Genomic DNA, 56,396 nt, shown 5'->3' with positions numbered 1-56,396 from the left:
GCTTTACACCTCCAAATGGTGCCGACAACAAAGATGTACCACGATGGTTGAAGCATCAGAAATCGAAACCGTACTCAAGATTGCTAGACGGAGTAAGTTTTTTCCATAATGATTTCAAAAATATAGCGAATAAACTTAAACACGACCATGCTGAGATTGCTAAAACCACTTTAACAAATCATCACAACATCAAAGTTCATGGGTTCTATATTCGAGTAGCAACAGGGGAAAATGACCAACGTGGACCGGCCCCGGAAATACATAAAAAATACAAAGGCATCGTAAACACCGCATTCTCATACAACCACTTTATGTTAAGATCAATAGGCCACATTTTCAACTGCATTGACAACTTAAATAAAGCTCTTTTCTCAAACCAAAAGACAGTGAAAGACCATTCTGAATCGAGCCTTTTTTCGCTCCTAGTTACAGGCTCTTCAGTAACCCACGAGTTCTTCCCCGACGAATATAGCCGTCCTTACGCCAATATAAAAGAAAATCATGATAAATTGGAAATAGAATTCCCATTCCGTTACAGAAAAAAAAACCAATGAACACTTTGATCGAATACGCTCTGTAAACTCGCCCATATCTGTAAATGGAAGAACAAACAGCAGTCACGCACTGCTTCCGTACTTACAACTTATATATCCAGAAACATTGACATCTAGAAGACCAGATCGTCATATTAAATCTGTTGCTGAGAGCAATATCTAGAAAGAATATTTTTGTCGCAGACAGCCAAATCACATATTAAAAACCATCGGATTTTCTATGACAGAAGAAAATATTCATTCCACAATCAGACCTTTAGTAACAGTATTCTTACAAGAATTAATGAAAGAATATTGGGGACCATTATACAACCACATAAAAAACAACCCAGCATTAATAAAAACAGTACCTGGCTTTCTCTTAGACCATCAGGGAATTATTGTTTATGTCGGGCGCACACATATTGCGATTGAATATACCGGCCCCGAGGTGATCAGCGAGCTAAAAAACGAAGGTGTTATGCAGGTGCAATGTCACGACTACTCAACTAAGGATTGCAATCTATTTGAACAAATTATCGGTTTTGAATATGATTCAACTTTAGATTTGTCTATGCCCCTCCCTCCCTTCAGTGAGGATCTACTACTTCCTACAAACAAGGGATGGGATAAACTTTCAGAGCTAGGTTGGAACTTCGCAGCTCAAAATAGCATTATGGGGTTCAATATACCGAGTCCAGAGCCAATGCCTGGACAATTCACAAGAATTGTAAATGGTATGTTTTTTGATGCAGATGAATCCGGTTTAAAATCCCGAAGAATAAAGTGGTTGGATTTTTTCCCTATTCACTTTGATGGTTCGGAAGAAAAATCCGACTGCATATCATTTAGCGTTTCAAACATGAAAAAACTTGTGAATCACGATGCAAACTACTCATACCCAATGCCGGATGACTATAAGTATATTCAACTGCCAAAAATAAATCGCTTTATAGAGGTATGGGGAAACAAAGACAATACGGAACCAGATATAACATCGCACATCGCAAGAAAAGAAAACGAGTTTATTTTGACAATGAAGTTTGGTGCGATAGAGATCCACTCAGAGCTCACGTGTGAATGGCAGAGCGAACCGCGCAGCCCCATTAGGCCGGATTTTTTTGTAGTACAGCCCAATGGATATGCGGACATTGTAGAGTTTAAGCTTCCTGACATCGGAAAGCATGCAATTGTAGGTGGCCGTAATAGAGAAACATTTGGTGCCTGGCTGAATTCATACATTTCTCAAACTAGAGTTTACTCGAGTTATTTTGATGACCCTAACAACAGAAAATGGTTTGAGCAAAGATATGGTTTCAAGGTACACAAGCCACGCAGATGGCTGATTGTTGGCCGCAGACACGATTTTGACTCTGATGTTTGGCGTGAAATTATGAGCGACTACAAAGATCTTGAAATACTGACTTTTGACGATTTAATTGATGGAATTGTTGTTCAATTTTATAAATGATGTATTTTTTCGGTGGATCAAAATTCCGCATCTTGATCTCCATTTCATGCTAAATACGGAATAAGCAAATTATAAAAAGCTAATGGGGGTGGATATATTTAAATACCCTATAGAGGCACATCAGTTCCTTTCTTTTGATTTTACCTTCGTCTATTACCCTGCCACAGCCAAAGCATCCAATAACGACGTGATATCTCCCTACCTTGAAAACAGCCGTTCCGAACGGTCGAAGCCTAGCCTACCAATGACAACTGATGTGATCACTAGCATTTGCATAAAAAATAATAGCCATATAATATCAAATCAGCTTCAGGGTCCATCCTTAGATGTCAATCCTCATTTTTCAAAAAATTTCGTCATAAATGGATTTGTAATGAACACCGAGCTTGCCATCAAAATTGACTACCTTCAAAAAAGAAAAAACCCTGCTCAGGTTTTTGAAGCTATGGGCCTCTATATAAACGCCTATCAAGATCTGTGCCAGTTGTTGGCAAATTCTGTTGATTTGGAGATCGCCTTTGAACTTGAGCTAAACTCTGTTGATACCGGCTCAATAATAAGCAAACTAGGCAGCGTCGGAAGCTCCATTGCAAACTACATCGAGGAGGCTCTATATGCTTCTGGAAGCGCCTTAAGCTCCGAATTAATGCATGTATCTGAAACCGGAACCGAGGCTGAAGTAAACTCTATAGCGACTGCTTTGGAAGCAGATATTAGTAAAAAAATCCCGGAAGCCATTGTTCCCCCACACATTGATAGACAAGGTTTGGCATACGTTCTGACTGAGTTTTCAAATGCCAACAAAAAGCTACAACTGGGTGAAGTAGTGCAACTTGGAGCGGCAAATAGCGAATATTTATCGGCATTCAATACCGAGTGGAGATTTAGCGGCGACGCCAGTAAAATGTTCATTGGCGACACTTCTGACTTTAACGGAAAAGATAAATTATATACTATGGTGCAGGTGAATGAGGGCAATTCAGTATGGTCATTCAAAAGCGCCGCCATGGAACGTAAGTTTCCGGCAAAAATAGTTGATAAGGACTGGCTACATCGATACCAATCGGGCTTGATAGCCCCCATCGGCCCTCTAGATATTATGGACGCAGAAATATCATACTCTATCTATACCCCTCCTGACGGTAAAGGACGGCCACAGATCAGAAGAGCAAAAATTCATAAAATATTGAGCATCCATAGAAATCGAGACTATCAAAATGCTCTCGATGTCTGATCAGCGCAACCGGCGGGCTTTGTTCGCAGATTTAATGGCAGATTACATCTATGTAGCTATGCCGTTTATTTTGTTAGTCGGTATTAAATTTTATTTAAGTAATTGGCAAGATATTTTTTTATCATCCGACTGGGCGTTAGGCGCATGCATTGTTTTTGGCCAAGTTACGTATAAAGTTTCCAAGGCGGTAGCTAAAGCGAAAGCTAAGGCCAATGAACAACACTACGGCCTCTATACCGCACATAGATTCTTACTTGTTGTAGTCTCGGCGGTCATTTACTGTGGAATGGTGGTAAAACCAACAATGCCGCTCGGTGTAATTCAAGTTATCTGGTTCTTTGTTGCATCCTTCTACCATTTCAGGGATGGGATTGCGGCTAACTTGATTGAAAAAACTGGGTCTAATTAGACTCAACACATCATGACCACTTCAAACAATCACATACTTTTAATAAAAAACATCATTTCCGGCGGATCCCCCTAGACAAAATCATTCACTATGCCTCTATCTTTCACTCGCCAAGCCCTAAAGCGACTCCAAAACTTAGGGTAGTTTTAGAGGTAGAGAAAGTATTTCCATCTATGAATTTCAAATTTTTTCGGCATTTAGCATCTGGTTCGACTCCTGGTGCCGCACCATACAAAACGAAGCCCTCGCAGAAATGCAGGGGCTTTGTTGTTTCTGGGGGTGTTCATATTCTGTCTACGCCTGACTCCCCAACTGAACAAGCCGGTGAGCCTCCAGATAAACCAATTCCCGTAGCGAAGTCCCGCCTTCAGCGTTTTATGCAGAATTATGGATAGCCAATAATTATGACGTATCCATAAAACGGCATAACTGCACGAGCCGCATGATTTTGCATCCTGAGCTGGCTGCAGGAATGGCAAACCTGCCCTTCAAGCTCAGCGTTCTGAGAAGACGCGACCGACTCATCTTCAGGCCGCCAGAACCAAGCACGGCAGCGGCAAAACGAAACAACTATTTCCCCAGTTGCACCCACCCCACCACCACGCTACCCTCCCCTCGTCGCTGCAAATTCAGCGACCGGGCCTGATAACCCGGCAAGATGCAGGCGCAACAGCGCCCCACAACCACGATGTGCAGGCGTTTTTTTACGCCCGCCATTTCGTGCAATGGCGGCTGTGCGTGGGAGACCTTCGGGTCTGCCGGGTTCCTGTATCTCCGGTTTATCAGCCTGCGCACAGCTGCCACCCATTCGCCTGATAACGAACGTGGTAGCTCTCACTTGATATGGGAGTTTTACCGATGAGCGCTCCAAATCCGTCTGGCTTCACTACCCTCGGCGTTACCCCTTTTTCATTTCATTCCGACCAGCCTCTGTTCCGCGTTAACAGCGGGGTTTCCCTGAGCGAAGCGCTGGCTCATGTTTCTGATTTGCTGCATGTGGCCAAGCTGTTGGCGGAGGATGCGGCGATGATTCGGGATACGGACCGGTACGCCTGGGCTTCGCACTATCTGCAGGAGATGAGCAAGGCGGTGATTGATGATGTGGTGAAGGTGTTGGAGTCGCCGGGCAATAATCTGTAGGTGTGTCAGGTTGTGAGTGTGTTGGCTGGGCCATCGCCATCGCGGGCAAGCCCGGCTCCCACATTTGATCGTTGTTGTTTGTTCTAGAGTGCCTGGCTTGAAGCCGTCACCCACGAAAACGCCCAGAACCATCACGGTCCGGGGCGTTTTTTATTCAGCCGTATCGCTTAGTGCCCAGCACTCTGCCCACCGTCCACATGCAGAATTTCCCCGGTCACAAACCCAGCCGATTCCAGGTACACAATCGCCTGCGCAATATCCCACGCTTCACCCATATGCCCCACCGGATGCAGGCTGCCCAACGCCGCATGCGTCTCTTCCCCATGCATCGGCGTCTTGATAATCCCAGGGCTCACCGCATTCACGCGAATCCCGCGCTTGGCGTATTCAATCGCCAGCGATTTGGTGGCCGAGTTCAGCCCGCCTTTGGTCAGCGAGGCCAGCACCGACGGCACGCCATCAATCGCGTGGTCCACCAGGCTGGTGGTGATGTTGACGATGTGCCCGGCGCCCTGTTTCAGCATCTCGGTAATCGCCAGTTGGGTGATGTAGAAGAACCCGTTCAGGTTCACCGCCAACACGTTTACGTAGTCTTCGTGGGTGTAGCTGGTGAACGGTTTGGCGACGAAGATCCCGGCGTTGTTGATCAGGCTGTCGATGCGGCCAAAACGCGCTACGCCTTCGCGGATGACGCGCTCGGCGGTGGCCGGGTCGGCGATGTCGCCGGCCACGGTGAGGATGTCCGGATCCGTCGACGGTTTGATCGAACGGGAGGTGGCAACCACGCGGTAATCCAGCTCGCGGTAAGCCTTCACTGCAGCAGCGCCCAGGCCTTGGGATGCGCCGGTGATCACAACGACTTTTTTCGAATTGCTCATGATGAAACCTCTATAGGGAAAATGGGATGGTTCAAGCAGCCGCGGCGGACATTTCCCGCAGCATCTGTTCGTAGTAACTGATTGATTGCGACCCGGAGACCAGCTGGCGGCCATTGAGGACCATGGCCGGTACGGAGTTGATTCCGTGCTCGCGGTAGAACGCTTCCAGCTCGCGCACTTCATTGGCGTAGGCGGTAGAGCCCAGCACCCGTCGTGCGCCTTCAATATCCAGCCCGGCTTCGGCGGCCAGACCCGCCAGGGTTTCGTGATCGCTGACGTTCTGGCCATCGCTGAAATACCCGCGCAACAGCGACTTTTTCAGCTGGAGCTGGCGCCCTTGCTGCAACGCCCAAAACAGCAACCGATGGGCGTCGAAGGTGTTGTAGAAGTGGCTGCGCTTTTCCAGGTCGAAGGTGAAGCCGATGGCCGCGCCTCGCTCCATCAACATCCTTTTGCCGCTGGCAACTTCTTCAGCGCTGCGCCCGTATTTGCGCATCATGTGGGCAACGGCGTTTTCGCCTTCGGCCGGCATGTCGGGGTTGAGCTCGAAGGGTTTGAAGGTCAGTTCAACCTTCACTTCGCCCGCCAGGTTGTCGATGGCTTGCTCCAGGGCGGTGGCGCCGAGGGCGCACCACGGGCACACCACGTCGGAGATGAAGTCGATGGTGACAGGCGTGCTCATGACGGATTTTCCGCGAGCTGTTTGCGGTACTGGGTGGTGGTGATGCCGGCGTAGCCCCAGTTATCGGTGTCGACTTCTTCGATGACGATGTGGGTCAGGTCGGGGCGTTTGTTGAGGACGCGTTCGAGGGTTTCGGTGATTTCGGCAATGACCTGGGCTTTCTGCTCCGAGGTAACGCCGTCGCGGGTGATACGTACGCTGACAAATGGCATGACAAGGCTCCAGTGACTTGCCCATCGACATGGTGGGCAGGCAGTGAGGCCAATTTAAGAGGTTGCCTGAGGTGGATAAAGGTGGGGCGGAGTACTTCATTAGTGATGCTATGTAATCAATCGAGACGTCCGGCGCTGCGTTTTTTTTACTGCTCCCTGGAATAACCCCCCTCCCCGCGCGTCTTGCCTACATGCTTAAGGCTGGCTGCAAACGCCTTGAGTGCTGGCCGATAACCCCTCACTTACGGACGTGCCCCACATGCTTAAATCCACAGTCAAAACCCTGTTGCTGCCTACACTGATGGCCGCCGCGATGCTCACCGGCCAGGCCTATGCCGCCACCCCGGCGCTATCGGACACCACCGTGGTGCTGGTGCACGGCGCCTTTGCCGATGGCTCCAGCTGGAACAAGGTGATTCCGTTGTTGCAGGCCAAAGGCTTGAAGGTGGTGGCGGTGCAAAACCCGCTGACGTCCCTGGCCGATGATGTGGCCGCCGCCCAGCGGGTGATTGATGCCCAGAGTGGGCGAGTGGTTCTGGTGGGCCATTCGTGGGCCGGCAGTGTGATCACACAGGGCGGCACCAGCGACAAGGTCAAGGCACTGGTTTATGTGGCCGCGTTCGCGCCGTCCGAGGGCCAGAGCTCTGCCGAGTCCGAGAAAGGCTACCCAACCCCGCCGGGTATCGAGACCATCAGTGCCGACGCTTCCGGATACTTGTATTTGCCCGCCGCGTCCGTGGCGAAAAACTTCGCCCAGGACTTGCCTGCCGACCAGGCCAACCTGATTGCCGTGACCCAGGGGCCGATTCTGGGCAAGGCGTTCGACGATAAAATCACGGTCGCCGCCTGGAAAACCAAACCCAACTATTACATCGTCGCCGCCAAGGACCGCATGATCGACCCGGGCCTGGAGCAGGCCTACGCGAAGAAAATCAATGCCACCACCACCGTGGTGCAAACCAGCCATGTGCCGATGCTGTCGCAGCCGCAAAAGGTCGCAGATGTGATCATCGCAGCCGCCAGCAAGCGCTGATCGCAGGCATAAAAAAACCCCGAACCAGTCGGGGTTTTTTATCGCCTTGAATCAGGCGCGACGTCGAATCAATTAGAAAACGTTGATTGGGTAGTCGGCAAACAGGCGGATCTCGTTACCACCCACGTTGTAGTTGCTGGCGTTGTTGGAAACGCGCAACCACGACGCACGGGCACGCAGGCTCAGGTCTTTGGCCGGGCCGCTCTGTACTACGTATTTGAACTGGTTGAAGATTTCACGCTCGGTGCCACTGCCGCGGTTGGAACCGTCGTCAATGTTGGTGCCGCGCACGTAGGCGATGTTGTAGGTCAGGCCAGGCACGCCGAAGGCGCTGAAGTCCAGGCCGTAGCCTGCTTGCCAGGAGCGCTCGTCCTTGCCGTTGAAGTCAGACCAGTAGGAGTTGGCCAGCAGGATGGTGTTGCCACCGTCGCCGATGCCGCCTGCGTTGCGGTAGCCGCCGTACAGGTAACCGGTGTCACCGGTGCTGCGCTGGTGAGCCACGGTGAAGCTGTGCGGGCCAACGGCCCACGTGGCGCCCAGGCTCCAGATTTTGTTGTCGCGAGCGTCGGCGTCGCCTTGGTTTTCCAGGGCGAAGCTACGGTCGAGCTTGGTCTTGTAGCCGTTGAAGTCGAAGGTCAACGATTGCTTCTCTGGCAGGGCCAGCACGTAGTTGACGTTGACGTATTGCTTCTTCAGCACGTCCTGCATGTTGGAAGCGTAGAGCGCTGCCGACAGGCTTTCGGTGAATTTGTAGCTACCGCCGATGTAGTCGATGCTTTTCAGCGCGCCACTGTCGGAACCCTCGGCGCTCTTGCGAGCTTCCTTGGTGAAGTGACCAGCGTCCAGTTGCAGGCCGGCGATTTCCTTGGAGACGATCGAGGTACCGGTATAGGTTTCGGACAACAGGCGGGAGTTGTCGTATTCCAGGACCGGCACGGCTGGCATCTGATCACCGTACTTGATCACGGTGTTGGAGATGCGTGCCTTGACGGCAGCGCCGCCCTTGGCCAGGTCGTTGGCCGCTTCGCCGCTGTCGCCTTGCTTGAAGAAGTCGATACCGCCAGCGCCGCTGCGACCTTTACCACCATCCAGGCGAATGGCGTATTGGCCGATCACGTCCACACCCACACCAACGGTGCCTTGGGTGAAGCCGGACTCGAACTTGCCGATGAAGCCCTGGCCCCATTCGGCTTTGTCTTGCTTGCCGTTTTTGTAGTCGCGGCTGATGTAAGCGTTGCGTGCCGCGATGTTCAGGTGGCTGTCTTCAACAAAACCCTTCGATTGGGATTGGTCGTCAGCCATTGCTTGCGTAGCGCTCAAAATCCCCAGAGCGATCAGCCCCATCCGTTGCTTCAACATTTTCTTATATTCCTTATTACTGGTTGAGTACGCGCTGTGACACCAGGCTCCGTGTTGCTTTTCTGGTGTCGACTTTCCCAGATAAAAAAAGGCCCGCGGACGACGTGAAATGCCGCGGGCCTTTTTTTATTGGGGAAGTCATGGCGGTTAGCCACAGGCGTTGGGGCGAATCCTATCCGCGCCCTTTACTGTGTGTCAATTTCGTGAATCTTCTGTATTTAGGCTAAAAAAGTCTAAGAAACATTAAATAGCCATCATTGCGCAAGGCTCTATCAAGCGCTTCCTGGATCTGCACACCCCTGCAGGCCACACATTGGTGCACTCGATTGGGTGGGTTGAATCGAAATTGCGACTCTTTGTCTCAGCCACTCAACGAAGGCTTCTGGCTTGCCCAACCAGGGGCTGATATCGAGCAATTGCAGCTGCCCATTCTGCTCCAGGGCCAGCGTGGGGAAGCCCTGGCCACCGACTTTTGCCAGCCATTGGCGGCTGTCATTGATGTGCGCTTGAGTTGCTGCGCCAAGGATTTCACTGAAAGCGGCGGTGAAGGCTTGGGGATCCAAACCGATGGATTCGGCCAGGGTCAGCAGCACGTCCTTATCGGCAATTCTGCGACCTTCGACGTAGTGCGCCGTTTGCAGACGCGCCAATAATTCCAGCCCGCGACCGGCAATTTTTTCTGCCGCCAGCACGGCGCTGGTCGGCGGGGCTGAATCGAACACCGCAGTATGGTCCCGCAACAAACCTTCGAAATACGCCTCGCCAAACGGTTGCCCGGTGTACTCGGCGATGCGCCGGTCGTGGGGCATTACGTAGTCACGCAACTGCGGCGATACGGATTGGCGATTCGCGCCGGTCATCATGCCGCCGCCGTGCAACTGGATCGGTAACACGCTCCGGGCGGCGCTCAGCAGCGGCTCGGCGCCGTAACACCAGCCGCACAGCGGGTCGTAAATGTAGTGAAGTGTGGCTGCCGACATGACGGGCTCCGATGGATGTTGATGACCGGCAGATTAGTCTTACGCACAATTGGGAAAAACCCCGGATCGGCTTTCAGACTGTTTCGAGAATCGGTCGAATACCCTTGAAAAACATACGCCGTAACATTTTTCAGAAAGGTCCGCCCAGGAATAGATAACCTGCGCAAATAGTAAGCATTACCATTAACGCGCTTTTATTCTGCCAACCTTTTTGGATACACACCCCGATGCCTGCCCTTCGCCTGACGCCCATGACCCTTGGGCTCTCTGTCCTGCTGTCTGCCGGATTTACCTGCGCTGCCACTGTCCTGCCGGAAACCTCCGTGAGCGCCGAAGCTGACGAGGACGACCCGCGCGTCAAGGAGACCAGCACCGCCACCCGCACCGCCACACCCGTGCGTTATGTGCCCCAGGCCATCGACTCGGTAAAAACCGACAACCTGCGTTCCTACGGCACCAATGACCTGGGCCAGGCCTTGAGCGGTATACCCAACGTCAGCAGCGGCGCCGACACACGGTTCGACAGCCTGCGCATCCGCGGCTTCGACGCCAGCAACGATTTCTACCTGGACGGCGTTCGCGACGACAGCCAATACGTGCGCGACCTGCACAACATCGAACGCATCGAAGTACTCAAGGGCCCGGCAGCCGTGTTGTACGGCCGCGGCGGCCAGGGCGGCATCGTCAACCGTGTGAGCAAGCTGCCCCAGGCCGGTCGCGCCTCCAGCATCGAGGCCCAGGGCGGCAGCAATGATTTGCGCAGCCTGTACGCCGACCTCAGCACCGACCCCACCGATACCATCAGCCTGCGCCTGAACATGGGCAACCAGGACAACAACAGTTTCCGCGACGGCGTCAGCGGCAATCGCCAACTGTTTGCGCCGTCCATGAGCTGGCAACTGAGCCCCGACCTGAACTGGCTGGTGCAGTACGAATACAGCCGCTACAACCGCACGCCGGACCGGGGCATTCCCGGGGTCAATGGGCGGCCGGCGGATGTCAGCCGCGGCACCACTTATGGTGACAAGCGCGATTACATCGACGACACGTCCCAATCCCTGCGTTCGCGGCTTGCCTATGAGCTGAACGACAGTTGGCAACTGCGCCATACGTTGGGCGTGTTCACCCTGGACAGCGACTTCGATAACACTTACGCCGTCAGCTACGACCCAAAAACCGGCAAGGTCGGGCGCCAGCGCTGGCAGCAGGACTTGACCACCCGCAACATCTTCAACAACGTCGAACTGGAAGGCGGCTTCACCACCTTCGGCCTGGAGCATCGCTTGCTCACCGGAGTGGAGTTGGGCAACCAGCGCCGTGACCCGAAACTCTATCGAGCGCCGCTCGCCGCTGTGCCGAGCGTGGATGTGTACAACCCCAACCCGGACCTGCGCCACTACGGTCGCCTGCCGGCATTCAGCAGCAGTCACACCGAAGCGCAAAGCCAGGGCGTGTATGTGCAGGACCAACTGCGCCTGAACGATCAATGGCAACTGCTCGCCGGTTTGCGCTATGACCGCTTTGATGTGGAGTCCACCAACAAGCTGACCAACGCCTCGGAACAGGTCGTGAGCCACAGCACCAGCCCGCGCGTGGGCCTGGTCTGGACGCCGCTGGAACACCATTCGTTCTATGCCTCGTGGAGCAAGACGTTCTCGCCGACCGGCGGCGGCCTGATCGGCATCACGCCCAATGCCACGGGCAACGCCAACGACCTGAGCCCGGAGCTGACCAAACAGAAGGAAATCGGGGTCAAGAGCGACTGGCTCGACGACCGCCTGAGCACCACCCTGGCGGTGTATGAACTGGAGCTCTACAACCGCCGCACCCGCGACCCGCTGGACCCGACCATCACCCTGCTCAGCGGCGAGCAGCGTTCCCGTGGCGTGGAGTTGACCGCTACCGGCAAGGTCGTCGGCAACTGGTACGTGCGCGGTGGCGTCGGCCTGCAGGACGCCACGGTGGTGAAAGACAACAATGGGTTTGAAGGCAAGCGCATCAGCGACGTGGCCAAGCGCAACGCGAGCCTGTTCGTCACCTGGAAACCGGAGATGGGCTGGTACGCGGAAACCGGGCTGACGCTGGTGGGTGAGCGATATGCGGATAACGCCAACACGGTGGCGTTGCCGGGTTATGGGCGCTGGGACGCACTGGCCGGGTTTCGGCAGAAGGAATGGGATGTGCGGGCGGCGCTGAACAATATCAGCGACAAGACATACTACGCGTCAGCGACGAGTGCGGCGCAGATTCAGTTCGGCGACCCGCGCAGCCTGGTGGTGACTGGCACCTACAGTTTCTAACAGGCTTGCGTGGCGAGGGAGCTTGCTCCCGCTGGGGTGCGAAGCGCCCCCAAAATAGGCGACTGTGTTTTTTCAGATAGAACTCAATGATCTGTTTTGGGGCTGCTGCGCAGCCCAGCGAGAGCAAGCTCCCTCACCACAAGGTCCAGTGCAACATTGAAAACAACCGTCAGCCTTGCATCAATTCACACAACGCCTGCACCTCGTCCTCGCTGAACAGCCCCGCCGGGTACCGTTCGCTCATCAGCCGGCGCGGGTCTGGCGTCCTGATCTGCCGCGAACCGTTCGCCTTCAACCAGAGCGCCAGCGCGTGGATCGCGTCACCGTTCACCCGCAAAGGGTGGAACGTGCGCGTGTACATCAGGTTGATATCGGCATTCATTTCAGCGCTCTCTCCGACGGCATGAGCGGCTAACTTACTCAAGGTTTATGACAGAACCGCTTAGTCATACACCGTGCTGTGTGTCGCAACAGCGATACAAGAGCTATGCCAATGTGCCCGGTTTGTCGGCACATGCACACAAAAAAGCCCGCGAACCTGACGGGCCGCGGGCTTGCTGTGAGCGCGCAAAACATGGCGCACTCGATTGCCGTTAAACCCGGCACCAGGCTGTTACAAGTGCACTCAGTTTTTGTGCGGGGCCGGCTGTTGCTGGGTCAGGCAGTGGATGTTGCCGCCCCCCAGTAACAGTTCGCGGCCAGGCACCATCACCACTTCATGCTGCGGGAACAGGCTCTGCAGAATCTCCTTGGCGCGGCTGTCCAGCGGGTCGTCGAAGCTCGGCGCGATGATGCCACCGTTGACGATCAGGAAGTTGACGTAGGAACCGGCCAACCGCACGGTGGGATTGCGCTCCTGGGTGCCGTCTACCGGGTCCACGCCTGCGCATTCTTCCTCGGTGGCGTACAGCGGCCCCGGGATCGGCATTTTATGCACTGTGAACGAGCGGCCCTGGGCGTCGGTGCTGCTTTGCAGTACGTCCCTGGCGGCATGGCAGCGCGCATAGTTCGGGTCTTGCGGGTCGTCGGTCCAGGCCAGCAACACTTCGCCCGGGCGCACGTAGCAGCAGAAGTTATCCACATGCCCATCGGTTTCGTCGTTGAACAGGCCATCCGGCAACCAGATGATCTTATCCACCGCCAGGTTGGCGCTGAGCACCGCTTCGATTTCCTCACGCTGCAGGTGCGGGTTGCGATTGCGGTTAAGCAGGCATTCTTCGGTGGTGATCAGGGTGCCTTCGCCGTCGACGTGGATCGAACCGCCTTCCAGCACAAACCCTTCGGTGCGATAACGCGGGCTGCGCTCGATCTCGAGGATCTTGCCGCCCACCTGGGAGTCGCGGTTCCACGGCGAGTACAAGCCACCATCAAAACCGCCCCAGGCGTTGAAGTCCCAGTTCACACCACGCACTTCACCGCTGTTGTTGATCACGAAGGTCGGCCCGGTATCGCGGACCCAGGCGTCGTCGCTGGACATTTCCACCAGGCGAATATTCGGCACGTCCAGGCGCGCCCGGGCGTTTTCGTACTGGCCGGCCGAGACCGCCACGGTCACCGGTTCAAAACGTGCGATGGCCTTGGCCACCGCCACATGGGCGGCCTGCGCCGGCTTGCCGCCCAGGCGCCAGTTGTCCGGGCGCTCGGGCCAGATCATCCAGGTCTGGGTCTGTGGCGCCCATTCGGCAGGCATGTAGAAGCCGTCGGCGCGGGGGGTGCTGTGCAAAGTGGTCATGGCGATTCAGGACTCCAGGGAACCGTCGAGGGTTTTAAGCGCACCATACAGGTTCGGACGGCGGTCGCGGAACGAACCCCAGGCGCTGCGAATGTGTTCAAGTTCATCGAGATCGAAGCGGTGCACCAGGATGCCTTCTTCGGTTTCGTTGAGTTCTTCTACTTTCTCGCCGAACTGATTGGCAATGAAGGACGAGCCGTAGAAGGTGATGTCGTAGCCGTCTTGCTTTTCGTTACCGATGCGGTTGCTGGCGATCAGCGGCATCAGGTTGGCGCCGGCATGGCCTTGCTGTACCCGCTGCCAGTGGTCACGGGACGAAATTGTCTTGTCGTGGGGCTCGCTGCCGATGGCGGTCGGGTAGAACAGGATTTGCGCGCCTTGCAGCGCCATGCTGCGGGCGGCTTCCGGGAACCACTGGTCCCAGCAGATGCCCACGCCGATCTTCGCATAGCGGGTGTTCCACACCTTGAAGCCGGTGTCGCCGGGGTTGAAGTAATACTTTTCATGGTAGCCCGGGCCGTCCGGGATGTGGCTTTTCCGATAAATCCCGAGGTTGGAGCCGTCAGCGTCGATGATCGCAATGCTGTTGAAACGCGCGCGGCCGGCCAGTTCATAGAAACTGATGGGCAACACCACCTGCAGTTCCCGGGCGACCTTCTGGAAGTGCTTGATCGCGACGTTATCTTCAACCGTGGTCGCCAGTTGCAGGTAGTCCGGGTTCGGCTTCTGGCAGAAGTACGGGGCCTCGAACAGTTCCTGGATCAGGATGATCTGCGCGCCCTTGGCGGCGGCCTCACGCACCAGCCTTTCAGCGGTTTCGAGATTGGCATCAAGGTCCCAGGAACAAGCCATCTGGGTCGCGGCAACGGTAACGATACGGCTCATGAATCATCTCCTCGGCGGCGGGCAAGTGGACGCCTTTATAGCGGATAAAAATCGGCTTTTGAAGCTAATAAATATCCACCCATCGAAAAATGATCAAATTTTACCGATAACAATCGAGTTTATTGTTACAAGCCTTCCTCCAGAACCTTCGCCAGCATGTCGACGAAGAAATCCACACTGTGCCGTGAGGTGACCATCGGCGGCTTGATCTTGAGGATGTTCAGGTAGTCGCCGGTGGGCTGCATGAAGATCCCCAGCTCCCGCAGTCGGTCACACAGCAGCGCAGTCTCTTCGGTGGCCGGTTCCAGGGTCTGTCGATCGCGGACCAATTCCAGCCCCAGGTAAAACCCGGAACCATGCACCGCGCCCACCAATGGATACTGTTCGACCAGCGCCTCCAACCGCGCCTTGAAGTGTCCGCCCACCTCCTGGGCGTTTTCCCACAGCTTTTCTTCCTCCATCACATCCAGCACCGCCATGCCGATCCGGCAACTCACCGGGCTGCCTCCCGATGAGGAGAAGAAGTAACCCTCGGTCTCCAGCGCCTCGGCGATTTCCCGGCGGGTGATCACCGCGCCCAACGGCTGGCCATTGCCCATGCCCTTGGCCATGGTGATGATGTCCGGCACCACGCCCTGCTCTTCAAAGCCCCAGAAGAAATGCCCCATGCGGCCGTAACCCACCTGCACTTCGTCGGCGATGCACACGCCGCCCTGCTCACGAACCAGCGCGTACACCTGCTGCAAATATCCCGGCGGCAAAGAAATCCCGCCGGCATTGCCGTACACCGGCTCGCAAATGAAACCCGCCAGCTGGCGATTCTGCGCGGCAATTTTCGCCAGGTTGTGTTCCACGCTGCGTACGTAGTCGGGGGCGCTGTCCTGCCCGCGAAACTCGCCGCGATAGGTATTCGGCGCGGTCACCGGGTGCACCCAGTCCGGGCGGCTGCTCAAGGCCTGGGGGTTGTCGGCAATCGAGGTCGACACCGCATCCGCCGCCACCGACCAGCCGTGGTACGCCTCCAGCACGCTGAGCATGTCGCGCCCGCCGCTGTAGGCCCAGGCCAGGCGAATCGCCAGGTCGTTGGCCTCGGTGCCGCTGTTGACCAGAAACACCCGGTCCATGGAGTCCGGCGCCAGCGCCAGCAAACGCTCGGAGAATTCGGCAATCGCCGCATAGTGGAAGCGCGAGTTGGTGTTGAGCAGCGACCATTGCCGCGCCGCCACCTCGGCCATGCGCGGGTGACCGTGGCCGAGGACGGCGACGTTGTTGAGCATGTCGAGGTAGGAACGGCCCTGCATGTCGATCAAATGGTTGCGCCAGCCGCGCTCGATGCGCGGCGGGTCGACGTAATAGTGCTTCTGCGAGCGGGCGAAACTGGCGTCCCGACGCGCCAGCAGGGCTTCGGGGTCCAGCTCCGGCTCGGCGTCGCAGGCCAGCCCCAGCAAGGTAGCCGGGGATGGGCAGAGCGTTTGCCATGCCGCCGCCCGGGAAGGCGTGCAGAACAGCGGTGGCTCAAGCTCGGCGCGGCACAGTTGTACTGTCAGCGGCGCGACCACGTCGCCGATTACCTGGCCTTTTACCACTGCGGCGCCGTGCTTCAACAAGGCGTTCACGCCCCACAGCCGAACACTCAACTGGGCGCTATGCAGGCTCAGCAGGCCGTCGGCGCCATAGCGCAAGGTGCCGGCGAACGGTGCTTCCACCGTGGCGCCCAAGGGCATGTGCAGTTCTACGTGAAGCGCGAAAGTGTCGGGCTCGACGGCACTGTCGGGTTGGGTGCGGGACAGACGGTATTGACCATAACGACTGGCTGCCAGGCCATGGACCACGGCCGCTTGTTCCAGCAATCGGCGATCAATGCCCTCCTGCTCCCAGTTACCGGCCTCGAAATGCGGGCTGAGCACGCCCAGATCGATCAACGCGAATTCACGCCCAACGAGCCCCGGCAACAAAGGCGCGAAGCCTTCACCGACAATCGGCGGCAATTCGGCGCCGACACAGTTCAGGATCGCCGCCTCCATCAATTCAAAGGGCACCGAGGTGGCTACGTGGAAAATTTCCCACTCATGCTCGGCATTCTTCAACAGGTACGCGTTATCCGGGTCCAGGCGTTGCTGCTGTTCGCTGCTCAGCACCAACACCGCGGCCCGCGCGACGATCAGCGGCCATAGCAGCTGCAACTCTTCGCGCTGCAACGGCGTGATCCGGTGGCACGCCTGGATCGCCGGCAGGATCGCGAACGGATCACCCTCGGCATGATGCAGCAGCGCCGCGCAGGTCACCGACAGGTCGGCAATGCGCCAGGTGCGCACCAGGTCGCCAAAATCGATCACGCCTTCAATCTGCCAATGCCGCTGGGCATCGCGCTGCCAGACCACGTTGTCATCGGTGATGTCCATGTGCACGGCTTGCCAGGGCAGGCGGTCGGCCAACGGCCGCAGACGCTGCCCGACCTGCTCCACCACGCGCTCCAGCCCGGCCCGGTGCGGGAGGTTTTCGAGGGTCGACAGCAAATGAGTGATCAGCTCAAGGGCATGGCGTGGGTCCCATTGCAGGGTACGTTCCAGGCCCGGATGCTCGAAGTCGGCCAGCGCCTGGCTCATCCGCCCGCAGAGTTCGCCGAAGCCTGCGATCACCTCGCGCCCCAGATGGGGCAGATGGGTCAGCGGCTGGCCGTCGATGTAGTCCAGCAACCGCAGGTGCACGGTTTGCCCGGCGACGGTCTCGGTCAGCAGTTCTTCGCCAGCAAGCGACGAGATCACCTTGGGCACCCGTACATCCGAATGTTCCTGCAGATGCTTGAGGGCCGCGTGCTGGGCCTGCAACTCGACGGCGGCGTAGTCGCCCCGGCAGATTTTCAGCACAAAGCGGCCACGCTCGCTGTCGATACGGTAGTTGAGGTCTTGCTGGCTGCCGAGGGACTGCAACGCCCCACCCAGGCCGTAATGCTGCTCAAGTAGCTGCGTCGCAGGCACAGGCCCGACTTGCGGGCATGGCAGGCTGGCGCGATGAATCAACGTGGCGAGCAACATGTGAAGACCCCTGGCTTTTTTATCAGGCGCTTATATCGCCATTGTTGACGGGGGTTACGCAACCCCCAGTCCCGCGCAGTGCCGTCAATCTGACTGTGGCCCCTTGCACCACCTGGCTCCACAACTCAAGCTATGCTCCATTCGCTTAATGTCTGTCTAAGGAAAAGGGCCTCCGACATGCGCATTCTCATCACCGGCGGCGCCGGATTCATCGGCTCCGCTCTGATCCGGCACCTGATTCAACACACCAAGCACGAAGTGCTCAACCTGGACAAATTGACCTACGCCGGCAATCTTGAGTCGCTGGCCAGCATCGCGAGCAACAGCCGCTACGAGTTCGTCCAGGCCGATATCATCGACCAGGCCACCGTCAGCGCCGTACTGGCGCGCTTTGAGCCCCACGCGATCATGCACCTGGCGGCCGAGTCTCATGTGGACCGTTCCATCGACGGCCCGTCGGATTTTATCCAGACCAATATCGTCGGTACCTACAGCCTGCTGGAGGCCGCACGCGGTTATTGGCAGAAGCTGGAAGAACCGGCCAAGAGCGCCTTCCGCTTCCACCACATCTCCACCGATGAAGTGTATGGCGACCTGCACGGCGTCGATGACCTGTTCACCGAAACCACGCCCTACGCCCCAAGCTCGCCGTATTCGGCCAGCAAGGCCGCATCCGATCACCTGGTACGCGCCTGGCAGCGCACTTACGGCCTGCCGGTGCTGTTGACCAATTGCTCGAACAACTACGGGCCGTTCCACTTTCCCGAGAAGCTGATTCCGCTGGTGATCCTCAACGCCCTCGCAGGTAAACCATTGCCGGTGTACGGCGACGGCCTGCAAGTGCGCGACTGGCTGTTCGTCGAAGACCACGCCCGCGCGCTGTTCAAAGTGGTGACTGAAGGTGTGGTAGGCGAGACCTACAACATCGGCGGCCATAACGAGCAGAAGAATATCGACGTAGTGCGCAGCATCTGCGGCCTGCTGGAAGAACTGGCACCACAACGCCCGGCGGGCGTGGAGAAATTCACTGACCTGATCACTTTCGTCAAGGATCGCCCGGGCCACGACCAGCGCTATGCGATCGACGCCAGCAAGATCGAACGCGAGCTGGGCTGGGTTCCGCAGGAAACCTTTGAAACCGGCCTGCGCAAAACCGTGCAGTGGTACCTCGATAACCTGGAATGGTGCCGCAGGGTCCAGGACGGCAGTTATCAAGGCGAACGACTGGGCAACACCGACTTTAAGGATCTGATCGCATGATGAAGGGAATCGTACTGGCCGGTGGCTCCGGCACGCGTTTACACCCCATTACCCTGGGCGTTTCCAAGCAACTGTTGCCGGTGTATGACAAGCCGATGATCTACTACCCGATCTCGGTGCTGATGCTGGCCGGGATCAAGGAAATCCTGGTGATCTCCACCCCGGTAGACCTGCCGCAATACCGCAACCTGTTGGGCGATGGCAGCCAGTTTGGCGTGCGGTTCACTTATGCGGAGCAGCCGTCCCCGGACGGCCTGGCCCAGGCGTTTTTGATTGGCGAAGAGTTTATCGGCGATGACCCGGTATGCCTGATCCTGGGCGACAACATCTTCCACGGCCAGCACTTCGGCGAACAACTGCGCACTGCTGCCGAACGCCCATCTGGCGCCACGGTATTCGGTTACTGGGTCAAGGACCCGGAGCGTTTCGGCGTGATCGACTTCGACAGCCAGGGCCGCGCGCTGTCCATCGAGGAAAAACCAGCCAAGCCAAAGTCGAGCTACGCGGTGACCGGCCTGTATTTCTACGACAACGACGTGATCAAGATCGCCAAGGCGGTCAAGCCATCGCCGCGCGGCGAATTGGAAATCACCGACGTCAACAACGCCTACCTCAATCGTGGCGACCTGCACGTGGAGCGCTTCGGCCGTGGTTTCGCCTGGCTCGACACCGGCACCCACGACAGCCTGCTGGAGGCCTCGACGTATGTGCAGACCATCGAGCACCGCCAGGGTTTGAAAGTGGCGTGCCTGGAAGAAATCGCCTACGAGAACGGCTGGATCGACCGTGACCACTTGCTGGAGCGGGCCAAGTACTTCGGCAAGACCGGCTACGGCCAATACCTGTATTCACTGGCCGGGGAGCAAAAATGAAGGTCACCGACACGGCGTTGCCAGGCGTATTGATCATCGAACCGAAAGTGTTCGGTGACGAGCGCGGCTTTTTCTACGAAAGCTTCAACGCCCGCGCCTTCGAAGAGGCCACCGGGCTCAAGCGTGATTTCGTGCAGGACAACCACTCGCGCTCGCAAAAAGGCGTGCTGCGCGGCCTGCATTACCAGCTCGAACATACCCAGGGCAAACTGGTGCGCGTCATCGCCGGCGAAGTGCTGGATGTGGCCGTCGACATCCGCCGCAGCTCGCCCAACTTCGGGCAATGGGTGGGCGTGAGGCTTAGCGCCGATAACCATCGCCAGTTGTGGGTACCGGAAGGTTTCGCCCACGGCTTTGTGGTGCTGAGCGACTACGCCGAGTTCCTCTACAAGACCACCGATTACTACCAGCCGAGCGCCGAGCGTTGCATCCTCTGGAACGACCCGACGCTGGCCATCGACTGGGAACTGACGGAGACGCCGCAACTGTCTGCCAAGGACCAGGCCGGGAAAAGCCTGCAAGAGGCCGACCTGTTCCCATGAAAATCCTTATCAGCGGCCAACATGGCCAAGTCTCCCGGGAGTTGCAACAGCGCCTCCGGGGCCTGGGCGAGTTGATCGTGCTGGGCCGCGACCAGCTTGACCTGACCCGTCCCGAGCAGGTCCGCGACCAAGTACGCGCCCATCGCCCGGGCCTGATCATCAACGCAGCCGCCCATACGGCCGTCGATCAAGCCGAGAGCGAGCCGGACGTGGCCTTCGCCATCAACGCCACCGCGCCCGGGATTTTCGCCGAGGAAGCCAAGGCACTGGGCATTCCGCTGATTCACTATTCCACCGACTACGTGTTCGACGGCAGCAAGGCCGCGCCCTACAACGAGGACGACGCAACCAACCCGCTGGGCGTCTATGGCGCAAGCAAGCTGGCGGGCGAACAGGCGATCGCGGCCATCGGCGGTGAACACCTGATCCTGCGCACCAGCTGGGTCTACTCGACCCACGGCAAGAACTTCCTGCTGACCATGCAACGCCTGCTGCAGGAAAAACCGCAGATGCGCATCGTCGCCGACCAGATCGGCGCGCCAACCTGGGCCGGGACCATCGCCAACAGCACCCGTGCGCTGATCGAGCGCTGGCAGGCGGGCCAGGCCGGGGATTGGGGTGTCTACCACCTGACGGCCCAGGGCGAGACCTCGTGGTTCGGCTTTGCCCAGGCCATCGGCGAGCAACTACGGGCCAACGGTCGTGCCTGCGCCGAGCTGGAAGCGATTCCCTCCAGCGCCTATCCAACGCCGGCCAGGCGCCCGCTGAACTCGCGCCTCGATTGCAGCCGCCTGCAACAGCAATGGCATGTCTCGCAACCGCAGTGGCATGACGCATTGCGCGAGTGTCTTGCCGAGCAGCACTAGGCATAATACGCCTGTACCCACAGGCGCACGACTCCCATGACTCCACCCCTTCCGCGAAGACCCCGCTGGCGCAGCCTGGCATTGCTGGCGCTATGCCTGGCACCGCTGTTGTGGCCGCTGGAGCACTTGGCCGAGCGTTATTACCGCAACGAACTGGCCGGCCAGAACCGCCAGACGCTGGACCTGTACGTCGCCAACCTGCTGGGCACCCTGCACCGCTACGAAGTGTTGCCACAAATCCTCGGTGACCTGCCGGCCCTGCGCACCGCCATCGACGCGCCTCACGTCAGCACCAACCTGGTCAATGCCAACCATCTGCTCAAGGACGTTGCCGCCCAGGCCGGGGTGGAAGTGATGTACCTGATGGACACCACCGGCAAGACCCTCGCCGCGTCCAACTGGGACAAGCAGGACAGCTTCGTCGGGCGTAATTTTTCCTTTCGCCCCTACTTCAGCGAAGCCATGGCCGGGCGCCTCGGGCGCTTCTTCGGCCTGGGCACCACCTCGGCCAAACGCGGTTACTTCTTCGCCGCCGCTGTGCGAGATGGTGACAAGATCATCGGCGTGCTGGTGGTGAAGGTCGACCTGGACCACACCGAAAGCCTGTGGGGCAACACACCCGAACAACTGCTGGTCACCGACCACAACGGCGTGGTGATCCTGACCTCGCGCCCGCAATGGCGCTTTCGCGCCACCCGGCCGCTGACGGATGAAGAACGCCGCGCCATCATCGCCATCCAGCCCTATCCGACCCGCGACCCGCAGCCGCTGAGCCTCAGCCCGACGGCGTGGGTGCGCCAATCCACCGACATCGCCGAAACCGGCTGGAAAGTCGAGATTCTCGCGCCACGCACCTTGATCAGCCGCCCGGTGCGCACCGTGGTCGCGGTGGGTGGCGCCGCCTTGCTGGTGCTGATGCTGTTGCTCGGGCTGATGATGCAGCGCCGTCGTCACTACCTGGAACGCATCGCCTTCGAAGCCAAGGCCCGTCGCGAACTGGAGATGCGCGTGATCGAGCGGACCAGCGACCTGGAAGGCCTCAACCGGCGCCTGAAACAGGAAGTGCTGGAGCGTGAACATGCCCAGCAGGAACTGGTGCGGGCTCAGGATGACCTAGTGCAGGCAGGCAAACTTTCCGCGCTGGGCACCATGTCGGCCAGCATCAGCCACGAGCTCAACCAACCGCTGGCGGCGATTCGCAGCTACGCGGAAAACGCCGGGATTTTGCTCGACCATGAGCGCACCGACGACGCCCGTGGCAACCTCAAGCTGATCAGCGAGTTGACCGGGCGCATGGCTTCGATCATCGCCCACTTGCGCGCCTTCGCCCGGCGCGACCGGCATGCGCCGGAAAGCGTGGCCCTGCAACCGGCCCTGGACGATGCCCTGGCGCTGCTGGCCAAGCGGCGGCGGGCGATGGAAGTGGAACTGATCCGCGACCTGCCCGAGGCCACCTTGTGGGTGGCGGCCGGCGAAACCCGCCTGCGCCAGGTGCTGGGCAACCTGCTGGCCAACGCTCTGGACGCCCTGACCGAAAAAGGCCCGCCGCGCAAACTCTGGCTGAGTGCCCAAACCACCGAACAGGGCGTCAACCTGTACATTCGCGACAACGGCCCGGGTTTCTGCATGGAAGCCCTGGGCCGCGCCAGCGAGCCCTTCTACACCACCAAGACCCGCACCCAGGGCCTGGGGTTGGGCCTGGCGATCTGCGACACCCTGATGCGCGCCTTTGGCGGTGAACTGTTGTTCGCCAACCACAAGGAAGGCGGCGCACTGTTAACCTTGAAACTGCGCGCCGGAGCACCGGGTGTCAGTCTGCAACCGTCCGAGGACCGCAGTGTATGAGTATCGATAACCAGATTCAGGTGGTGTTGATCGACGATGATCCACACCTGCGTCAGGCCCTCTGCCAGACCCTGGACCTGGCCGGGCTGAAAGTCCTGACCCTCGGCGAAGCCCAGGGCCTGACCGCGCGCCTGTCCCGGGATTGGCCGGGGGTTGTGGTGAGCGACATCCGCATGCCCGGCATGGACGGCCTGGAACTGTTGAAGGAACTCCACGCCCAGGACCCGGAGCTGCCGGTACTGCTGATCACCGGCCACGGCGACGTGCCACTGGCGGTGCAGGCGATGCGCACCGGCGCCTATGACTTCCTGGAAAAACCCTTCGCCAGCGACGCCCTGCTCGACAGCGTGCGCCGCGCCCTGGCCCTGCGCCGCCTGGTGCTGGACAACCGCAGCCTGCGCCTGGCCCTGAGCGACCGTCAGCAATTGAGTACGCGCCTGGTGGGCCACTCCCCGCAAATGCTGCGCCTGCGCGAGCAGATTGGCGCGCTGGCGGCGACCAAGGCTGATGTGCTGATCCTCGGTGAAACCGGTGCCGGCAAGGAAGTGGTAGCGCGTGCGCTGCACGATCTGTCGAACCGCCGCAGCGGCCCGTTTGTGGCGATCAACGCCGGCGCCCTGGCCGAGTCGGTGGTGGAAAGCGAGTTGTTCGGGCATGAGCCAGGGGCCTTTACCGGCGCCCAGAAGCGGCGCATCGGCAAATTCGAATTCGCCAACGGCGGCACGCTGTTTCTCGACGAAATCGAAAGCATGAGCCTGGATGTGCAGGTCAAGCTGCTGCGGCTGTTGCAGGAGCGTGTGGTGGAGCGTCTGGGGGGCAACCAGCTGATCCCGCTGGATATCCGCATCATCGCCGCCACCAAGGAAGACCTGCGCCAGTCCGCCGACCAGGGGCGCTTCCGGGCGGACTTGTATTACCGCCTCAACGTTGCGCCGCTGCGCATTCCACCGCTGCGCGAACGGGGTGAGGATGCGCTGATGCTGTTCCAGCACTTTGCCGACGAAGCCAGCACGCGCCACGGGCTACCGATGAAAGAGCTGCAACCGGGCCAGCGCGCGCTGTTGTTGCGTCACAGCTGGCCGGGCAATGTCCGCGAGCTGCAAAACGCCGCCGAGCGTTTCGCCCTGGGCCTCGAACTGGCGCTGGACAGCACCCCGGACAGCCCCTCGCCGGGGATCCTCACCAGCACGCCCGGCGGCTTGAGCGAACAGGTCGAACAGTTTGAAAAAAGCCTGATCGCCGCCGAACTGGCGCGCACCCACAATTCCATGCGCAGCCTCGCCGAGGCATTGGGCGTGCCGCGTAAAACCCTGCACGACAAACTGCGCAAGCACGGGCTGAACTTCGCTGACAGCGGCAACAGTCACGCTGACGACGAATGACCCTTTTCCCCCTGCCACGAGGCCACCATGAGTCGCGATAGCCGTTACCTGGAATCGATCCTTCACCACGACATTCCCCTGACCCGGGAAATGGGCCTCAAGGTTATCGACTGGCAGGACCGGCAGCTGCAACTGCGCTTGCCGCTCGACGCCAACATCAACCACAAGAGCACCATGTTTGGCGGCAGCCTGTATTGCGGCGCCGTGCTGGCAGGTTGGGGCTGGCTGCATTTGCAGTTGCGTGAGGAAGGGATTGAAGACGGGCATATCGTGATTCAGGAAGGGCAGATCAGTTATCCGCTGCCGGTGACCACCGATGCGACGGCGATTTGCCAGGCACCTGATGACAAGGTGTGGAAGCGATTCGTCGCCACCTACAAGCGTTATGGCCGGGCGCGCTTGGCGCTGGAGACATGGATCGTCAACGAGGGCAGTGAAGAGCGGGCCGTGGCCTTTACCGGGCAGTACGTCCTGCACACATAACAAATGTGGGAGCGGGCTTGCTCGCGAAAGCGGTGGATCAGCCAATACATCTGGTGACTGACACACTGCCTTCGCGAGCAAGCCCGCTCCCACATTTTTGATCGGCGCTGTGTTTAAGAACGGGCCAGAGTCAGCAACCGCTCACGCCATTCAGCCTTGGCCGGCAGTGCCAAAAAGAACGGATTCAACAGCGATTCCCGCGCCGGGTAACTGAACGGCTGCCCATTCAATTCCAGCACTTCACCGCCCGCTCCTTCCAGCACACCCTGTGCCGCAGCGGTGTCCCACTGCGAGGTGGGCGCCAGGCGCGGGTAGCAATCGGCGCTGCCTTCGGCCAACAGGCAGAACTTCAGCGAACTGCCGATATTGGCCAGCTTCAGCTCGCCCAATCCGGCACTCAAGCCAGCGAGCAAGCGATCCTGTTCAGGGCTCGTATGGCGACGACTGGCAACCACGGTAAATGCTTCACCGCTCGCCGGGGTCTGGCGCACCTGGATTTGCTTGGGCGCAGCACCTACATCGGAACGCCAGGCACCCAGCCCGGCCCCCCCGAAGTAGCACCGACCGCTGGTAGGCATCGACACCACACCGAACACCACGCGGCCTTTTTCGATCAGCGCGATGTTGACGGTGAACTCCTCGCTGCCGGAGATGAATTCCTTGGTGCCATCCAGCGGGTCCACCAGCCACCAGCGCTGCCAACCGGCGCGCACGCTCTGGTCAATGTCCGCGTCTTCCTCCGAGAGCACCGGAATGCTCGGGTCCAGGGCAGTCAGCCCGGCGAGGATCAAGTGATGGGCAGCCAAGTCGGCGGCAGTGACCGGTGAATCATCGGTCTTGGTGGTGACGGCAACATCGGCGCGCCAATACGGCAGGATGACCTCGCCAGCCTGGCGGGCCAATTCGATCGCGGGGGCAATAAACGGGTGACCCAGGAACAGTTCGCTCATGGCTGGAACGCTCCACGTTGAGTCAACAGGTCGCGTACCAGGTACAGCGCGGCCAACGCGCGGCCCTCGCTGAACTGCTCGTTCTGCGCCAACTGCGAGAGCTCCCGCAGGTTGACCCGGTCGACGCGCATCGGCTCGGGCTCGTCGCCTTCCAGGCGCTCTTCATACAGTTCGGTGGCCAGCACCACCTGGATTTTCTGGCTCATGTAGCCGGGGGACAGCGACAGCTCGGTGATGTGCTCCAACTGGCGGGCGCCGAAACCGGCTTCTTCCTTGAGCTCACGGTCGGCTGCCGCCAACACGTCTTCGCCCGGTTCGATCAGGCCCTTGGGCAGTGACAGTTCATACTCATCGGTGCCGCCGCAATATTCTTCGATCAGCAACGCATGGTCCGAGTCGATCATCGCCACGATCATCACCGCGCCATATCCGGCACCCCTGCCCACCAGGCGCTCGTAGGTCCGCTCCACGCCATTGGAAAAGCGCAATTGCACTTCCTCCACGCGGAACAAACGGCTACTGGCGACTATTTCGCGGGCGAGGACGGTGGGTTTCTGGCGCATGAGCGGCTCCTTGGCGTGATCGGGTTACTATACCGTGGCTTTTCCGATTGTCTGTGTCGGATATCTTTTCTTACATGAGTGTTCTTTATGCCTCCATTGCCCTGGCACGCCATCGACACCGTCCTGCTGGACATGGACGGCACCTTGCTCGACCTGCACTTCGACAACCATTTCTGGATGGAGCACCTGCCCCAGCGCTATGCCGAGTTGCATGGTGTGAGCCGGGCCATGGCCGAGATGGAGCTGCAGCCGCTGTTCGAGCGTAACGCCGGACAGTTGCAATGGTATTGCCTGGATTTCTGGAGCGCCGAACTCAAGATCCCGGTGCGCGAGCTCAAGCTGGAAACCGCGCACCTGATTGCCTTGCGCCCGGATGCCGACACCTTCCTGGCGGCGATCAAACAGGCGGGCAAGCGGGTGATCCTGATCACCAACGCCCATCGGGATTCGCTGTCGTTGAAGCTGGAACGCATCGAGTTGGCGCCTTATTTCGAGCGACTGATCAGCTCCCATGACTATGGTTTCGCCAAGGAAAACCCGCAGTTCTGGGACGCCCTGCACGCCGACATCGCCTTCGACCCGGCCCGCAGCCTGTTTATCGACGACACCTTGCCGATCCTGCGCAGCGCCCGGGATTTTGGCGTGGGGCACTTGCTGGCGGTGAAGGAACCGGACAGCCGGAAGGGGCCCAAGGACACGGCGGAGTTTGCAGCGGTTGAGGATTACCGGGACTTGATCGTAGGTTTGTAACAACGCTGAAGGTCCAATGTGGGAGCGGGCTTGCTCGCGAATACGGTGTGTCAGCCACTGAATATATTGACTGATCCACCGCTTTCGCGAGCAAACCCGCTCCCACATTGGGTCCGCGGATTACTCAGGAATACGCAGCGTCTGCCCTGGGTAGATTTTGTCCGGATGGGACAGCAGCGGCTTGTTGGCTTCGAAGATTTTGTTGTACTGGTTGGCGTTGCCATACACCGCCAGCGAAATCGCGCTCAGGGTGTCGCCCTTTTTCACCACGACAAAGCGGGCCGCCGCGACAGCAGGACCGGAAACGGTGATCTGGTCATCAACACTCGCAACGCCGGCGATGTTGCCCAGCGCCAGCAATATCTTCTCTTTCTCTTCCTGGCTGGCGACTTCACCTGTCACGGTCACCTTGTCACCGTCGACGGTGGTTTGCACATTGGGGTTACCCAATCCAACCTTGGCCACGTGCTCTTTTAACTGCTCGCTCGCGTTGGCATTACCCGGTGTCAACAGGTCAATCAACTTCTCGCCTGCTTCCTTAACAAAGCTTAAAAGACTCATGGTGCGCTCTCCTTGGGATTTAATTTCCAGATGCCAAAGACTAGACCAGTCCTACAGAATTGGGTTCCAGCCTGACCAAAGACCCAAACACGCTAGAATCCCACCGCATTGGAATAAGCCCGGAGCGAAGATGGACATCAAACAGCTGAAATTCCTCATCGCCCTCGACGAAACCCGTCACTTCGGCCAGGCGGCGGCGCGCTGCCATATCACCCAGCCGACCCTGTCGATGCGCCTGCGCAGCCTGGAGGAAGAGCTGCAGTTGCCGCTGGTCAATCGCGGGCAGCGCTTCGAAGGCTTTACCGCCCCCGGCGAACGCGTGCTGGCCTGGGCACGCACGGTGCTGGCGGCCTATGACGGCTTGCAGGCCGAGGCCGCTGCGTGTCGCGGCAACCTGGTAGGCACGTTGCGCCTGGGGGTGGTGCCGTTGTCGAGCTTCGATCCGCTGGCGTTGATGCAGAAGCTGCACAAGGAACACCCCAGCCTGCGCTTTGAGTTGTCCGCGTTAAGCTCCGAGCAAATCCTTGAACAACTTGCCAGCAACCGCCTGGACCTCGGTGTGTCGTACCTCGAGCGCCTGGACGCCGAACGTTTCGACTCCCTGGCCCTGGGCGAAACCCGCATGGGCCTGCTGTACGACCAACGGTTCTTCAGCTTCGGCGACAAGCCCCTGAGTTGGGAGGCGCTGATCGAACTGCCCTTGGGCATGCTCACCAGCGGCATGCACTTTCGCCAGTCCATCGACCATAACTTCCACAGCCGTGGCCTCAACCCGCAGCCGCTGTTGCAGACCGATGCCGTCCATCAATTGTTACAAGCGGTGCACGGCGGCCTGTGTTGCGCGGTGATGCCACTGGACGGCGGCCTCGACGCCCTCACCGAGCACCTGCGCCTGCAACCCATTGAAGATGCTCAAACTTTGGCTCGCCTGGGGTTAATCATGCGCCGCAGTGCACCCCGTTCGGCCTTGGCGGAAGCGTGTTTTGCGCTATACCAGAAATCGCTGATCGAGACCTGATCGACGGCATCTATCGGTAGATCAGTACTGACGATTAGACGCGACCCTTTGTCGCGCCTAGTCTTACAGCTGAATACTCCCGGTGGTAATGCCCAATGAACGCCCAGCGCCCAGTCTGCGCGGCGCCCGCCCTCGAAACGCCCGCGCCCGCCGCCAGCCAGAGCTACCAGTTTTGTAATCTCGAACACACCGAATCGGCCAGCACCGCGCTTGCCGAGGAAGTCGCGTTGGCGATTGCCTATAACGACATCAGCCAGGCGGTGATGCTGGTGACGCCGACCGACCTTGAAGACTTTATCGTCGGATTCAGCATCGGTAGCGGCATTATCGAAGACGTTAGCGACATTTATGACCTGAAAATCAGCGGTTCGGGCTCGACCCAATACGCTCAGGTGCAGATTTCCAGCCGCGCGTTCTGGAATATGAAGCAGCAGCGCCGGCAACTCGCCGGCACCAGTGGCTGTGGGCTGTGCGGCGTAGAAGCCGTGGAGCAGGCGCTGCCCAACCTCAAGGTGTTGCCCGGCGCGCCGTTGCCGCCTGCCGAATGGCTGGATGGCCTGCGCCAGCGCATCAGCGCGTTCCAACCGCTGGGCCAGTACAGCGGCGCGGTGCATGCGGCGGTGTTCATGAACAACCAGGGCGAATTGCTGCTGGGCCGTGAAGACATCGGCCGGCATAACGCCCTCGACAAGCTGATCGGTGCGCTGATCCGCCAAAAGATTCCGACCGACGGCGGCCTGGCGATTGTTACCAGTCGCTGCAGCCTCGAACTGATCCAGAAAGTCCTGCGTGCAGGCATCCAGACCCTGGTCAGCCTGTCGTCGCCCACCGGCCTGGCCCTGCAATGGGCTCGCCGGCACAACCTCAATCTCATCCACCTGCCGCAGAAAAGTGCGCCGCGGGTCTATAGCCCTGCGATGGAGAATCAAGCGTGAGTAATCATCATCAAGCCGACGACAAACCCACCCCGCGCTACAAGCCTTATAAAGGCCCGGCGGGTGGTTGGGGCGCACTGATCAGCGTGGCGCAGGCCTGGCTGACCAGCGACAACGCGCTGAAAAACATCCGCATGATGCTCAAGACCAACCAGAACGGCGGCTTCGACTGCCCGGGCTGCGCCTGGGGCGACTCGCCGGAAAGCGGCATGGTCAAGTTCTGCGAGAACGGTGCCAAGGCGGTCAACTGGGAAGCCACCAAGCGCCGGGTCGACGCGGCATTCTTCGCCAAGCACAGCGTCAGCGCGCTGCTGGAGCAGAGCGACTACTGGCTTGAGTATCAGGGCCGCCTGACCGAGCCGATGAGCTACGACGCCGAAACCGACCGTTACAAACCTATCAGCTGGGAATCGGCTTTCGACTTGATCGGCAAGCACCTCAATGCGCTGCCAAACCCGGACATGGCCGAGTTCTATACCTCGGGCCGGGCCAGCAACGAAGCGGCTTACCTGTATCAACTGTTTGTGCGCGCCTACGGCACCAACAACTTCCCGGACTGCTCGAACATGTGCCACGAAGCCAGCGGCGTCGCCCTGGCGCAAAGCGTGGGCGTGGGCAAAGGCACCGTGACCTTCGATGACTTCGAGCATGCGGACGCGATTTTCGTCTGGGGCCAGAACCCCGGCACCAACCACCCACGCATGCTGGAGCCACTGCGCGAAGCGGTAAAACGCGGCGCCCAGGTGGTGTGCATCAACCCGCTGAAAGAGCGTGGCCTGGAACGCTTCCAGCACCCGCAACACCCGCTGGAAATGCTCACCAACGGCGACAAGCCAACCAACACCGCCTACTTCCGCCCGGCGCTGGGAGGCGACATGGCCATCCTGCGGGGCATGGCCAAGTTCCTGCTGCTGTGGGAACGCCAGGCCCAGGCCGAAGGCAAGGAGGCCGTGTTCGACCACGACTTCCTCAACGAACACACCGCCAACGTGCTGGATTACCTGGGCAAGATCGACGACACCTCATGGGATGAAATCGTCGAGCAGTCCGGCCTGACCCTGTTGGAGATCGAGCAAGCGGCGCGCATGTACGCCAAAGGCAAGAACGTGATCATGTGCTGGGCGATGGGCATCACCCAGCATCGCCACTCGGTGCCGACCATCCAGGAAATCGCCAACCTGATGCTGCTGCGCGGCAACATCGGCCGCCCGGGCGCGGGCCTGTGCCCGGTACGTGGCCACAGTAACGTGCAGGGCGACCGCACCATGGGCATCAACGAACGCCCGCCGGTGGCGTTCCTCGATGCCCTGGAGCGTCGTTTCCAGTTCCAGGTGCCGCGCGATAACGGCCACAACGTGGTGGAAGCGATTCACGCCATGCTCGAAGGCCGCTCCAAGGTCTTTATCGGCCTGGGCGGCAACTTCGCCCAAGCCACCCCGGACAGCCCACGCACCTTTGAAGCACTGCGCAATTGCGACCTGACCGTACAGATCAGCACCAAGCTCAACCGCAGCCACCTGATGCATGGCAAGAACGCGCTGATCCTGCCATGCCTGGGCCGCACCGACATCGACATCCAGGCCGAAGGTCCGCAAGCCGTGACCGTTGAAGACTCATTCAGCATGGTCCACGCCTCCAACGGCCAACTGCAGCCGCTGTCGAAACAGATGAAATCCGAGCCTGCGATTCTAGCGGGCATTGCCGCCGCCACCCTGGGCAGCAAGCCGGTGGACTGGAACTGGCTGGTGGCCGATTACGACCGTATTCGCGACCTGATCGCCGACACCATTCCGGGCTTCAAGGACTTCAACGAGCGCCTGAAAAACCCGGGCGGTTTCTACCTGGGCAACTCGGCTGGCGCCCGTCGCTGGAACACCCCGTCGGGCCGCGCCAACTTCCGCCCGAACATCCTGCCCAAGGACCTGGTGCACGAACGCACCCGCAACACCGGGCAATTGCCGGACCTGATCATGCAGTCGATGCGCTCCCACGATCAGTACAACACCACCATCTATGGCCTGGACGACCGCTATCGTGGGGTCAAGGGCCAGCGGGATGTGTTGTTCGTCAATGAAGCCGACATCATCCGCCTGGGCTTCAAGCCGGGGCAGAAGGCTGACATCGTGTCGATCTGGGACGACGGCCGTGAGCGTCGGGTGAAGGGCTTTACCTTGCTGGCATTTGATATTCCGGCGGGGCAGGCTGCGGCTTATTACCCGGAAGTGAATCCGCTGGTGCCGCTGGAAAGCACGGGGGATGGCAGCCATACGCCAACGTCGAAGTTTGTAGCGATCCGCCTGGAAGCAGCGAGTGCAACCGGCTTGATCATGGCGAAGTCGGCCTAAGCGACACCTCGCCACAGACAGCACCCGAGTTTCTTACGGGCACAAAAAAGGCCGCTTTTGCATAAAAGCGGCCGTTCCGAAGTAACTAAAGACTCGCAAAACTCACTTAAGTTCCTCATACAAAACAGTAACTTAGAGAATTGTATACAACCCATACCACTGGTCGGGTTTCGATTGTCACCGTCTCGATACAACCTCAGGATCGCGCCGTCATCCTCTTGAGGTTCCTCTATGAAGTTCTCCTCGATTCTCTTGTTGTCCCTTGGCCTGGTCAGTGGCGCAGCCATGGCCGGTGGCACCACCGAAGCCGGTGTGGGCGGCGCATTGGGCGGGGTTCTAGGTTCTGTCGTAGGTCAGCAGTTGGGCGGTAACACTGGTTCAGCCATCGGTGCGGCTCTTGGCGGCGCAGGCGGCAGTGCGGTGGGCGCAGACAAGCGCAGCCGCGGTGAAGCAGCCATTGGCGGCGCATTGGGCGCGGCCGGCGGCAACGTGGTGGGTCGCAGTGTCGGCGGCAGCACCGGCAGCCTGATCGGCGCAGCAGCCGGCGGTGGCGCCGGTGGTGCACTGGGCAACTACATGGGCAACAAGAGCGATGACGATGATCGTCGTTACCGTGGGCGCGATAACCGCCGTTATGACCGCGATGACCATCGCGGGCGCGGCCATGCTTATGGGCATCGCAAAAACAAGCATCACTATCGCCACCACCGGTAACGCGCGAATCGAAAGAACACAGCGGATTTAATGTGGGAGCGGGCTTGCTCGCGAAGGCGTTGTATCAGCCGATACATCCGGCGACTGATCCACCGCCTTCGCGAGCAAGCCCGCTCCCACATTTGATTTTCATTGCTTCGCAGATCGTATTCAGATCACCAATCGCTGTAACACCTCGCGCAACATCCCCGGGATCGTCACCGGCTGGTTCGACGCCCGATCCACAAACACATGCACAAACCTCCCCGCAGCACAGGCATCTTCTTCTCCCGCCTTGAACACCGCCAACTCATACTGCACCGAACTGTTGCCCAACTTGCCCACCCGCAGGCCGATCTCGATGCGGTCCGGAAAGGCAATCGAGGCGAAGTAGTCGCACGCCGAACTCACCACAAACCCAACCACTTCGCCGTCATGAATATCCAACCCGCCCTGCTCGATCAGGTAGGTATTCACCGCGGTGTCGAAGAAGCTGTAGTAGGTGACGTTATTCACATGGCCATATACATCGTTGTCGTGCCAGCGCGTGATGATCGGCTGGAAGTGGCGGTAATCGGCGCGTTGTGGCATGGCGTTGGTCATCGGTAAAACCCGGGCAGGAGGAGGCTCTCTTGATACTGGGTTCAAGCACTACCCGCAAGCCTAGGTTGGGCTTTGCTCAATCGTTTGCTGGACGCACGCCATACGCTTGAGCGCTTGATCCGTCTCGGCCGATTGCTGCAGGCACTGGCGATAGGCGGTGATATAGGTCTCGACTGCAGCGCTGGCCTGCTGCGGCGTGACCCGCGCCAGATACTCCACGAACGAACGCCGGCCGATCTGGAAGTGTTGGTAATCCAGCGGAAAATCCCAATAACCACCCCAGGTCAAAAAGCCGTGTTCGGCGAACAGGTCAATCACCTCTTCTGCCCGGCCAGGGCGCGCCGGCTTGCCGGGGCGGGCATCCAGGCGGTTAACGGCATTTGCGGTACTTGCCCTGGGCTCAACAGTGGCCTGGCCGGTGAATTCACCTCGCGGGTTACGCCCGAACAAAACGAATGGGTTTTGCAGAGGGTTAAGGTCGATTGCGGCGCCATAGGCGTGCAGCGACCACCCCGAAGCGCCACTGACCTGGCGCCCATTAAAACCACTGGTATTGTTGCGGGCCATCGAGACCTTGTCGTTGCCTCGATAGGTTTCCAGCCTGACAGCCTGATGCACCGGGAACCGACGTTGCAGCAACTGCCTGAAGATCTCCTCCACATGGGGTGCGATGGCATCCAGCACCACGAGCTGCCCGTTGTTATGCAGCACTCCGCCAAAGTCCACATAGCTGAACGTCACCCGCGCCAGGCGTGCGCAGGGCAATGGATTGGCGGCGGTGATGGTGTTGCGAAGCTGCATCTGCCGACAGTCATTCACGCTCAACGGGATGACCGAGGCCAGCGTGCCTTGTGCGACCAGCAACCCGGCGAACAGCAAGACGCCGGGGACAACACCACGAGAAAAACCAAAAGCCATGGGCAATTCCTTTGCAGAAGAAGTGAAGCGTCAAACCTTCTCACCTGCGGGCACGGTCCGGCTGTCGGCGGCGTCTGCCACTGGAAGGGAAAGCGCGACCTTCCAGACCGGAAATCAGAGTGCCTCCAACCCTGCCTCCGCCCATTCACGAACCTCTGCATAGGGATACTCCTCCAGTACCGCGAAACCTGGAATCCCTCGTGCCTTCAGCTTGGTAAACAACGGCACGCTGAGACCGCATAAAAACCGTGTCAGCCGCTCCGTGCTCGGCAATTCGCCGCTGTATTCATGGTGGCTGTGGATAAATTCACCGCACAGCGCGAGAAAGTTTTTATCCACAAGCGGCGGCAAGCTCGGCGGCGCCGGCAAGTGGGCGACGTGACCGTGGCACACCGAGCAGTGCCCGCACTGCCGGGGCGCGTTTTCATCGCCGAAATAGTGCGCCAGGCGGTAACCCAGGCACTCCTGTGTCGCGAACAGATCCAGCATGGCGTGAATTCGCGCCACCTCCGTCACCTCATGCTGCTTGAAGCCTGTGTATAACTCCGTGCTCAGCGCCTGTGGATCGAAGTCGGTATTCAGCAGGGCGTAAACCTCGGTCATCTGCCGGCTTTCCATCTCGATCAGGCCTTGTTCCTGAAAGTAATCCAGGGCCTTCACCACCCGGCTGCGCTCGGCCTGGTGCTGTTGATACAGCGCGTCGAAGTCCACCGTCGCCCAGGTTTTCGCCCGTTTGCAGACCTGGATAATCGCTGCGACAAACTGCTGCCGCTCGCCGGCAAAACGCGCCAGCAATGCCTCTGGTTCAATCAAATACTTGAAGCGGTATTCGGCATAAAACGCGTAGCGCGGCGCGATCACACCCTTGAGTTCAAGCTGCACGAGCAAGGTCTTCAGCGGTAGTTCACGGATGTTGCTGTGGTCCGACAGTGAGCGGAGCATAAACTCCCACTGTCCATCGGCACGGACCGCCTGTATTTCCTCCAGGACTCGGCGAATACCTTCCTGTTCCGGCGTATCGCCGTACACAAAGTTTTCCAGGATATTCAGGCTGTCGCGGTTGGCCAGAACCAGACACTCAGACGGCTGCCCGTCACGCCCGGCACGGCCGATTTCCTGGCTGTAGTTCTCGATGGATTTGGGCAGGTCGAAGTGCACCACGTTGCGGATATCGCTTTTGTCGATGCCCATGCCGAAGGCAATGGTGGCGACGATGCAGTTGGACTGCCCGCCCATGAATCGCTTCTGAATGGCCTCCCGCTTATCGTGAGCCAGGCCCGCGTGATAAGCCTCGGCCTGGATTCCATTGCGATTCAAATGCTCGGCAATCTGCTCCGCGGTTTTTTGCAGCGTGACGTAGACGATGCTTGGCTGATTGGCTCGCTCCTGCATCCACGTCACCAGCCGTCGTCGCTTGTCCTGGCCACTGACGGGCTCAACCAGCAGGTTGAGGTTGGAGCGGTAGAAGCCGGTGGTGATCACATCGTCAGGTGCAATGGCGAACTTGGCCTGCATGTCGGCGATCACCTTGGGCGTCGCCGTGGCGGTCAGCAGCAGCGCCTGGGGGATGCGGAACTGGCGTTGGTAATCCGGCAGCTTCAGGTAGTCCGGGCGAAAGTTATGGCCCCATTCGGAAATGCAGTGAGCCTCATCCACCACCAGCAGCGAGATCGGCACGCTTTGCAGGAAGTTGCGAAAGCGCTCGTTCTTCAAGCGCTCCACGGAAACCATCAGGATCTTCAGCTCGCCCGAACGCGCCCGGGCCATGACGTCATTGGCATCATCGCGGCTCTGGGCCGAGTCGATGCTGCCCGCCGAGATACCGTGGCGCTGCAGGAAACCCAACTGGTCCTGCATCAGCGCCAGCAACGGCGACACCACCAGCGTCAGGTGCGGCAGCAACACAGCGGAAAGTTGATAACACAGGGACTTGCCGGAACCGGTGGGGAAAATTGCCGCCGCCGAACGGCCGGCCAGCACGGCACTGACCACCGCCTCCTGGCCCAAACGAAACTGTGGATAACCGAAGACCTGTTGGAGGGTGTTGTGCATAAGCTGTCACTCCATTGACCGCTGAACGAGCCCAAAACATAGACCAGCGCATTCAGCGAATCGAGAAAGGTCGCAAGGAAAAAAGAGTCTGGATGATACACAGCCTGGGAAGTGGAGTAGGCACCCGTAAGAATCGTTCCAACCTTACGCGGGACGCATCTCGAAACTCATTGCGCTACAATCAACCTTCGCACCGAGAGGACGCTGTCATGGCCGAACTGACGTTTGAGCAAAAGCAGGATCACTACGACAAGATCCGTCGTTCCAACTACCTCGCCAGCCTGCGCCTGGAAGGGTTCGACACCCAGCCCGCCGACGTCGACAAACCCCTGCCGACCCGCGAAGCCGTCCTCGCCAAGTACCGCAACACCCCACGCTGATGCTCGACAAATATGGCGTGGGCCAGGACCCGTACTGCTACCCCGGTAGCAGCGTCCTGCGTAACCGCCTCGATTTGTTCGACGAAGAACGCCTGCACCAGGCCGAGCGGGAACTGTCTGAAATCGCTGTCGGCAGCCTTCCGCTGTATCCCCCGCCCTACGACCTGGAACGCCTGCAACACATCCACCGCACCCTGTTCGCAGACATTTACGAATGGGCCGGGGAACTGCGTACGGTCAACATCCAGAAAGGCGACACGCTGTTCTGCACACCGGAGCGTATCCCGCCTGAGGCGAGCAAGATCATCCAGCACATGGCGCAGGCGAACTGGTTTGTCGGGGTGACGCAGGCGGAGTTGGTGACGCAAGTCGCCGAAGCTTATGGCGACCTCAACGTGATCCACCCGTTTCGCGAAGGGAATGGCCGGGCGCAGCGGATTCTGTTCGAGCAGATCATCGTGAATGCCGGGTTTTCAGTGAACTGGTGGCTGGTGAAGAACGCAGCGTGGATACCGGCGAACATTGATGCGGTGGCGTGTGATTATCGGGGGTTGGAGGCGATTTTCGAGCGGTGTATCAGCACCCCGCGCTAGCCCCGATCGTTCCCTACGCTCCGCGTGGGAATGCCGCCAGGGACGCTCCGCGTCCCGTCATCCGCGCACGACCCAAGCCATGAACACTGGTGACGCGGAGCGTCACGGGATGCATTCCCACGCGGAGCGTGGGAACGATCAAATGTGGGAGCTGGCTTGCCTGCGATAGCGGAGTGTCAGACAACACCTTTACCACTGAAACACCGCCATCGCGGGCAAGCCCGCCTCCCACATTTGACCAGTTTCGTTTGAAGGATCGCGGTGCCATCGATAAAGTCGGTCGCCTCCACCCACTCTCGCGTAACCACCATGAACCTGGCCCCCAACTTCCCCGAAGACATCGCGATGCAGCAGCTCCTGCAACTGCTGCATGAAGAAATTGGCCTGCCCGAACATAAGACGTTGCGCCTTGAAACCGCCATCAACCTCGAACTGGGCTGCGACGGCACCGAAGCCAATCAATTGATGGAAGCTCTGGAGCAAGACTTCGCTGTCGACTTGAACGACTACGACGCTTATCGTTATTTCCAACCTCCCGTCTTCGATGTCTTCCTGAAGCACAGAGCCAAAGGCCGCGGCGACAAAATCCCGCTGACCATCGGCATGCTTTACCTGGCTATCAAGGCCCAACGCTGGGACACGCAAACCCTGGAAAACCTGTAGGAGCGAGCTTGCTCGCGAAAAACCTGAGAGCGCCGCGTTCCCCCTGAAAGCCCGCATTATCGTTAACGACCTTCGCGAGCAAGCTCGCACCTACAACCAAGGACCTTACATGGACGTACTAATGGGCCTGCTGGCCGCCCTGCTCTGGGGCGGCACGGACTTCCTCGTGGGCCTCAACGCCCGAGCTGTCGGCGTCAAACGCGCGGTGTACTTCGGCCAGGCGCTGGGCTTCCTGATCATGACCCTGCTGCTGGTCATATTCCCGGCCTTCCTCGTCAAATCCCTCGCGGCGCCTTTGAGTGTGTGGCTCCTGGGAGCCGCAGCAGCCCTGCTGACCGTCTCCGGCGCCCTTGCGCTGTCCAAGGCCTTCTCGCTGGGCAAAGCGGCCATTGTCGCGCCGCTGGTGACGTCCTACGGTGTCGTGACTACTTTGCTGTCATGGGCCAGCGGCGAACACATCAGCCTGATCCAACTTGGCTGCATCGCTCTCTGCGTAATTGGCGTGATCCTGTCCAGCATTCACAAGGACAATGGCGTCCCTCACAACAGTTCCAGCCGCTCAATCGCCTACGCGATGCTCGCAGCGTTGCTCTACGGCACAAGCTTTTGGGTGCAGGGCCGCTACACCCTGCCGACGCTTGGCCCGGTCACGATGCTTTGGCTTGGGTATTTGGTTGGCCTGTGCGTCCTGGTGTTGATGGTGCTTAAGATCAAAGACGGCCTGAAAATCCCACCGCTGAAAAACTGCGCAACGCTGACCAGCGCGAGCCTGATGAACCTGGGTGGGTTCTCGGCGTTCTCGTGGGGTGCAATGGCGGGGTCGGTTTCCGTGGTGACGGTGATCAGCACCCTGTCCGGTGGGATCGCCGCGATTCTGGGGTTTGTGTTTTTCAAGGAGCGGCTGTCAGCGGTGCAAGTGACCGGTGTGGTGCTGGTGTTAGTGGGAGCCGTGGTTCTGCACCTCGTCGACTGATCCTTCGCCCACAAAAAAGCCGCCCACTAGGGGCGGCTTTTTCACAACGGCCGAATCTTACAACTTCGGACCCGCAGCCTTGATCGCATCGCTCACTTCAAACTTCTTGAAGTTCTCGATGAACAGACCCGCCAGCGCTTTCGCCGCTTCATCGTAGGCAGCCTTGTCAGCCCAGGTGTTACGTGGGTTCAACAGGCCAGTCTCGACGCCCGGTACAGCCAATGGCACGTCCAGGTTGATGGTGTCCAGGTGCTCGGTCTCGGCACCAATCAACGCACCGCTCTGGATCGCTGCAATCACGCCACGGGTGGTCGGGATGTTGAAGCGCTTGCCAACGCCGTAGCCGCCGCCGGTCCAGCCGGTATTGACCAGGTAGACCTTGGAGCCGAAGCCACGCACGCGCTTGATCAGCAGTTCTGCGTATTCACCAGCCGGGCGTGGGAAGAATGGCGCGCCGAAGCAGGTGGAGAAGGTCGACTTGATGCCGCCGCCCGAACCCATTTCGGTCGAGCCCACCAGAGCGGTGTAGCCGGACAGGAAGTGGTAGGCCGCTTGTTCTTCGCTGAGGATCGACACGGGCGGCAGTACGCCGGTCAGGTCGCAGGTCAGGAAGATCACAGCGTTTGGCTCGCCACCGAGGTTTTTCTCGGAACGCTTGGCCACATGCTCCAGCGGGTAAGCGGCGCGGCTGTTCTGGGTCAGGCTGACGTTGGTGTAGTCGGCGTGCTTGGCATCGTCGATCACCACGTTTTCGAGCACGGTACCGTGCTTGATGGCTTTCCAGATCACCGGCTCGTTCTTCTCGGACAGGTCGATGCACTTGGCATAGCAACCGCCTTCGATGTTGAACACCACACCTTCGCCCCAGCCGTGTTCGTCGTCGCCGATCAGGTAGCGGCTTTCGTCGGCGGACAGGGTGGTTTTACCGGTGCCCGACAGACCGAAGAACAGGGTCACGTCGCCGGCTTCGCCGATGTTGGCAGCGCAGTGCATCGGCAGCACGTCTGAGGCCGGCAGCAGGAAGTTCTGCACCGAGAACATGGCTTTTTTCATTTCACCGGCGTAACGCATGCCGGCGATCAGGACTTTTTTCTGGGCGAAGTTGAGGATCACGCAACCGTCGGAGTTGGTGCCGTCACGCTCTGGCACGCATTCGAAGTTGGCCACGTTGAGCACTTGCCACTCTTCACGACCGGCCGGGTTGTACTGGGCCGGGTTGATGAACAGGCAACGACCGAACAGGTTCTGCCAGGCAGTCTGGGTGGTCATTTTCACGGCCAGGTAGTGGTCTTCTGCAGCCCCTACGTGAACGTGGGAAACGAAATGCTCTTGCGCGTTGTTGAATGCCTCGACGCGAGCCCACAGGGCATCGAACTTGTCGGCCGGGAACTTGCGGTTGATCGGGCCCCAGGCAATGGCAGCCTGGGTGGAAGGCTCTTCAACGATGAAGCGGTCGACTGGCGAACGGCCGGTACGGTGACCGGTTTCTACGACCAGCGCACCGGTATCGGCAAGCACGCCTTCACCGCGCTGCAGGGCTTCTTTGACCAGATCGTCAACACTCAGATCGGTGTATACGGCGTTATTGGCTTGCGTCATGAGGTTCCCCGTCGGCCAGTGGCCGAGTGCTCCAAACGTTTTGTAGTAGAAAGTTGCGCACTACTACCGCGAAAAAAGTGGGCCGGATTATGCCAGAAAAGCCCAAAAAGAGTAGGGCCCTCCGGTCAGAACGGCGGAAATCCGGCGTTTGTCAGGTGATTTACCTGTGCTTAAACGTTTTAGTGGCGGGTGCCTGAAGGGGTGTCTACGCCCGCGCCGGCGAATAATTGAGCAATATCGGCGGCGTCGAACAGGTAGCGCTGGTTACAGAACTGGCAGTCGATCTCGATGTTGCCACCGTGTTCCACCACCAGGTCCTGCGCATCTTCCAGGCCCAGGCTGACCAGGGCCGTGGCCGAGCGTTCGCGGGAGCAGCTGCAGTGGAAGCGCAGGGACTGCACGTCGAACAGGCGCACGGCCTCTTCGTGGTAGAGGCGGTGCAGGATGGTTTCGTTATCCAGGCCCAGCAACTCTTCGGCTTTCAGGGTGCCGGCCAGGGCGGTGATGTGGGCCCAGCTGTCGGCGCGGTCTTCTTCGTCCTTGATGCGGTCGGCCGGCAGTTGTTGCAGCAGCAGGCCACGGGCGCGCTTGCCGTCGGCGTTGAGCCAGAAGCGGGTGCCCACTTGCTGGGACATCACGAAATAATTGGTGAAGCAGTCGGACAGGGTTTCGCCGTCGAGGTCGACGATACCCTGGTAACGCTGGCCTACCGTCGGGTCGACGGTCAGGGCCAGCACGCCGTCTGGCATCAGGTCAGCCAGGGTCGCATCGGCGGCGATGCGGTCCGCGTCGTAGCGGGCCAGCCCACGGATTTCGCGCTCGCTGGAGCATTCGATCATCAGCAGCGGGATCGGGCCTTCGGAACGGGCCTGCAGGATCAGCAAGCCATCGAACTTCAGGGTGCCCACCAGCAGCGAGGCAGCCGCCATCAGTTCGCCGAGCAATTGCGCGACCGGCTCCGGATAGGGGTGCTTGGCGAGGACTTCGGCATAGCTGCGCTCCAGGGCGACCAGTTCGCCGCGGGCGTCGCTGTCGTCGAAGATGAAGCGTTGGGTGAAGTCGGTATCCGGTAGATCAGTCATAGGTCTGGGTATCTGAATTGATGACAAAAAGATGACAAGGTTTATAGAATTACACGCTTTAGCACCGTTTTGGTGCGGCCTTCTGCGGGAAAACGAAGCGCTTTAAAGCAAAGAGGAAACAGTTTATGAACAATCCGGGTTTGTTCCAAGCCAGGTGGGACCTCGGGCGATTGGCCCTGTGTAATTTACTCGCTGTGGGGCTGCTGTGTTTTTGGCTCTGGCCGGCGGGCCAGGCGCTCTGCACGGTTTTCGACGAGTGGCTGTTTCATCTGCTCAATGACCCGCTGGCAAGCAGCTCGGCGTGGCTGCATGTGTGGGCGGTGGCCAGTTTGCGGCCGTTTGACGCGGTGGTCGGGGTGATTCTGCTGACGCTGTTGGTCCGTGGCGACTGGGTGTTCAAGGCGATTGAAGTGCGCCAGGCGTTTTTCGGCTTCCTGGGCATTCTGCTGCTGTTGCTGTTTATCCGCATGCTGTTTTCCAAGCTGGCGGCGCAGATGGGCTGGCAACACCATAGCCCGTCGATGGTGATCAGCGGCGCGATTCAGATGAGCGACTATTTCCCGGGCCTGGAGAAGACATGGGAGTTGAAGGACCGCTCCAGCCAGAGCTTCCCGGGGGATCATGCATCGGTATTGCTGATCTGGGGTATGTTCATGACCGTGTTTGCCAAGCGGATCGGGCAGGTGCTGGTGATCTGGGGCTTGGCGCTGCTGTTCATGATGCCGCGGCTGGTGGCCGGTGCGCATTGGGGGCAGGACGATTATATCGGTGGGGTGTTGCTGGCGCTGTTGGCGTTGGGCTGGGGTTACTACACGCCCTTTGCAGCGAAGGTTTCGCGGGGGCTGGTGCGAGTGACGGGCCCGGTGTTTGAATTGTTTCGGCGAGTACCGCTGGTTAAGCGCTTGAGCGTGATTCGCAGCGTTTGAGTTGAAATAGCAGGAGCCGACCTGGCTCCTGCGGTCTGCCGATTAATCATCATTGCCACTGCCGCGAAACTTGAACAGGTCGCGCCGCTGTTTCTTGCTTGGCTTGCCGTCGGTGGTCATGCCCAGGGACCCCGCCTTGCGCATGGCCGCCGCGTTTTCGCGCTTGGCGATGCTGGCTTCGGTCTCGGTATACAACGCCTGCGCCTCGGGAGCGCCCCTTCGCACAATTGAAAGCGCCTGGACCACGACGGTTCGTTCATCAAACCCGGCACGGATCTGGAACTCATCGCCGATGCGTGGCTCCTTGCCGGGCTTGCAACGCTCGCCGCGCCAATGCACCTTGCCACTCTCGATCGCCGCCTTGGCCAAGGCACGGGTCTTGAAGAAACGCGCCGCCCACAACCACTTGTCCAAACGGACTTTTTCTTCCTCTTCCTGCTTCTGAGCCACTTGAATTCCTCGCTCTGAAAAATGTCGCAACTTTACCGTTGAAACCCTTCAACGCATAAACCCTTGAGCTCACCTAAGATACGCCAGGTAGCATCCTGTTTTCGCGAGGTTAACGTGTGACCGACTTTCCCATTTCACTGACCTCGCCCAAACAAGCCTGTGCGGGCTGCCAGCAAAGTGAGCCGCTGGGCTTTGAGTTCGCCTTTGCGTATCAGCCTATCGTGGACCTGCGTGACCAGTCGGTCTTTGCCCATGAAGCCTTGGTGCGCGGCGTCAACGGTGAGGGCGCGTTGACGGTGCTGGATCAGGTCAACGACAGCAATCGCTACCGTTTCGACCAGCAATGCCGCACCCGCGCGATCGCCACCGCTTCGACACTCAACATGCAGACGCACCTTTCAATCAACTTCATGCCCAACGCGGTCTATCGACCAGAACTGTGCATCCGCAGCACCCTGGAGGCGGCCCGGGCGCATAATTTTCCGTTGGATCGGCTGATTTTCGAGACCCTGGAAAGCGAGCATGTAGATAACTATCGCCATTTGACGAATATTCTGCGTGAATACCGCGAATTCGGCTTCAAGACCGCCATCGACGATTTCGGGGCGGGCTATTCGGGGCTGAATCTGCTGGCCGATTTCCAACCTGACCTGATCAAACTCGACATGGCGCTGATCCGCGATGTCGACCGTGATCGTGTCCGTCAGGTGATCGTCCGGGGGATTGTCACAATCTGTGAGCAGTTGGGCGTTACTGTCATCGCCGAGGGCATCGAAAGCGCCGGCGAGCGGGATTTTCTCGCCGACTGTGGAATATTTCTGATGCAGGGCTACTGGTTCGCCAAGCCTGCATTCAAAGCCCTGGCCGAGGTATCACCCGCCGCCTGGGCGAATTAATTCCGGTTATTCATATTGAAGACATTTGACCATTTGACCGTTGTGGGTCTGCGTGAGTGGGTGGCACTTCCCGACTTGGGAGTGGCAGGCCTGCGCGCCAAGATCGACACCGGCGCCAGTACCTCAAGCCTGCATGCCACCGAGATCGAGCCATTTGAGCGCGACGGTGCAAAGTGGGTGCGCTTCACCGCGCACCTGGGCAGCGTGGTGCAACTGCGTCACCGGCGCTGCGAAGCACCGCTGGTGGCGATGAAAACCATTAAAAGCTCCAACGGCCAGGCCCAGGTGCGGTATGTGATCAGCACCACCCTGGCCCTGGGCGATCGGGTATGGCGGGTGGAATTCACCCTCGCCTGCCGCAAGGCCATGCGTTACCGCCTGTTGCTGGGCTCCAAGGCCCTGATTGACGGCCAACTGGTGGTCAGTCCCGGCGTCAAATACGTTCAAGACAAGCCGGTGTTCCCGGTCTCTACTACCTCTGCCACAGGTGCTGCATGAAGATCGCTGTGCTGTCGCGTAACCCGCGTCTGTATTCCACCCGTCGCCTGGTCGAGGCCGGCACCGAACGTGGCCATGAGATGGTGGTGATCGATACGTTGCGCGCCTATATGAACATTGCCAGTCATAAGCCGCAGATCCACTACCGGGGCAAACCGCTGGAAGGCTTCGATGCGGTGATCCCGCGTATCGGTGCTTCCGTGACGTTCTATGGCTGCGCGGTACTGCGCCAGTTTGAAATGATGGGGGTGTCTCCCCTCAATGAATCGGTGGCTATCGCCCGTTCGCGGGACAAGCTGCGCTCGCTGCAGTTGCTGTCGCGCCGTGGCATTGGCTTGCCGGTCACCGGCTTTGCGCACTCCCCGGATGACATTCCCGACCTGATCGAGATGGTCAACGGCGCGCCGCTGGTGATCAAGGTGCTGGAAGGCACCCAGGGCATCGGCGTGGTGCTGTGTGAAACCGCGACTGCGGCCGAGTCGGTGATCGAGGCGTTCATGGGCCTCAAACAGAACATCATGGTGCAGGAGTACATCAAGGAAGCCGGCGGTGCGGATATCCGCTGCTTCGTGGTGGGCGACAAGGTGATTGCCGCGATGAAGCGCCAGGCCAAGCCGGGTGAGTTTCGGTCCAACCTGCACCGTGGCGGCAGTGCCAGCCTGATCAAGATCACCCCGGAAGAACGCATGACCGCACTGCGGGCAGCCAAGGTCATGGGGTTGAGCGTGGCGGGTGTGGATATATTGCGCTCCAACCACGGGCCGCTGGTGATGGAGGTGAACTCGTCACCGGGCCTGGAAGGAATTGAGACCACCACCGGCAAGGATGTGGCGGGGATCATCATTCAGCATCTGGAGAAGAGTGGTGGGCCGAATATGACGCGCACCAAAGGCAAGGGCTGAATACACCCGACCTATAAAGCACCGCAAAACCAGTGTGGGAGCGGGCTTGCTCGCGAAGGCAGTGGATCAGTCGACATTTCTATGGACTGACCCACCGCCTTCGCGAGCAAGCCCGCTCCCACATTTAGACCGCGTCCCTGGGCAACATCAGCCCCAACGGCAAGCGCACTCGCGCTTCCAGGCCGCCATCCGGCCGGTTGCGCAATTCGACATTGCCGCCATGCATCGAAGCAATCCGCCGCACAATCGCCAGCCCCAGGCCCGTGCCTTTGCCACCCCGGGCACGGTCGCCGCGGGTGAACGGGTTGAAGATACCTTCCAGTTCCGCCGGATCGATGCCGGCCCCACGGTCCATGACACTCAGCACCACGTAAGGCGCACTGGTATCCCCGGAAACGTAGGCTGCTACTTCCACATCGGAACCAGCGTGATGCAGCGCGTTACCAATCAGGTTATTCAGCAGGCGCTTCATCGAAACCCGACGCAACGCGAACGGCTGGATCGGTTCCAGGCGCATCCGCACCTGCTCGCCGTTCTGGTTGTAGGGCGCCACCACCTCACGTACCAGGTCCGTCAGGTCGACCTCTTCCACCACCTCGTCCCGGCCATCGCGGATAAACGCCAGGAACTGGTCGAGAATCGCGTCCATGTCCTCGATGTCTCGAACCATGTCGTCGGTAAGGTCGGTGTGGTTACCCATCAGTTCCAGGGAAAGCCGCAGACGCGTCAGCGGCGTGCGCAGGTCATGGGACACTCCCGCCAGCATCAGCTCGCGCTCGCGCCCCGCCTGTTCGACATCCTCGGCCATCTGGTTGAACGCGCTGTACACCTCGGTCATTTCACTCGGCGTATCGCTGATGGGCAGGCGCACACTGCGGCCCTGGCCCAGCTGGCGTGCGGCAAACACCAGGCGTTTGAGCGGCTGGTTGAGCTGGCGCACGAAAATCCAGGCAGACGCGGTGGAAAGCAAGCCAATCGCCAGGAACCAGCCCAGCACGTTCCAGATCTTCTGCCCCCGCAACGGATGCGGATACAGCGGCACTTTCAGCCAGTCCTCCCCCAGGCTCGGCGCTCGCACCCACAGCGCCGGCGACACATGCATGCGCAGCCGCACCTCGGTGTCTTCACCCAGCTCGGCCTGCATCTGGCGCTGGTAGATTTCGCTGTAGGGCCAATGTTGCTCGCCCTCGGGCACGCCCGCGCCCGCGACCCGGACCAGGGTAGCGGCCTTGGCGATCTTCTCGCGGTTCTCGGGGTCTGCGGCCCAGTAGGCGCGCAAGGTCAGCGCGACACCGTGGCTGTACTGCCGGTCCACCAGCACGTCTTCGTTCATCAACAGATAAACCAGTGTCAGGGCCTTGGAAAACAGTACGACGATGAGCACCAGCCAAAGGGTGCGTGAGAAGAAACTCTGCGGGAACCACAACGGGGTTTTCATAAAAGACAGCTGGACACCTTGCAGGAGCGAGCCAAGCTCGCAGAATTGCAAACGCCGGGCAACCGGCTGACTCTTATCGAGTCATCACCGGCACGCCCGCCTCTGCAAATCATCGGTCACTTGGTTGCAGTGCCATCCGGCACAAACACGTAACCCACACCCCACACCGTCTGGATATAACGCGGCTTGGATGGATCGGGCTCGATCATCCGGCGCAGACGGGAGATCTGTACGTCGATGGAGCGCTCCAGGGCGTCCCACTCACGGCCACGGGCCAGGTTCATCAGCTTGTCGCGGGTCAGCGGCTGGCGAGCGTTCATCACCAGTGCCTTGAGCACGGCGAATTCGCCGGTGGTCAGCATGTGCACTTCATCGCCACGCTTGAGCTCACGGGTGGCCAGCGACAACTCGTAGTCGCCGAAGGTCACGCTTTCGTCTTCGCTGCCTGGAGCGCCCGGTACCGGGGCGGCCTGGCGACGCAGTACGGCCTTGACCCGTGCCATCAGCTCGTCCGGGTTGAACGGCTTGGCCAGGTAATCGTCGGCGCCCAGTTCCAGGCCCTTGATGCGGCTCAGCTCATCGCCCTTGGCGGTCAGCATGATGATCGGGATCTGATTGTTGGCGCCGCGCAGGCGTTTGCAGGCGGTCAGGCCGTCTTCGCCGGGCAGCATCAGGTCCAGCACCACCAGGTTGAAGACTTCACGTCCCAACAGGCGGTCCATCTGTTCGGTGTTTGGCACCGCGCGGGCACGGTAGCCCTTGGAGTTGAAGAAACGCTCCAGCAGGCTGCTCAGCCCCGGATCGTCATCAACGATGAGAATTTTTTCGCCTTCAGCAGTTTGTGCAGTGCTGCTCATTAGATGCTCCTCTTATCTCGGCGCGCATTATGGCGTAGCTGCCGTTATACGCACCGTGTGCATTGTTAGCAGATTTTTCCTCTACCGCCAGCGAACCCGCGCCCTACAACCTTGGCGGCAATCCCCCCAAGGGCAGAACGCTGGTTATAATGCGGCGCCTTTGTGCAGGGCAACGTCAGTTCGTTACCGTTTACTGCCAGGGGATTTTTTTCACCCGCTTGTAGTGATTTTTTCGATTTCGAGGGTCAATAGGCTGCCTCTTGACCCAGGCAGCGGCGCCAGACGGGCCGCTCAACCAGCCTCGCGAGCCTTGTTTTCCGGGCCTGCGAGCCTGCTTTCAGAATTTCAGGTGGTTTTATGGACAGCATCAACAGCCGCATCGCCGAGGAACTCGGCGTACGCCCACAACAGGTCGAAGCGGCCGTCGCTCTACTGGATGAAGGCTCCACAGTGCCCTTCATCGCCCGTTACCGTAAAGAAGTCACCGGCAGCCTCGATGATATCCAGTTGCGGCATCTGGAAGAGCGCCTGCGCTACCTGCGAGAACTCGACGAACGGCGTATCAGCATCCTCGCCAGCATCGAAGAGCAAGGCAAGCTGACCCCGCAGCTGGAACGCGACATCAAGCTCGCCGACACCAAGACCCGCCTCGAAGACTTGTACCTGCCGTACAAGCAGAAGCGCCGCACCAAGGGCCAGATCGCCCTGGAAGCCGGCCTCGGCGAGCTGGCCGACGGTCTGTTCAACGACCCGTCCCTGGCCCCGGAAACCGAAGCTGCACGCTTTGTCGATGCCGAAAAAGGCGTGGCCGACGTCAAGGCCGCCCTCGAAGGCGCCAAGTACATCCTCATGGAGCGCTTCGCCGAAGACGCCAACCTGCTGGAAAAACTGCGCAACTACCTGAAGCAGGAAGCCACCCTCAGTGCCCGCGTAATCGCCGGCAAGGAAGAGGAAGGCGCCAAGTTCCGCGATTACTTCGAACACGACGAGCCGCTGAAAAGCATGCCGTCCCACCGTGCACTGGCGATTTTCCGCGGCCGCAACGAAGGCATCCTGAGCTCCGCGCTGAAAGTCGGCGACGAGCTGCCAGGCACCATGCACCCGTGCGAAGGCATGATCGGTCAACAGTTCGGCATCCAGAATCAGAATCGTCCTGCGGACAAGTGGCTCAGTGAGGTCGTGCGCTGGACCTGGAAGGTCAAGCTCTACACCCACCTCGAAACCGACCTGCTGGGCGAGTTGCGCGACGGCGCCGAAACCGAAGCCATCAGCGTATTCGCCCACAACCTGCACGACCTGCTGCTGGCCGCACCCGCCGGCCCACGCGCGACCCTGGGCCTCGACCCGGGCCTGCGCACCGGCTGCAAGGTTGCCGTGGTCGACGCCACCGGCAAGCTGCTGGATCACGCCACGGTTTACCCCCACGTGCCGCACAACAAGTGGGACCAGACCATCGCCATCCTGGCCGCCCTGTGCGCCAAGCACTCGGTGGACCTGATCGCCATCGGCAACGGCACCGCCAGCCGTGAAACCGACAAGCTGGCCGCCGAGCTGATCAAAAAATACCCAGGCATGCAGATGACCAAGGTGATGGTCTCCGAGGCCGGCGCTTCGGTGTACTCCGCGTCTGAACTGGCTTCCAAGGAATTCCCGGACCTCGACGTGTCGATCCGTGGCGCAGTGTCCATCGCTCGCCGCCTGCAGGACCCACTGGCCGAGCTGGTGAAGATCGATCCGAAATCCATCGGCGTCGGCCAGTACCAGCACGACGTGTCGCAGCTGAAACTGGCTCGCGGCCTGGACGCCGTGGTTGAAGACTGCGTGAACGCCGTGGGCGTGGACGTAAACACCGCTTCGGTTGCGCTGCTGGCCCGCATCTCCGGCCTCAACGCCACCCTGGCGCAGAACATCGTGACCCACCGCGACGAAAACGGTGCGTTCAAGACCCGTGCAGCGCTGAAAAAAGTCGCACGCCTTGGCGAAAAAACCTTCGAACAAGCCGCCGGCTTCCTGCGCGTCATGAACGGTGACAACCCGCTGGACTCCTCGGCCGTCCACCCGGAAGCCTACCCGCTGGTACAACGCATCGCCGCTGAAACCGACCGTGACATCCGCTCGTTGATCGGCGACGCCGCCTTCCTCAAGCGCCTGGACCCGAAAAAGTACACCGACGAAACCTTCGGCGTGCCGACCATCACCGACATCCTGCAAGAGCTGGAAAAACCTGGCCGCGACCCGCGTCCCGAGTTCAAGACCGCCGAGTTCCAGGAAGGCGTCGAAGACCTCAAGGACCTGCAACTGGGGATGATCCTCGAAGGCGTGGTGACCAACGTGACCAACTTCGGCGCGTTTGTGGATATCGGCGTGCATCAGGACGGTTTGGTGCACATCTCTGCGCTTTCGGAGAAGTTCATCAAGGACCCGCGTGAAGCGGTGAAAGCCGGTGATGTGGTCAAGGTCAAGGTCATGGAAGTCGACATCCCGCGCAAACGCGTCGGCCTGTCGATGCGCATGAGCGACACCCCGGGCGAGAAAATCGACGGTGCCCGCGGCGCACGCCCGGGCTCGGCGCCACGCCAGTCCCAAGGCGCCGCCCCCCGCAAGGAAACCGCTGCGCCAGCCCCGGCCAACAACGCCATGGCTTCGCTGTTCGCCAACGCCAAACAACTGAAGAAACGTTAATGGAACTGCCAGCCGGCTTGACCCACAGCGCTTTCAGCGAACTCATTGGCTGCCGCCTGCAGCGCCTGGAAACCGGTGTTGCCGAGGTGGCCTTGACCCTGGAACCGCAGTTGCGCAACCGCGCTGGCAAGCTCCATGGCGGGGCGATCTTCAGCCTGGTGGACATTGCCATGGGGCTGGCGTGTTCCAGCTCCCATGGTTTCGACCAGCAGAGCGCGACCATCGAATGCAAGATCAACTACATCCGCGCCGTTTCCGACGGCGATGTGCTGTGCACCGCCCGAGTGATTCACCCGGGTCGGCGCACGCTGGTGGTCGAGGCGGACGTGTACCAGGACGAAAAACTGGTCGCAAAAGCACAAGGCACCTTCGCTGTCCTATAGCTCCCTGTCATCGATTTGAGTTAATTTCGGCGCTTCGAAAGTTGCGCCGAACTTTTCCTCGTGCGCGATAGCCAGATTCAGGGACGAGGGCGGCTCTTTCAGAGTGGGTCAATCCGGCTCAAAAACCAGGCGATAACGCCAGTTTCCACTTCACCCTTGTAGACCGTCCTGACCACCCCCATATTGGGGCGACTGACGCGTGAAGGAATCCAACTTGAGCGAACTTCTCAACCGCCGCCTGGCCCTGCTCGGCAAGCACGAACACCTCTCTTTGCTCGAGCAATGCCTGCACGGCATCGAGCGCGAATGCCTGCGCGTCACCGGTGAAGGCCGACTGGCACAAACGCCGCATCCCGAGGCCCTGGGCGCTGCACTGACCCACGAACAGATCACCACCGACTATTCCGAGTCGCTGCTTGAGTTCATCACGCCGGCGTTGCCCAACCCGGCCGATACCCTGAGCAGCCTCGACAAGATCCACCGTTTTGCCTACAGCAAGCTCGGCAGCGAGTACCTGTGGAGTCCATCGATGCCGTGCCCGTTGCCGGCCGAGGAAGATATTCCGATTGCCTACTACGGCACCTCCAACATCGGACAGCTCAAGTACGTGTATCGCAAGGGCCTGGCCCTGCGGTACGGCAAGACCATGCAGTGCATCGCCGGGATCCACTACAACTTTTCCCTGCCGGAAGACCTCTGGCCGTTGCTCAAGGAAGCCGAAGGCTTTGTGGGCACCGACCGGGATTACCAGTCCACGGCCTATATCGCGCTGATCCGTAACTTCCGCCGCTACAGCTGGCTGCTGATGTACCTGTTCGGCGCCTCGCCGGCCCTGGACGCGGGTTTCCTGCGCGGTCGTTCGCACCAGCTCGAAGTGCTGGACGCCGACACCCTGTACCTGCCGTACGCCACCAGCCTGCGCATGAGCGACCTGGGTTACCAGAGCAACGCCCAGGCCGGCCTGACGCCGTGCTACAACGACCTGGCGAGCTACACCGACAGCCTGCGCGAAGCTGTGGCAACGCCCTACGCACCGTACGTCGAAGTCGGTACCCATAAGGACGGTGAGTGGGTTCAGCTCAACACCAACATCCTGCAGATCGAAAACGAGTACTACTCCAACATCCGGCCCAAGCGCGTGACCTACACCGGCGAACGGCCGATCCAGGCGCTGATGGCCCGTGGCATCCAGTACATCGAAGTGCGTTGCCTGGACATCAACCCGTTCCTGCCGATGGGCATCGACTTGCAAGAGTCGCGCTTCCTCGATGCGTTCCTGCTGTATTGCGCGCTGAATGACAGCCCGCTGTTCGCCGACAATGAGTGCGGCAACGCCACCTCCAACTTCCTCAGCGTGGTCAAGGAAGGCCGCCGTCCGGGCCTGCAATTGCAGCGCCGTGGCGAATCGGTGGACATGAAGGAATGGGCGGCAGAGCTGCTGGAGCAGATTGCTCCGCTGGCGGCGATGCTGGACCAGAGCCAGGGCATCAATGAACACAGCCAGGCGCTGGACGCGCAGCTGGCGAAGGTCAAGGATTCGTCCCTGACCCCGTCGGCCCAGGTGCTGGCGGCGATGAGCGAGCGTAAAGAGAGCTTTGCGCAGTTCTCGCTGCATCAGAGCCAGGTGCATGCGGAGTACTTCCGCAGCGAGCCGTTGAAGGCAGAGGAACAGGCACGTTTTGAGGAGCTGGCGCGCAGTTCGCTGGCGCAGCAGGCGGAGCTTGAGCAGAACGAAGTGGGCGATTTTGACGTGTTTGTCGGGTCGTACCAGGCGAGCATCCTCGCCATCAGCAACTAAAAGCCTGACACAGACCCCTGTGGGAGCGGGCTTGCTCGCGAAAGCGTTGTATCAGTCGATGTATTCGGTGACTGATTCACCGCTTTCGCGAGCAAGCCCGCTCCCACATTTGACCTATGCGCCTTCTAGCCTGGCGCGCGAGTTTCTCCTCATAAGCTAATTCGAAAATGTTATTTATTTTCGGATTCTTAGATCATTTAGTCTTCTCACACGCCGACCTCCGGCCGCCTGATGAGGACTTCCCCCTTGAAACTGCACTTCCCCCTTCGCCTCTTGGCGGCGTTGTCCCTGGCCGGTGCCAGCCTGTTTGCCCAGGCCGCCGACGTGACCATCGCTTACCAGACCACCGTTGACCCGGCGAAAGTCGCCCAGGCCGACGGCGCTTACGAAAAAGCCACCAACGCCAAGATCGACTGGCGCAAATTCGACAACGGTGCCGACATCATCGCCGCCATCGCTTCCGGTGACGTGCAGATCGGCTACCTGGGCTCCAGCCCGCTGACCGCTGCCGTGACCCGCAAGGTCCCGGTAGAAACTTTCCTGATCGCCACCCAGATCGGCGGTGCCGAGGCCCTGGTCGCCCGCAACGGTTCCGGGATCAACAGCCCGCAGGACCTGATCGGCAAGAAAGTCGCCGTGCCGTTCGTTTCCACCGGCCACTACAGCCTGCTGGCCGCGTTGAAGCACTGGAACATCGACCCGTCCAAAGTGACCATCCTCAACCTCGCCCCGCCGGCCATCATCGCCGCCTGGAAACGTGGTGATATCGACGCCACCTACGTGTGGGACCCAGCGCTTGGCGTAGCCAAGGAAAACGGCAAGGTGCTGATCACCTCCGGCGAACTGGCCAAGTTCGGCGCGCCGACCTTCGATGCCTGGATCGTGCGTAAGGATTTCGCCGAGAAGCACCCGGAAATCGTCACGGCCTTTGCCAAGGTCACCCTGGATGCCTATGCCGCTTACCGCAAAGACCCACAAGCCTGGCTGGCTGACAAAGGCAACGTCGACAAACTGGTGAAGCTCTCCGGGGCCAAGGCCAGCGACATTCCGCTGCTGCTGCAAGGCAACGTCTACCCGCTGGCGGCTGACCAGGTCACCCTGCTCGGCGCACCGACCACCAAGGCTGTCACCGATACCGCCGCGTTCCTCAAGGAACAAGGCAAGGTCGACGCCGTACTGCCGGACTACGCCCCGTACGTCAGCCCGAAGTTCATCACTAACTGATACCAGGAGTTAACCGCGATGGCCTTGCTACAACTGGAGCGCATCAGCGCACAGTACCCAGGCAGCCCGGAGCCAGTACTGGCAGATATTTCCCTGAGCCTTGGGCCCCAGCAATTGCTGGTGGCCCTCGGCCCTTCCGGCAGTGGCAAGACTTCGCTGTTGAACCTGATTGCCGGCTTTGTCGAACCCAGCGCCGGGCGCATCACCCTTGACGGTGTGCCGGTAAAGGGGCCGAGCGCCGAACGCGGCGTGGTGTTCCAGGACGACGCCCTGCTGCCCTGGCAGGACGTGCTGGCCAACGTCGGCTTCGGCCTGGAGTTGGCAGGCGTGCCCAAGGACCAGCGGGAAATCCGCGCCCGGGAAATGCTCGCCCTGGTGGACCTCGCCGGTTTCGACAGCCGTCGTATCTGGCAACTCTCCGGTGGCCAGAAGCAACGTGTCGGCCTGGCCCGTGCATTGGCTGCCGACCCCCGCGTACTGCTGATGGACGAACCCTTCGGCGCCCTTGATGCCTTCACCCGCGAACAGATGCAGGAGCTGTTGCTGCAAGTCTGGCGGCGCACGGCCAAACCGGTATTCCTGATTACCCACGACATCGAAGAAGCGGTGTTCCTCGCCACGGATTTGATTCTGCTGGCGCCCAACCCCGGCCAGATCGTCGAGCGCCTGAGCCTGGACTTCGGCCAGCGCTACGCCGCCGGTGAGTCGGCACGCGCGATCAAGTCCGACCCGCGCTTTATCGAAACCCGCGAACACGTGCTGGGCAAGGTGTTCTCGCAAAGGCAGGTGTCCGCATGAGCAGTTACGAATTACCGGCCACGGCCGCCAAGCCGGTGAGCAAACCCGTCGTGCCCGTGCGCCGCAGCCTGAGCACCCGCTGGATCAGCGTGCTGACCCTGGTGACCCTGGTTGCCATCTGGTGGGCCGTGACCGCCAGCGGGCTGATCGAGCCGCTGTTCCTGCCACCGCCTTCGGCCGTGCTGCAAAAAGGCTGGCTGCTGGCGACCACCGGCTACATGGACTCCACCCTGTGGCAGCATCTGGGCGCGAGCCTCAAGCGCATCGGCCTGGGCCTCGGCTTTGCCGTGCTGACCGCCGTGCCGGTGGGGATTGCCATCGGTTCCAACCGCATCGCCCGGGGCATTCTCGACCCGCTGATCGAGTTCTACCGGCCGATTCCACCACTGGCCTACCTGCCGCTGATCGTGATCTGGTGCGGCATCGGCGAGTTGTCCAAAGTACTGCTGATCTACCTGGCGATTTTTGCGCCGATCGCCATCGCGACCGCCACCGGCGTACGTACCGTCGACCCGGCCAAACTGCGCGCTGCGCAGTCGTTGGGCGCTACCCGGGCACAACTGATTCGCCATGTGATCCTGCCGAGCGCCCTGCCCGACATCCTCACCGGCGTGCGAATTGGCCTGGGCGTGGGTTGGTCGACCCTGGTAGCCGCAGAATTGATCGCGGCCACCAGCGGCCTGGGCTTCATGGTGCAGTCCGCCGCGCAATTCCTGGTCACCGACGTGGTGGTGCTGGGGATTCTGGTGATCGCGCTGATCGCCTTCGCCATGGAAATGGGCTTGCGTGCCCTGCAGCGCAAACTGGTGCCGTGGCATGGCCAGGCACACTGAAAAATTTTCGACGAGAATCCCATGAGCAGCCTGACCGTAACACCTCTCAGCACCGCCCTTGGCGCCCAGATCAGTGGCGTCGACATCACCCAACCGTTGAACATTGAAGACCGCGACGCCATCGAACAGGCGCTGCTCAAGCATTCGGTGCTGTTCTTCCGTAACCAGCCGATCAACCCGCAGCAACAGGCGCGGTTCGCGGCGAATTTCGGCGACCTGCACATTCACCCGATCTACCCCAACGTGCCGGAGCAGCCAGAAGTGCTGATCCTCGACACCGCCGTGACCGACGTGCGCGACAACGCCATCTGGCACACCGACGTGACCTTCCTGCCCACCCCGGCCCTCGGTGCGGTACTGAGCGCCAAGCTGCTGCCGGAGTTTGGTGGCGATACGTTGTGGGCCAGCGGGATTGCCGCGTATGAGGCGTTGTCCGAGCCGTTCAAGAAACTGTTGGACGGTTTGACGGCAACCCATGACTTCACCCGCTCCTTCCCGCTGGAGCGTTATGGCAACACGCCGGAAGATTTGGCGCGCTGGGAAGAAGCCCGGCGCAAGAACCCGCCGCTGTCTCACCCGGTGATTCGTACACACCCGGTGAGCGGGCGTAAGTCGCTGTTCGTCAGCGAGGGGTTCACCAGCAAGATCAACGAACTGGAGCCGGCGGAAAGCGACGTGGTGTTGAAGCTGCTGTTTGCCCATGCGACACGGCCGGAATTCACCATTCGCTGGCGTTGGCAGGAAAATGACGTGGCGTTCTGGGATAACCGCGTGACCCAGCATTACGCGGTGGATGATTACCGGCCGCAGCGGCGGGTGATGCATCGGGCGACGATTCTTGGAGATGTGCCGTTCTAGCAGGCACACCACAAATCAAATGTGGGAGATTCTATGGTTGAG

54 protein-coding genes and 1 pseudogene (1 of these 55 running past the window's edge) are annotated in these 56,396 nt (G+C 59.7%); 34 read left to right on the top strand and 21 right to left on the bottom strand.

Going from position 1 to position 56,396, the window contains the following annotated elements:
- The 5 genes from HX839_RS12635 to HX839_RS12615 form a co-directional block, all read left to right on the top strand.
- A protein-coding gene (locus tag HX839_RS12635; protein WP_177067114.1) for a hypothetical protein crosses the window boundary here: on the top strand, nt 1–554 show its 3' portion. 280 nt of this gene lie to the left of the window's left edge; 554 of the gene's 834 nt are visible here — the last part of the coding sequence; the start codon falls outside the window, past its left edge; its stop codon occupies nt 552–554.
- A 220-nt stretch (nt 555–774) separates the two neighbouring features.
- Complete coding sequence (locus tag HX839_RS12630; protein ID WP_177067113.1) at nt 775–2,004, top strand: Shedu anti-phage system protein SduA domain-containing protein; 1,230 nt, start codon at nt 775–777, stop codon at nt 2,002–2,004.
- A 373-nt stretch (nt 2,005–2,377) separates the two neighbouring features.
- Entirely contained in the window at nt 2,378–3,238 is an 861-nt protein-coding gene (locus HX839_RS12625) for a hypothetical protein (protein WP_150654314.1), read from the top strand.
- A complete protein-coding gene (locus HX839_RS12620; protein ID WP_218173616.1) occupies nt 3,231–3,647 on the top strand; it encodes a hypothetical protein in 417 nt (138 codons plus the stop codon). The genes HX839_RS12625 and HX839_RS12620 overlap by 8 nt, the downstream gene beginning before the upstream one ends.
- An 858-nt stretch (nt 3,648–4,505) precedes the next feature.
- Complete coding sequence (locus HX839_RS12615; protein ID WP_177067112.1) at nt 4,506–4,787, top strand: DUF3077 domain-containing protein; 282 nt, start codon at nt 4,506–4,508, stop codon at nt 4,785–4,787.
- Between the two features lie 167 nt (nt 4,788–4,954).
- On the opposite strand, the gene HX839_RS12610 is transcribed toward HX839_RS12615, so the two are convergent.
- Genes HX839_RS12610 through HX839_RS12600 form a run of 3 tightly spaced genes read right to left on the bottom strand, consistent with a single transcriptional unit; the run spans nt 4,955 to nt 6,559 of the window.
- Nucleotides 4,955–5,665, bottom strand: coding sequence for an SDR family NAD(P)-dependent oxidoreductase (locus tag HX839_RS12610; protein ID WP_177067111.1), 711 nt, complete (start codon nt 5,663–5,665; stop codon nt 4,955–4,957).
- A gap of 31 nt (nt 5,666–5,696) precedes the next feature.
- Nucleotides 5,697–6,347 carry a DsbA family oxidoreductase gene (locus HX839_RS12605; protein WP_177067110.1) on the bottom strand — a complete coding sequence of 217 codons (651 nt, stop codon included), beginning with the start codon at nt 6,345–6,347 and terminating at the stop codon, nt 5,697–5,699.
- Entirely contained in the window at nt 6,344–6,559 is a 216-nt protein-coding gene (locus tag HX839_RS12600) for a 4-oxalocrotonate tautomerase family protein (RefSeq protein WP_003218111.1), read from the bottom strand. The genes HX839_RS12605 and HX839_RS12600 overlap by 4 nt, the downstream gene beginning before the upstream one ends.
- Nucleotides 6,560–6,818: 259 nt before the next feature.
- Here HX839_RS12600 and HX839_RS12595 point away from each other — a divergent pair, with 259 nt between their 5' ends.
- On the top strand, nt 6,819–7,592 hold the full coding sequence (locus HX839_RS12595; protein WP_177053997.1) for an alpha/beta fold hydrolase: 774 nt from the start codon (nt 6,819–6,821) through the stop codon (nt 7,590–7,592).
- 72 nt (nt 7,593–7,664) lie between these two features.
- Here the strand turns inward: HX839_RS12595 and HX839_RS12590 are convergent, their stop codons facing one another.
- Both HX839_RS12590 and HX839_RS12585 read right to left on the bottom strand, forming a co-directional pair.
- Complete coding sequence (locus HX839_RS12590) at nt 7,665–8,951, bottom strand: OprD family porin (RefSeq protein WP_003218115.1); 1,287 nt, start codon at nt 8,949–8,951, stop codon at nt 7,665–7,667.
- A 272-nt stretch (nt 8,952–9,223) separates the two neighbouring features.
- Complete coding sequence (locus HX839_RS12585; protein WP_003213244.1) at nt 9,224–9,931, bottom strand: DsbA family protein; 708 nt, start codon at nt 9,929–9,931, stop codon at nt 9,224–9,226.
- Nucleotides 9,932–10,158: 227 nt separating this feature from the next.
- On the opposite strand from HX839_RS12585, the gene HX839_RS12580 reads away from it, so the two are divergent.
- Nucleotides 10,159–12,231 (top strand): TonB-dependent siderophore receptor, encoded by a 2,073-nt coding sequence (locus tag HX839_RS12580; RefSeq protein WP_177067109.1) that lies wholly within the window; start codon nt 10,159–10,161, stop codon nt 12,229–12,231.
- Nucleotides 12,232–12,400: 169 nt separating this feature from the next.
- Here the strand turns inward: HX839_RS12580 and HX839_RS12575 are convergent, their stop codons facing one another.
- The 4 genes from HX839_RS12575 to HX839_RS12560 all read right to left on the bottom strand — a co-directional run bounded on the left by HX839_RS12575 (nt 12,401) and on the right by HX839_RS12560 (nt 17,883).
- Nucleotides 12,401–12,613, bottom strand: a complete 213-nt coding sequence (locus tag HX839_RS12575; RefSeq protein WP_177067108.1) for a hypothetical protein — start codon at nt 12,611–12,613, stop codon at nt 12,401–12,403.
- A 243-nt stretch (nt 12,614–12,856) separates the two neighbouring features.
- The gene (gene aguA, locus HX839_RS12570; RefSeq protein WP_177067107.1) at nt 12,857–13,963 is read right to left on the bottom strand and encodes an agmatine deiminase; all 1,107 of its coding nucleotides are present in this window, start codon (nt 13,961–13,963) and stop codon (nt 12,857–12,859) included.
- Between the two features lie 6 nt (nt 13,964–13,969).
- On the bottom strand, nt 13,970–14,848 hold the full coding sequence (gene aguB, locus HX839_RS12565; RefSeq protein WP_177067106.1) for an N-carbamoylputrescine amidase: 879 nt from the start codon (nt 14,846–14,848) through the stop codon (nt 13,970–13,972).
- A 125-nt stretch (nt 14,849–14,973) separates the two neighbouring features.
- Nucleotides 14,974–17,883 carry an aminotransferase gene (locus tag HX839_RS12560; protein WP_177067105.1) on the bottom strand — a complete coding sequence of 970 codons (2,910 nt, stop codon included), beginning with the start codon at nt 17,881–17,883 and terminating at the stop codon, nt 14,974–14,976.
- Between the two features lie 177 nt (nt 17,884–18,060).
- On the opposite strand from HX839_RS12560, the gene rfbB reads away from it, so the two are divergent.
- From rfbB to HX839_RS12525, 7 genes are read left to right on the top strand one after another with little or no spacing between them, the layout of a single operon-like run.
- Nucleotides 18,061–19,143, top strand: a complete 1,083-nt coding sequence (gene rfbB, locus HX839_RS12555) for a dTDP-glucose 4,6-dehydratase (RefSeq protein ID WP_177067104.1) — start codon at nt 18,061–18,063, stop codon at nt 19,141–19,143.
- On the top strand, nt 19,140–20,015 hold the full coding sequence (rfbA, locus tag HX839_RS12550; RefSeq protein WP_177009293.1) for a glucose-1-phosphate thymidylyltransferase RfbA: 876 nt from the start codon (nt 19,140–19,142) through the stop codon (nt 20,013–20,015). The genes rfbB and rfbA overlap by 4 nt, the downstream gene beginning before the upstream one ends.
- Nucleotides 20,012–20,557 (top strand): dTDP-4-dehydrorhamnose 3,5-epimerase, encoded by a 546-nt coding sequence (gene rfbC / locus HX839_RS12545; RefSeq protein ID WP_177021900.1) that lies wholly within the window; start codon nt 20,012–20,014, stop codon nt 20,555–20,557. The genes rfbA and rfbC overlap by 4 nt, the downstream gene beginning before the upstream one ends.
- A complete protein-coding gene (gene rfbD, locus HX839_RS12540; protein WP_177067103.1) occupies nt 20,554–21,423 on the top strand; it encodes a dTDP-4-dehydrorhamnose reductase in 870 nt (289 codons plus the stop codon). The genes rfbC and rfbD overlap by 4 nt, the downstream gene beginning before the upstream one ends.
- Nucleotides 21,424–21,459: 36 nt before the next feature.
- Nucleotides 21,460–23,268, top strand: a complete 1,809-nt coding sequence (locus HX839_RS12535; RefSeq protein ID WP_023659335.1) for an ATP-binding protein — start codon at nt 21,460–21,462, stop codon at nt 23,266–23,268.
- A complete protein-coding gene (locus HX839_RS12530; protein WP_003213224.1) occupies nt 23,265–24,650 on the top strand; it encodes a sigma-54 dependent transcriptional regulator in 1,386 nt (461 codons plus the stop codon). Before HX839_RS12535 ends, HX839_RS12530 begins: the two co-directional genes overlap by 4 nt.
- Nucleotides 24,651–24,677: 27 nt before the next feature.
- A complete protein-coding gene (locus HX839_RS12525; protein ID WP_003213222.1) occupies nt 24,678–25,133 on the top strand; it encodes a YiiD C-terminal domain-containing protein in 456 nt (151 codons plus the stop codon).
- Between the two features lie 113 nt (nt 25,134–25,246).
- On the opposite strand, the gene cysQ is transcribed toward HX839_RS12525, so the two are convergent.
- On the bottom strand, nt 25,247–26,083 hold the full coding sequence (cysQ, locus tag HX839_RS12520; RefSeq protein ID WP_003213220.1) for a 3'(2'),5'-bisphosphate nucleotidase CysQ: 837 nt from the start codon (nt 26,081–26,083) through the stop codon (nt 25,247–25,249).
- Nucleotides 26,080–26,646 carry an ADP compounds hydrolase NudE gene (nudE, locus tag HX839_RS12515; protein ID WP_003213218.1) on the bottom strand — a complete coding sequence of 189 codons (567 nt, stop codon included), beginning with the start codon at nt 26,644–26,646 and terminating at the stop codon, nt 26,080–26,082. The genes cysQ and nudE overlap by 4 nt, the downstream gene beginning before the upstream one ends.
- 87 nt (nt 26,647–26,733) lie before the next feature.
- On the opposite strand from nudE, the gene yrfG reads away from it, so the two are divergent.
- Nucleotides 26,734–27,396 carry a GMP/IMP nucleotidase gene (yrfG, locus tag HX839_RS12510; RefSeq protein ID WP_102367897.1) on the top strand — a complete coding sequence of 221 codons (663 nt, stop codon included), beginning with the start codon at nt 26,734–26,736 and terminating at the stop codon, nt 27,394–27,396.
- A gap of 120 nt (nt 27,397–27,516) precedes the next feature.
- Here yrfG and lysM read toward each other — a convergent pair whose 3' ends face one another.
- Nucleotides 27,517–27,957: a peptidoglycan-binding protein LysM gene (gene lysM / locus HX839_RS12505; RefSeq protein ID WP_003213215.1), complete on the bottom strand. Its 441-nt coding sequence runs from the start codon at nt 27,955–27,957 to the stop codon at nt 27,517–27,519.
- A gap of 130 nt (nt 27,958–28,087) precedes the next feature.
- Between lysM and HX839_RS12500 the strand changes: the two genes are divergently transcribed.
- The 4 genes from HX839_RS12500 (at nt 28,088) to HX839_RS12485 (ending at nt 32,969) form a co-directional block, all read left to right on the top strand.
- Nucleotides 28,088–28,975 carry a LysR family transcriptional regulator gene (locus HX839_RS12500; protein WP_134325555.1) on the top strand — a complete coding sequence of 296 codons (888 nt, stop codon included), beginning with the start codon at nt 28,088–28,090 and terminating at the stop codon, nt 28,973–28,975.
- Nucleotides 28,976–29,070: 95 nt separating this feature from the next.
- Nucleotides 29,071–29,910, top strand: coding sequence for a formate dehydrogenase accessory sulfurtransferase FdhD (gene fdhD, locus HX839_RS12495; protein WP_008435774.1), 840 nt, complete (start codon nt 29,071–29,073; stop codon nt 29,908–29,910).
- Entirely contained in the window at nt 29,907–32,255 is a 2,349-nt protein-coding gene (locus HX839_RS12490) for an FdhF/YdeP family oxidoreductase (protein ID WP_177067102.1), read from the top strand. The genes fdhD and HX839_RS12490 overlap by 4 nt, the downstream gene beginning before the upstream one ends.
- A gap of 231 nt (nt 32,256–32,486) precedes the next feature.
- Complete coding sequence (locus tag HX839_RS12485) at nt 32,487–32,969, top strand: glycine zipper domain-containing protein (protein WP_008435777.1); 483 nt, start codon at nt 32,487–32,489, stop codon at nt 32,967–32,969.
- Between the two features lie 150 nt (nt 32,970–33,119).
- Here HX839_RS12485 and HX839_RS12480 read toward each other — a convergent pair whose 3' ends face one another.
- From HX839_RS12480 to HX839_RS12470, 3 genes are all read right to left on the bottom strand, one after another.
- Nucleotides 33,120–33,551: a thioesterase family protein gene (locus HX839_RS12480; protein WP_177067101.1), complete on the bottom strand. Its 432-nt coding sequence runs from the start codon at nt 33,549–33,551 to the stop codon at nt 33,120–33,122.
- Nucleotides 33,552–33,611: 60 nt separating this feature from the next.
- Nucleotides 33,612–34,469 carry a M15 family metallopeptidase gene (locus tag HX839_RS12475; protein WP_003213205.1) on the bottom strand — a complete coding sequence of 286 codons (858 nt, stop codon included), beginning with the start codon at nt 34,467–34,469 and terminating at the stop codon, nt 33,612–33,614.
- A gap of 114 nt (nt 34,470–34,583) precedes the next feature.
- Nucleotides 34,584–36,521 carry an ATP-dependent DNA helicase RecQ gene (locus tag HX839_RS12470; RefSeq protein WP_177067100.1) on the bottom strand — a complete coding sequence of 646 codons (1,938 nt, stop codon included), beginning with the start codon at nt 36,519–36,521 and terminating at the stop codon, nt 34,584–34,586.
- Nucleotides 36,522–36,730: 209 nt separating this feature from the next.
- On the opposite strand from HX839_RS12470, the gene HX839_RS12465 reads away from it, so the two are divergent.
- The 3 genes from HX839_RS12465 to HX839_RS12455 all read left to right on the top strand — a co-directional run bounded on the left by HX839_RS12465 (nt 36,731) and on the right by HX839_RS12455 (nt 38,157).
- The gene (locus tag HX839_RS12465; RefSeq protein ID WP_003213201.1) at nt 36,731–36,901 is read left to right on the top strand and encodes a YhfG family protein; all 171 of its coding nucleotides are present in this window, start codon (nt 36,731–36,733) and stop codon (nt 36,899–36,901) included.
- A complete protein-coding gene (locus tag HX839_RS12460) occupies nt 36,901–37,494 on the top strand; it encodes a putative adenosine monophosphate-protein transferase Fic (RefSeq protein WP_008435782.1) in 594 nt (197 codons plus the stop codon). The genes HX839_RS12465 and HX839_RS12460 overlap by 1 nt, the downstream gene beginning before the upstream one ends.
- Nucleotides 37,495–37,803: 309 nt before the next feature.
- The gene (locus tag HX839_RS12455; RefSeq protein ID WP_134325549.1) at nt 37,804–38,157 is read left to right on the top strand and encodes a DUF1493 family protein; all 354 of its coding nucleotides are present in this window, start codon (nt 37,804–37,806) and stop codon (nt 38,155–38,157) included.
- Here HX839_RS12455 and HX839_RS31850 read toward each other — a convergent pair.
- Nucleotides 38,135–38,257, bottom strand: a pseudogene (locus HX839_RS31850) (outer membrane lipoprotein carrier protein LolA); the annotation flags it as partial. The gene HX839_RS12455 and the pseudogene HX839_RS31850 overlap by 23 nt on opposite strands.
- A gap of 21 nt (nt 38,258–38,278) precedes the next feature.
- Between HX839_RS31850 and HX839_RS12450 the strand changes: the two are divergent.
- A complete protein-coding gene (locus HX839_RS12450; RefSeq protein ID WP_087692724.1) occupies nt 38,279–39,130 on the top strand; it encodes a DMT family transporter in 852 nt (283 codons plus the stop codon).
- Nucleotides 39,131–39,187: 57 nt separating this feature from the next.
- Here the strand turns inward: HX839_RS12450 and HX839_RS12445 are convergent, their stop codons facing one another.
- Together HX839_RS12445 and hslO are read right to left on the bottom strand one after the other, a co-directional pair.
- Entirely contained in the window at nt 39,188–40,729 is a 1,542-nt protein-coding gene (locus HX839_RS12445; protein ID WP_003213191.1) for a phosphoenolpyruvate carboxykinase, read from the bottom strand.
- A 179-nt stretch (nt 40,730–40,908) separates the two neighbouring features.
- Entirely contained in the window at nt 40,909–41,811 is a 903-nt protein-coding gene (gene hslO / locus HX839_RS12440) for an Hsp33 family molecular chaperone HslO (RefSeq protein WP_102367891.1), read from the bottom strand.
- 125 nt (nt 41,812–41,936) lie between these two features.
- On the opposite strand from hslO, the gene HX839_RS12435 reads away from it, so the two are divergent.
- Complete coding sequence (locus HX839_RS12435) at nt 41,937–42,737, top strand: phosphatase PAP2 family protein (RefSeq protein WP_177053988.1); 801 nt, start codon at nt 41,937–41,939, stop codon at nt 42,735–42,737.
- 42 nt (nt 42,738–42,779) lie between these two features.
- Here HX839_RS12435 and HX839_RS12430 read toward each other — a convergent pair whose 3' ends face one another.
- On the bottom strand, nt 42,780–43,187 hold the full coding sequence (locus HX839_RS12430; protein ID WP_003213184.1) for an RNA-binding S4 domain-containing protein: 408 nt from the start codon (nt 43,185–43,187) through the stop codon (nt 42,780–42,782).
- A 116-nt stretch (nt 43,188–43,303) separates the two neighbouring features.
- Here HX839_RS12430 and HX839_RS12425 point away from each other — a divergent pair, with 116 nt between their 5' ends.
- From HX839_RS12425 to rimK, 3 genes are read left to right on the top strand one after another with little or no spacing between them, the layout of a single operon-like run.
- Complete coding sequence (locus HX839_RS12425) at nt 43,304–44,083, top strand: EAL domain-containing protein (RefSeq protein WP_003213183.1); 780 nt, start codon at nt 43,304–43,306, stop codon at nt 44,081–44,083.
- Between the two features lie 33 nt (nt 44,084–44,116).
- The gene (locus tag HX839_RS12420; RefSeq protein WP_371132397.1) at nt 44,117–44,581 is read left to right on the top strand and encodes an ATP-dependent zinc protease; all 465 of its coding nucleotides are present in this window, start codon (nt 44,117–44,119) and stop codon (nt 44,579–44,581) included.
- Nucleotides 44,578–45,483 carry a 30S ribosomal protein S6--L-glutamate ligase gene (rimK, locus tag HX839_RS12415; RefSeq protein ID WP_003213178.1) on the top strand — a complete coding sequence of 302 codons (906 nt, stop codon included), beginning with the start codon at nt 44,578–44,580 and terminating at the stop codon, nt 45,481–45,483. Before HX839_RS12420 ends, rimK begins: the two co-directional genes overlap by 4 nt.
- A gap of 124 nt (nt 45,484–45,607) precedes the next feature.
- Here rimK and HX839_RS12410 read toward each other — a convergent pair whose 3' ends face one another.
- Both HX839_RS12410 and ompR read right to left on the bottom strand, forming a co-directional pair.
- Nucleotides 45,608–46,921, bottom strand: a complete 1,314-nt coding sequence (locus tag HX839_RS12410) for an ATP-binding protein (RefSeq protein ID WP_003213176.1) — start codon at nt 46,919–46,921, stop codon at nt 45,608–45,610.
- 116 nt (nt 46,922–47,037) lie between these two features.
- Nucleotides 47,038–47,778 (bottom strand): two-component system response regulator OmpR, encoded by a 741-nt coding sequence (ompR, locus tag HX839_RS12405; protein WP_003213175.1) that lies wholly within the window; start codon nt 47,776–47,778, stop codon nt 47,038–47,040.
- Nucleotides 47,779–48,135: 357 nt separating this feature from the next.
- On the opposite strand from ompR, the gene HX839_RS12400 reads away from it, so the two are divergent.
- The 7 genes from HX839_RS12400 (at nt 48,136) to tauD (ending at nt 56,354) form a co-directional block, all read left to right on the top strand.
- Nucleotides 48,136–50,460, top strand: a complete 2,325-nt coding sequence (locus HX839_RS12400; RefSeq protein ID WP_102367889.1) for a Tex family protein — start codon at nt 48,136–48,138, stop codon at nt 50,458–50,460.
- Nucleotides 50,460–50,843: a PaaI family thioesterase gene (locus HX839_RS12395; protein WP_003213170.1), complete on the top strand. Its 384-nt coding sequence runs from the start codon at nt 50,460–50,462 to the stop codon at nt 50,841–50,843. Before HX839_RS12400 ends, HX839_RS12395 begins: the two co-directional genes overlap by 1 nt.
- A gap of 214 nt (nt 50,844–51,057) precedes the next feature.
- On the top strand, nt 51,058–52,641 hold the full coding sequence (gene gshA, locus HX839_RS12390; RefSeq protein ID WP_008435798.1) for a glutamate--cysteine ligase: 1,584 nt from the start codon (nt 51,058–51,060) through the stop codon (nt 52,639–52,641).
- A 246-nt stretch (nt 52,642–52,887) separates the two neighbouring features.
- Nucleotides 52,888–53,865, top strand: coding sequence for a taurine ABC transporter substrate-binding protein (gene tauA / locus HX839_RS12385; RefSeq protein WP_003213167.1), 978 nt, complete (start codon nt 52,888–52,890; stop codon nt 53,863–53,865).
- An 18-nt stretch (nt 53,866–53,883) separates the two neighbouring features.
- The gene (tauB, locus tag HX839_RS12380) at nt 53,884–54,663 is read left to right on the top strand and encodes a taurine ABC transporter ATP-binding subunit (protein ID WP_023659332.1); all 780 of its coding nucleotides are present in this window, start codon (nt 53,884–53,886) and stop codon (nt 54,661–54,663) included.
- Nucleotides 54,660–55,496 carry a taurine ABC transporter permease TauC gene (gene tauC, locus HX839_RS12375; RefSeq protein WP_134325545.1) on the top strand — a complete coding sequence of 279 codons (837 nt, stop codon included), beginning with the start codon at nt 54,660–54,662 and terminating at the stop codon, nt 55,494–55,496. The genes tauB and tauC overlap by 4 nt, the downstream gene beginning before the upstream one ends.
- A gap of 21 nt (nt 55,497–55,517) precedes the next feature.
- The gene (tauD, locus tag HX839_RS12370) at nt 55,518–56,354 is read left to right on the top strand and encodes a taurine dioxygenase (protein WP_003213162.1); all 837 of its coding nucleotides are present in this window, start codon (nt 55,518–55,520) and stop codon (nt 56,352–56,354) included.
- Nucleotides 56,355–56,396 lie beyond the last annotated feature (42 nt).

It is taken from the genome of Pseudomonas sp. I8001 (assembly GCF_013385345.1).
In the GTDB taxonomy this organism is placed as follows: Bacteria; Pseudomonadota; Gammaproteobacteria; order Pseudomonadales; family Pseudomonadaceae; genus Aquipseudomonas.
The sequence above is the reverse complement of the archived record's forward strand: the minus strand, read 5'-3'. Positions and strand labels throughout refer to the sequence as shown.

Bases quoted from the DNA above. Each gene is read 5' to 3' on its own strand.
- HX839_RS12630 (WP_177067113.1), top strand. From the start codon at position 775: ATGACAGAAGAAAATATTCATTCCACAATCAGACCTTTAGTAACAGTA.
- HX839_RS12625 (WP_150654314.1), top strand. From the start codon at position 2,378: ATGAACACCGAGCTTGCCATCAAAATTGACTACCTTCAAAAAAGAAAA.
- HX839_RS12620 (WP_218173616.1), top strand. From the start codon at position 3,231: ATGTCTGATCAGCGCAACCGGCGGGCTTTGTTCGCAGATTTAATGGCA.
- HX839_RS12615 (WP_177067112.1), top strand. From the start codon at position 4,506: ATGAGCGCTCCAAATCCGTCTGGCTTCACTACCCTCGGCGTTACCCCT.
- HX839_RS12610 (WP_177067111.1), bottom strand. From the start codon at position 5,665: ATGAGCAATTCGAAAAAAGTCGTTGTGATCACCGGCGCATCCCAAGGC.
- HX839_RS12605 (WP_177067110.1), bottom strand. From the start codon at position 6,347: ATGAGCACGCCTGTCACCATCGACTTCATCTCCGACGTGGTGTGCCCG.
- HX839_RS12600 (WP_003218111.1), bottom strand. From the start codon at position 6,559: ATGCCATTTGTCAGCGTACGTATCACCCGCGACGGCGTTACCTCGGAG.
- HX839_RS12595 (WP_177053997.1), top strand. From the start codon at position 6,819: ATGCTTAAATCCACAGTCAAAACCCTGTTGCTGCCTACACTGATGGCC.
- HX839_RS12590 (WP_003218115.1), bottom strand. From the start codon at position 8,951: ATGTTGAAGCAACGGATGGGGCTGATCGCTCTGGGGATTTTGAGCGCT.
- HX839_RS12585 (WP_003213244.1), bottom strand. From the start codon at position 9,931: ATGTCGGCAGCCACACTTCACTACATTTACGACCCGCTGTGCGGCTGG.
- HX839_RS12580 (WP_177067109.1), top strand. From the start codon at position 10,159: ATGCCTGCCCTTCGCCTGACGCCCATGACCCTTGGGCTCTCTGTCCTG.
- HX839_RS12575 (WP_177067108.1), bottom strand. From the start codon at position 12,613: ATGAATGCCGATATCAACCTGATGTACACGCGCACGTTCCACCCTTTG.
- aguA (WP_177067107.1), bottom strand. From the start codon at position 13,963: ATGACCACTTTGCACAGCACCCCCCGCGCCGACGGCTTCTACATGCCT.
- aguB (WP_177067106.1), bottom strand. From the start codon at position 14,848: ATGAGCCGTATCGTTACCGTTGCCGCGACCCAGATGGCTTGTTCCTGG.
- HX839_RS12560 (WP_177067105.1), bottom strand. From the start codon at position 17,883: ATGTTGCTCGCCACGTTGATTCATCGCGCCAGCCTGCCATGCCCGCAA.
- rfbB (WP_177067104.1), top strand. From the start codon at position 18,061: ATGCGCATTCTCATCACCGGCGGCGCCGGATTCATCGGCTCCGCTCTG.
- rfbA (WP_177009293.1), top strand. From the start codon at position 19,140: ATGATGAAGGGAATCGTACTGGCCGGTGGCTCCGGCACGCGTTTACAC.
- rfbC (WP_177021900.1), top strand. From the start codon at position 20,012: ATGAAGGTCACCGACACGGCGTTGCCAGGCGTATTGATCATCGAACCG.
- rfbD (WP_177067103.1), top strand. From the start codon at position 20,554: ATGAAAATCCTTATCAGCGGCCAACATGGCCAAGTCTCCCGGGAGTTG.
- HX839_RS12535 (WP_023659335.1), top strand. From the start codon at position 21,460: ATGACTCCACCCCTTCCGCGAAGACCCCGCTGGCGCAGCCTGGCATTG.
- HX839_RS12530 (WP_003213224.1), top strand. From the start codon at position 23,265: ATGAGTATCGATAACCAGATTCAGGTGGTGTTGATCGACGATGATCCA.
- HX839_RS12525 (WP_003213222.1), top strand. From the start codon at position 24,678: ATGAGTCGCGATAGCCGTTACCTGGAATCGATCCTTCACCACGACATT.
- cysQ (WP_003213220.1), bottom strand. From the start codon at position 26,083: ATGAGCGAACTGTTCCTGGGTCACCCGTTTATTGCCCCCGCGATCGAA.
- nudE (WP_003213218.1), bottom strand. From the start codon at position 26,646: ATGCGCCAGAAACCCACCGTCCTCGCCCGCGAAATAGTCGCCAGTAGC.
- yrfG (WP_102367897.1), top strand. From the start codon at position 26,734: ATGCCTCCATTGCCCTGGCACGCCATCGACACCGTCCTGCTGGACATG.
- lysM (WP_003213215.1), bottom strand. From the start codon at position 27,957: ATGAGTCTTTTAAGCTTTGTTAAGGAAGCAGGCGAGAAGTTGATTGAC.
- HX839_RS12500 (WP_134325555.1), top strand. From the start codon at position 28,088: ATGGACATCAAACAGCTGAAATTCCTCATCGCCCTCGACGAAACCCGT.
- fdhD (WP_008435774.1), top strand. From the start codon at position 29,071: ATGAACGCCCAGCGCCCAGTCTGCGCGGCGCCCGCCCTCGAAACGCCC.
- HX839_RS12485 (WP_008435777.1), top strand. From the start codon at position 32,487: ATGAAGTTCTCCTCGATTCTCTTGTTGTCCCTTGGCCTGGTCAGTGGC.
- HX839_RS12480 (WP_177067101.1), bottom strand. From the start codon at position 33,551: ATGACCAACGCCATGCCACAACGCGCCGATTACCGCCACTTCCAGCCG.
- HX839_RS12475 (WP_003213205.1), bottom strand. From the start codon at position 34,469: ATGGCTTTTGGTTTTTCTCGTGGTGTTGTCCCCGGCGTCTTGCTGTTC.
- HX839_RS12470 (WP_177067100.1), bottom strand. From the start codon at position 36,521: ATGCACAACACCCTCCAACAGGTCTTCGGTTATCCACAGTTTCGTTTG.
- HX839_RS12465 (WP_003213201.1), top strand. From the start codon at position 36,731: ATGGCCGAACTGACGTTTGAGCAAAAGCAGGATCACTACGACAAGATC.
- HX839_RS12460 (WP_008435782.1), top strand. From the start codon at position 36,901: ATGCTCGACAAATATGGCGTGGGCCAGGACCCGTACTGCTACCCCGGT.
- HX839_RS12455 (WP_134325549.1), top strand. From the start codon at position 37,804: ATGAACCTGGCCCCCAACTTCCCCGAAGACATCGCGATGCAGCAGCTC.
- HX839_RS12450 (WP_087692724.1), top strand. From the start codon at position 38,279: ATGGGCCTGCTGGCCGCCCTGCTCTGGGGCGGCACGGACTTCCTCGTG.
- HX839_RS12445 (WP_003213191.1), bottom strand. From the start codon at position 40,729: ATGACGCAAGCCAATAACGCCGTATACACCGATCTGAGTGTTGACGAT.
- hslO (WP_102367891.1), bottom strand. From the start codon at position 41,811: ATGACTGATCTACCGGATACCGACTTCACCCAACGCTTCATCTTCGAC.
- HX839_RS12435 (WP_177053988.1), top strand. From the start codon at position 41,937: ATGAACAATCCGGGTTTGTTCCAAGCCAGGTGGGACCTCGGGCGATTG.
- rimK (WP_003213178.1), top strand. From the start codon at position 44,578: ATGAAGATCGCTGTGCTGTCGCGTAACCCGCGTCTGTATTCCACCCGT.
- HX839_RS12410 (WP_003213176.1), bottom strand. From the start codon at position 46,921: ATGAAAACCCCGTTGTGGTTCCCGCAGAGTTTCTTCTCACGCACCCTT.
- ompR (WP_003213175.1), bottom strand. From the start codon at position 47,778: ATGAGCAGCACTGCACAAACTGCTGAAGGCGAAAAAATTCTCATCGTT.
- HX839_RS12400 (WP_102367889.1), top strand. From the start codon at position 48,136: ATGGACAGCATCAACAGCCGCATCGCCGAGGAACTCGGCGTACGCCCA.
- HX839_RS12395 (WP_003213170.1), top strand. From the start codon at position 50,460: ATGGAACTGCCAGCCGGCTTGACCCACAGCGCTTTCAGCGAACTCATT.
- tauB (WP_023659332.1), top strand. From the start codon at position 53,884: ATGGCCTTGCTACAACTGGAGCGCATCAGCGCACAGTACCCAGGCAGC.
- tauC (WP_134325545.1), top strand. From the start codon at position 54,660: ATGAGCAGTTACGAATTACCGGCCACGGCCGCCAAGCCGGTGAGCAAA.
- tauD (WP_003213162.1), top strand. From the start codon at position 55,518: ATGAGCAGCCTGACCGTAACACCTCTCAGCACCGCCCTTGGCGCCCAG.